The 46,552-nt window shown below is 73.8% G+C and carries 29 protein-coding genes and 2 pseudogenes; 8 read left to right on the forward strand and 23 right to left on the reverse strand.

Annotated features, from left to right (window positions below; all coding sequences use genetic code 11):
- Positions 1-410: 410 nt before the first annotated feature.
- A complete protein-coding gene (locus JWP64_RS09275) occupies positions 411-1,811 on the reverse strand; it encodes an MFS transporter (protein ID WP_297494640.1) in 1,401 nt (466 codons plus the stop codon).
- A 305-nt stretch (positions 1,812-2,116) separates the two neighbouring features.
- Here JWP64_RS09275 and JWP64_RS09280 point away from each other — a divergent pair, with 305 nt between their 5' ends.
- The 4 genes from JWP64_RS09280 to JWP64_RS09295 all read left to right on the forward strand — a co-directional run bounded on the left by JWP64_RS09280 (position 2,117) and on the right by JWP64_RS09295 (position 6,594).
- Complete coding sequence (locus JWP64_RS09280) at positions 2,117-2,938, forward strand: DeoR/GlpR family DNA-binding transcription regulator (protein WP_297494643.1); 822 nt, start codon at positions 2,117-2,119, stop codon at positions 2,936-2,938.
- A 109-nt stretch (positions 2,939-3,047) separates the two neighbouring features.
- On the forward strand, positions 3,048-4,091 hold the full coding sequence (locus JWP64_RS09285) for an alcohol dehydrogenase catalytic domain-containing protein (RefSeq protein WP_297494646.1): 1,044 nt from the start codon (positions 3,048-3,050) through the stop codon (positions 4,089-4,091).
- Positions 4,092-4,289: 198 nt separating this feature from the next.
- Entirely contained in the window at positions 4,290-5,021 is a 732-nt protein-coding gene (locus tag JWP64_RS09290; RefSeq protein ID WP_297494649.1) for a fructose-bisphosphate aldolase, read from the forward strand.
- A 43-nt stretch (positions 5,022-5,064) separates the two neighbouring features.
- The gene (locus tag JWP64_RS09295) at positions 5,065-6,594 is read left to right on the forward strand and encodes an FGGY family carbohydrate kinase (protein WP_297494652.1); all 1,530 of its coding nucleotides are present in this window, start codon (positions 5,065-5,067) and stop codon (positions 6,592-6,594) included.
- Between the two features lie 201 nt (positions 6,595-6,795).
- On the opposite strand, the gene JWP64_RS09300 is transcribed toward JWP64_RS09295, so the two are convergent.
- From JWP64_RS09300 to JWP64_RS09345, 9 genes are all read right to left on the reverse strand, one after another.
- Positions 6,796-6,975: a hypothetical protein gene (locus tag JWP64_RS09300; RefSeq protein WP_297494719.1), complete on the reverse strand. Its 180-nt coding sequence runs from the start codon at positions 6,973-6,975 to the stop codon at positions 6,796-6,798.
- 1,394 nt (positions 6,976-8,369) lie between these two features.
- A complete protein-coding gene (locus tag JWP64_RS09310; protein WP_297494655.1) occupies positions 8,370-9,071 on the reverse strand; it encodes a maleylpyruvate isomerase family mycothiol-dependent enzyme in 702 nt (233 codons plus the stop codon).
- Positions 9,068-10,756 carry an AMP-binding protein gene (locus JWP64_RS09315; RefSeq protein ID WP_297494658.1) on the reverse strand — a complete coding sequence of 563 codons (1,689 nt, stop codon included), beginning with the start codon at positions 10,754-10,756 and terminating at the stop codon, positions 9,068-9,070. The genes JWP64_RS09310 and JWP64_RS09315 overlap by 4 nt, the downstream gene beginning before the upstream one ends.
- Positions 10,737-12,851: an acetate--CoA ligase family protein gene (locus JWP64_RS09320; RefSeq protein ID WP_297494661.1), complete on the reverse strand. Its 2,115-nt coding sequence runs from the start codon at positions 12,849-12,851 to the stop codon at positions 10,737-10,739. The genes JWP64_RS09315 and JWP64_RS09320 overlap by 20 nt, the downstream gene beginning before the upstream one ends.
- Positions 12,848-14,452, reverse strand: coding sequence for an FAD-dependent monooxygenase (locus tag JWP64_RS09325; RefSeq protein ID WP_297494664.1), 1,605 nt, complete (start codon positions 14,450-14,452; stop codon positions 12,848-12,850). The genes JWP64_RS09320 and JWP64_RS09325 overlap by 4 nt, the downstream gene beginning before the upstream one ends.
- Before the next feature lie 3 nt (positions 14,453-14,455).
- Positions 14,456-15,268, reverse strand: a complete 813-nt coding sequence (locus tag JWP64_RS09330; RefSeq protein ID WP_297494667.1) for a fumarylacetoacetate hydrolase family protein — start codon at positions 15,266-15,268, stop codon at positions 14,456-14,458.
- Complete coding sequence (locus tag JWP64_RS09335) at positions 15,265-16,350, reverse strand: cupin domain-containing protein (protein WP_297494669.1); 1,086 nt, start codon at positions 16,348-16,350, stop codon at positions 15,265-15,267. Before JWP64_RS09335 ends, JWP64_RS09330 begins: the two co-directional genes overlap by 4 nt.
- Entirely contained in the window at positions 16,347-17,669 is a 1,323-nt protein-coding gene (locus JWP64_RS09340; RefSeq protein ID WP_297494672.1) for an aromatic acid/H+ symport family MFS transporter, read from the reverse strand. The genes JWP64_RS09335 and JWP64_RS09340 overlap by 4 nt, the downstream gene beginning before the upstream one ends.
- A 148-nt stretch (positions 17,670-17,817) precedes the next feature.
- Complete coding sequence (locus JWP64_RS09345) at positions 17,818-18,846, reverse strand: PaaX family transcriptional regulator C-terminal domain-containing protein (RefSeq protein WP_297494675.1); 1,029 nt, start codon at positions 18,844-18,846, stop codon at positions 17,818-17,820.
- Between JWP64_RS09345 and JWP64_RS09350 the strand changes: the two genes are divergently transcribed.
- A complete protein-coding gene (locus tag JWP64_RS09350; protein ID WP_297494678.1) occupies positions 18,821-19,537 on the forward strand; it encodes an alpha/beta hydrolase in 717 nt (238 codons plus the stop codon). The genes JWP64_RS09345 and JWP64_RS09350 overlap by 26 nt on opposite strands.
- 242 nt (positions 19,538-19,779) lie before the next feature.
- A complete protein-coding gene (locus tag JWP64_RS09355) occupies positions 19,780-20,397 on the forward strand; it encodes a dihydrofolate reductase family protein (protein ID WP_297494680.1) in 618 nt (205 codons plus the stop codon).
- A gap of 241 nt (positions 20,398-20,638) precedes the next feature.
- Here the strand turns inward: JWP64_RS09355 and JWP64_RS09360 are convergent.
- Positions 20,639-21,513 (reverse strand): annotated as a pseudogene (locus tag JWP64_RS09360) (sigma-70 family RNA polymerase sigma factor).
- 99 nt (positions 21,514-21,612) lie between these two features.
- On the opposite strand from JWP64_RS09360, the gene JWP64_RS09365 reads away from it, so the two are divergent.
- Together JWP64_RS09365 and JWP64_RS09370 are read left to right on the forward strand one after the other, a co-directional pair.
- Positions 21,613-22,062 (forward strand): carboxymuconolactone decarboxylase family protein, encoded by a 450-nt coding sequence (locus JWP64_RS09365; protein WP_297494682.1) that lies wholly within the window; start codon positions 21,613-21,615, stop codon positions 22,060-22,062.
- Complete coding sequence (locus tag JWP64_RS09370) at positions 22,059-22,382, forward strand: hypothetical protein (RefSeq protein ID WP_297494685.1); 324 nt, start codon at positions 22,059-22,061, stop codon at positions 22,380-22,382. Before JWP64_RS09365 ends, JWP64_RS09370 begins: the two co-directional genes overlap by 4 nt.
- 116 nt (positions 22,383-22,498) lie before the next feature.
- Here JWP64_RS09370 and JWP64_RS09375 read toward each other — a convergent pair whose 3' ends face one another.
- The 12 genes and pseudogenes from JWP64_RS09375 to JWP64_RS09430 form a co-directional block, all read right to left on the reverse strand.
- Positions 22,499-23,776: a MinD/ParA family protein gene (locus JWP64_RS09375; RefSeq protein ID WP_297494688.1), complete on the reverse strand. Its 1,278-nt coding sequence runs from the start codon at positions 23,774-23,776 to the stop codon at positions 22,499-22,501.
- A 46-nt stretch (positions 23,777-23,822) separates the two neighbouring features.
- Positions 23,823-33,206 carry a hypothetical protein gene (locus JWP64_RS09380; protein ID WP_297494690.1) on the reverse strand — a complete coding sequence of 3,128 codons (9,384 nt, stop codon included), beginning with the start codon at positions 33,204-33,206 and terminating at the stop codon, positions 23,823-23,825.
- The gene (locus JWP64_RS09385) at positions 33,203-33,553 is read right to left on the reverse strand and encodes a hypothetical protein (protein WP_297494692.1); all 351 of its coding nucleotides are present in this window, start codon (positions 33,551-33,553) and stop codon (positions 33,203-33,205) included. The genes JWP64_RS09380 and JWP64_RS09385 overlap by 4 nt, the downstream gene beginning before the upstream one ends.
- A gap of 26 nt (positions 33,554-33,579) precedes the next feature.
- Positions 33,580-34,017, reverse strand: coding sequence for a YbaB/EbfC family nucleoid-associated protein (locus JWP64_RS09390; RefSeq protein WP_297494695.1), 438 nt, complete (start codon positions 34,015-34,017; stop codon positions 33,580-33,582).
- A gap of 126 nt (positions 34,018-34,143) precedes the next feature.
- The gene (locus tag JWP64_RS09395; protein WP_297494698.1) at positions 34,144-37,074 is read right to left on the reverse strand and encodes a hypothetical protein; all 2,931 of its coding nucleotides are present in this window, start codon (positions 37,072-37,074) and stop codon (positions 34,144-34,146) included.
- 105 nt (positions 37,075-37,179) lie between these two features.
- Positions 37,180-37,716, reverse strand: coding sequence for a hypothetical protein (locus JWP64_RS09400; protein WP_297494700.1), 537 nt, complete (start codon positions 37,714-37,716; stop codon positions 37,180-37,182).
- Between the two features lie 25 nt (positions 37,717-37,741).
- Entirely contained in the window at positions 37,742-38,032 is a 291-nt protein-coding gene (locus JWP64_RS09405; protein WP_297494703.1) for a WXG100 family type VII secretion target, read from the reverse strand.
- A gap of 30 nt (positions 38,033-38,062) precedes the next feature.
- Positions 38,063-38,407: a WXG100 family type VII secretion target gene (locus JWP64_RS09410; RefSeq protein WP_297494707.1), complete on the reverse strand. Its 345-nt coding sequence runs from the start codon at positions 38,405-38,407 to the stop codon at positions 38,063-38,065.
- 167 nt (positions 38,408-38,574) lie between these two features.
- Entirely contained in the window at positions 38,575-41,670 is a 3,096-nt protein-coding gene (locus JWP64_RS09415) for a right-handed parallel beta-helix repeat-containing protein (RefSeq protein ID WP_297494710.1), read from the reverse strand.
- Positions 41,671-41,710: 40 nt separating this feature from the next.
- Complete coding sequence (locus JWP64_RS09420; protein WP_297494713.1) at positions 41,711-44,335, reverse strand: hypothetical protein; 2,625 nt, start codon at positions 44,333-44,335, stop codon at positions 41,711-41,713.
- 1 nt (position 44,336) lies between these two features.
- Complete coding sequence (eccB, locus tag JWP64_RS09425) at positions 44,337-45,695, reverse strand: type VII secretion protein EccB (RefSeq protein ID WP_297494716.1); 1,359 nt, start codon at positions 45,693-45,695, stop codon at positions 44,337-44,339.
- 14 nt (positions 45,696-45,709) lie between these two features.
- Positions 45,710-46,552 (reverse strand): annotated as a pseudogene (locus JWP64_RS09430) (hypothetical protein); the annotation flags it as partial.

Consider the following 46,552-nt stretch of genomic DNA (forward strand, 5'->3'; position numbering starts at 1 on the left):
GCGGACGCGGCCGTCCCGTCGCCCACCACCGGCAAGGACCGGGGCCCGGTGCCACCGCCCGCGAGGTAGCCCTCCTCCCTTCGCCCCGGCCACCTCGTAGTGGACGCGTCCGTGCTTCAGAGAGAGAACTCGCCGCCGCGCGTGAGCCGGCGAACGCAGCAGCGGGCTCACCACCGGCGCGGGCAACTGCGAAGGAGACGTGGTCGGGGTCTCCGTCGGAGGTGTGGCGGGCTGCACGGGGTTGCAGTCACCCCAGCGCCACTCTCACATCCCCGCGCGATCACCCCGGACACGAACACGCGCGCAGGCCAGACGAGGTCCTCGGATATGACACCGGGCCGTGAACTGGATCTCTAGAGGCGGACAGCGATCACACCTGGCTTAACCATGTGGACGTCGCTGCATGGCGCTCAGCTTCCGAGTGGCTCCACACGGCGGATGAGCAGACCGAAGGATGCTGCGCCGAGAAGGGCCACCCCGCCGGTGACAACCAGCGGGACAACGAACGACCCGGTTGCACCAGCGAGGAATCCGATGACGATCGGGCTGGCCGCGCTCGCGATGTTGGCGGCGAAGTTCTGGGCGCCGCCCAGGGTGGCGACCCGGCTCCGGGGGGCCACGTCCGCCGGGAGGCACCAAACCGACACGATGGCGAAGGCAATGGCGAAGTAGCTGAGGCTCAAGAGAACCAGCGCTAGCCACGCTTCCTCGGTGACCACGGCGAGGGCGATCACCGAGCTGGTGAGCATGCCGGCGACCAGGCAGGTCTTGCGGGTCTTGTTGACGGACCAGCCTCTGGCGAGCAGAGCGTCACCGGCCAATCCACCGGCCCAGGAGCCAACGACCGCGGTGAGACCGGGGATGACGCCGAAGAACCCGAGTTTCAGGAGGCTGAAACCCCGCTCCTCGACGAGGTAACTGGGAAACCACGTGAGGAAGAACGTGACGACGAAGTTCAGGCACGAGAAGCCGGCGATCATGCCCCAGACGGTTCGGTATCGCAGCAGGTCTCGGATGCGACCCTGGGGTGCACCTGCCACCGCCTCGGGATGTTCCTGCGCCGGGTCGTCCTGAGAGTGGATGTGGGCGAGCTCGGCGTCGTTGACCCCGTGGTGCTGCTCCGGTGAGCGGTAGTAGGTCCACCAGCCGATGGTCCACAGCAGGCCGAGTACACCGAGGATCAGGAAGACGGCTCGCCAGCCGAACAGGCCGATGATCGCCGCGACGGCCGGCACGGCAAGGGCTGAACCGACGCGCGCCCCGCTGTCGTAGAAGGCCGTCGCTCGACCACGTTCGCGCAGTGGGAACCACTGGGAGACCGATTTGGCGCTCGAGGGGTAGGCACCGGCCTCACCGATCCCCAGGCCGAGGCGGAAACCGAGGAGCGTGGCGAAGTTGCCAGCGAGGGCGGTGAGTGCGGTGAACACCGACCACAGCAGCACCGAGGCGCCGAACATGATCCGGGTTCCGACTTTGTCGATCAACCATCCCGCCGGCAGCTGCATGACCGCGTATGTCCAGGAGAACGCCGAGAGGATGATTCCCTGCTCGGTCGGGGTGAGGTTGAAGTCTCCCGTCATGAACGGCAGCGCCACCGATACCGCTGAGCGGTCGAGGTAGTTGATCGCGAGACCGGCGAAGCAGAAGCCGGCGATGACCCAGCGAATCCTTGAGGAGCGGTTCAGCCGACTTTGCTGCCCGTCCCGATCGCGCGGCGGGCTATCCGTCGCGGAGGCGGAAGATGCCGACGTCCGTGTGGGAGGCGTCGGCGCGGAAGCCGTCTTCGGCGCCCGCACGCTCGGTTCGACCACGAAATGCTCCTCGCTCGGCGCGCTGGTCTCCGGACGTGGCGACGCTCCGGGGCATGCGCGATCTGGTCAGTCGGTCAGTGACGAGTCAGCTGTGCGCTGAGCCACTCAACCCAGTGCACGGATGCTCCGACTGCGCATCCATCTTGTCAATAGCGGCCTTGGATGAGCGTTCTGATCGTGTCTTGCTCAACTCGCTCAGAGTCGCGCGTCTCAAGAGTTCTCGGCCGCACTAGCCGACGCTGTTGACGACGCTCACCTGAGCGGTGTAGTCATAATCTGCGCACATCGATCACAGTGAGGTAGCAGTGGACAACATCGGAGGACGGCTGCCGGCGCACGTGCGGCGTGAACGCATCGTGGAGCTGCTCGTACACCGTGGCGAGGGCTCGCTCCCGGTCGAGGAGCTCGCCGCCACGTTGGGCGTCTCCCCCGCAACGGTTCGCCGAGACCTGGGGCAGCTGCGGAGCGAGGGCCGGATCACGCGTACGTACGGTGGGGCCGTTCTGGGGACTGCTTCAGCGGAGCTGTCCGTGCGTCAGCGCGAGCTCAGCAACGCGGCCGAGAAGGACGCCATCGCCCGGGCCGCGGTCGACCTGGTCGAGCCCGGGTCGGTACTCCTGCTCGATGCCGGCAGCACCACCGAGCGCCTGGCGCGCCTGCTGCGCACCGTCCCCGATCTGACGGTTTTCACCAACGGTGTCGCAGCCGTCACGACCCTGCTCGAGTACGGGGACACCGAGATCGTCGTCCTCGGTGGGCGGCTGCGACGGATCAACCAGACGATCAGCGGCTCCCCGGCTGAGCAGATGGTCCGCGGGCTCTTCGCCGACGTCGCCTTCATCGGCGCCGACTCCGTCGACCCCGCGCGCGGGATCGCCTCTCGCACGTTCGAGCAGAGCACGCTCAAGAACCTCATGGCCGACCACGCCCGCACGGTCGTCGTAGTGGCCGACTCCACGAAGCTCTCTCGCGCCTGGACGTCGTACTGGTCACCCATGCCTCGTCCCTGGACCCTGCTCACGGACGACGGTGCGGATCCAGAGCTGGTGGAGGCCTTTCGCGCGGGTGATCCCCAGCTGCAGGTGATCACCTGCCCCGTCGGCACCGGCGGTGTGGCCGCGGTGTGACTACCCCGCGCTCCGCTGCCCCACTCGGTAGGACGCGGAGCTCTCCTTCTACGGGTCCTTGCAGGCCCAGCGTCCCGCCTTCCTCACAGCGACAGGAGTTGCACCACTCATGAAGCAGGCCGTCCTGCACGCCCCGCTGGACCTCAAGGTCGAGGACAACGACATCCCCACGCTCGAGAGCGGCGACGTACTGCTCCGCGTGGAGAGCGCCCTGGTCTGCGGCACCGACGTGCGCATCTACGAGGGCCGCAAGAAGCGCAACGTCAGCTACCCGACCGTCATGGGCCACGAGTTCTCCGCGACGGTTGCCGACTCGGCCGGCCCCCTGCCTGCCGAGCTATCTCTCGGTGACCTCGTCTGCGTCTACCCGCTGCTGCCTTGCGGTGAGTGCGTGGCGTGCACGCGAGACCACCCCAACATCTGCCGCAACCGGATCGCATTCGGCTACCAGCTGCCCGGAGGCTTCTCCCAGCTCGTCCGTGTCCCTGCTGCCGCTGTCCGCGCCGGCAACGTCGTCCCGGTCGGCGGCATCTCCCCAGGGGCGGCCGCCATCGTGGAACCACTGGCATGCGCGTACAACGGCCAGCGTCTGGCGTCCGCCCGCGATGCGCAGACCATGCTCGTCAGTGGCTGCGGCCCGCTCGGCCTCATGCACATCCGGCTCGCCAAGCAGCTCGGGGTGCAGCGCATCGTCGCCGTCGACCCGATCCCCGAGCGGCGAGTCACTGCTGAGGCCTCGGGCGCCGACCTCACCCTGGCCCCTGGCGACGACACGGCCCGGCAGGTGCTGGACTGGACGGGCGGAGCCGGCATCGACGTGTTGGTCATGGCCGTCGGGCGCACCGACGCCCTGCACCCTTACCTCAGCGCTCTTGCACCCGGCGCCCGGGTCAGTGTCTTCGCCGGCTTCAGCGGGGAGGGGACGGCGCTGGAGATCCCTGCGAACGACATCCATTACAACGAGTGGACCGTCGTCGGAGCCTCCTCCTGCCGCCTCGACGACTTCCGCGAGGTCGCCGCCATGGTCCGGTCGGGGGCCCTACAGGTCGACGACCTCGTCGGCACACAGGTTCCGATCGACGACGTCGTCGACGCCATCGAACTCGCCGCCTCCGGACGCGACATGCGTGTCGGCGTCGCCCCTTGGGCCTGAGCGCCCCGGACGGCCGTCCCTTCGACACCGACTCTGGAGACTCCTGTGACCACCGTTTCCGCCACTGCACCGACGGCGCTCTCGAACGAGACCTTGCCCCGCGGTGCCCTGCAGATCACCCCATTCGGCACCACGAGTGCCCTAGGCCGGGCGATCCGCCTGCGCCGCATCTTCGGCAGCACCGGGCGCACCGTCACCGTGGCGCTCGACCAGGCCGTGCCCCGGGGTGTCGCGCCACGGCTGGCCGACATCGCACCGACCTACGCCAGCATCGCCGCCGCAGGCCCGGATGCGGTCACGATGTTCAAGGGACTCGCGGCCGCCGTGCTCGCGCACAACACCACTCCGGTCCCCTTCATCATGAAGGCCTCCACCTTCTCTGTGGACTTCCACCTGACTCGCGAGGCCGTCGTCGGCACCGTGGACGAGGCACTGCGACTCGGGGCCGACGCGGTCGCCGTGGGCATCAGCGCAGGTTCCAGCAGCCAGGTCGAGGGCTTCTCCGAACTCGCAGCCGTCACCGCCCGCGCTGCCGAGGTAGGAATGCCTGTCGTCTGCCATGCCTATCCCAGCGGCGAGCTCTGGGCAGCGGATAAGAAGGGCAGCACCGAGGCCGTCCTGTACGCCGCTCGCGCGGCAGCGGAGATGGGCACCGACATCGTGAAGACCTGGTACACGGGGTCGACCGCCGAGTTCGCCAAGGTCGTGGAGGGGGTGCCCGCGATCGTCGTCGCGGCCGGCGGGGCGAAGGCGGACAACCCCCTGCAGGTACTCCAGCAGGCTGCCTCGGTCGTCGAGGCCGGCGGCCACGGCGTGACGACTGGGCGCAACGTCTGGGGCGCCGCCGATCCCCGGAAGATGATCGCCGCGCTGCGCGCCGTCGTTCACGAGGGCGAGCGGCCCGAGACCGCCGCCAAACTTCTCGACTGATCCCTCCGCGCACAACGGCTCGACGAGGAGACGGAGCAGCGCCATGGACGATCTGTACCTGGGCATCGACCTGGGCACCTCAGCGACGAAGGCGGTCCTCGTCGAGGGCGGCGGGCGGGTGGTGGCACGCGGCGCCGCCTCGCACAGCGACACCCGCACCGTCGGTCCCGGCCGGGTCGATCCGGCTCCCTGGGTCCGCAGCCTCGCCGAGGCGTGCGCCGCGCTGGGACCGGCCACCGCGCGGGTCACGGCCGTGAGCGCGGCCGTGCACTCCCCTGTGGCGCTCTTCCTGGATTCCGACGGCGCCGCTCTGGCACCGGGCATGAGCTGGGAGCACCCTCAGCTGGCCCGGCACTGCACCTCGGCGGGGGCGCTCCGCACACCCGCCGAGGCGGACCTCGTCGGCAACCGGACGCTCCCCGCCACCGCGATGGCCCTGGCCTGGACGGTCTTTGCCGAGGAGGACCCTGAGCTCGCTGCCCGGTGCACGAAGTTCGGGCTGGTCGGGACCTGGCTCGGCCAACTGCTGGCGGGGCGGGCTGTGCTGGACCCCACCCAGGCCGCCTTCGTCGGCCTGATGGCCAGCACCGATGGCACTCATCGGTGGTTGGGCGAGCTCGCTGAGCGCTACGGGGTCCCACCCGAGCTCTTGCCGGAGGTATTGCCGTCGCTGACCGTGCTGGGTGCACTCACCGACAAGGCGAGCACATTGCTGGGCGTCCCATCAGGTGTCCCCGTCGCAGTCGGGTCGGCCGACACCGCCTCGGCGGCGTACCTGCTGGGGCTACAGGAGGGTGGAGCGCCGCTCTACACCGTCGGCACCACCCACGTGATCACTACGTGCAGCCGGACGCCGGACCCGTCTCCGATCGCCCTGGCCCGGTCACACGTCATCCCCGGCCAGTGGCTGTCGCACGGCGCCAGCAACGGCGGTGACGCACTGGCCATGGGCGCCAACCTGCTCGGCTACGGCACGAGCAGGGACGCAGTACATCGAATGACGGTGGCCGCCGGCCAGGCACAGCCACAGGACGTCGAGGACGCCCCCGTGTTCATCCCCCACGTCGCGGCCGAACGTGGACCGCTGTGGCTGGCCAGTCCACGCACCGCTCTCGTCGGCTTGCTGCCCGGCACCAGCCCATACGCTGCCGCCTGGGGCGCCGTCGAAGGAACCGCCTTTGCCGCCCGCCTCATCCTTGAGGTCTGCACTGCCGGCCAGCTCGCCGAGGAGGCCCCAGTGCTCCTCACCGGCAATTTCGGCGCAGAGGAAGTCTTCCCGCAAATCGTCGCGGACGTCCTCGCTCGCCCCGTCGAACTGGTCACCGAATCGCACTTGCCTGCCATGGGCGCCGCCGCCATGGCTGCCGCGGCCACGCGCGGCAAGCCCCTCCCTCCACCGACCGCTCGGCGGATCGAGCCCCGACCGGGCTGGGGGCCGACGATCGCCCGCCGCTGGCATCGCTTCGCCCAGCAATGGTCGGCCACCGTCGGGCGGCCGTTCCCGGTCGCGCTGCCCGATTCAGGCGAAAGCCCGACCGACCCGAGCGACCTATTCGACGCCTGCCATGCGTGAGGAGGGTCGGCGCCGCTGTTGTCTCGAGCCTGACGTCTAGGTGTGCTTCCCGGTGAGGTCGGTGACGCGACTGGCGGGTGGTGGGGCCCCGAAGCGGTGTGGCCGCGTCTGCACACGCGATGTAGAGGCAGCCTCGCTGGCCCCGGGATCTGGTCGTGGTGCAGGGCCCCGGCGAGCACGGGCAGGAACGCACATCGGCTGTCACAGGCCGCCGAAGACGACCTCACCATCGATAACGGTGGCCTCGGTCCGGATCGGGTCCAGCTTCTCCCGGTCGATCGACAGCGGGTCGGAGTCCACGACCGCGGAGTCCGCCGGCAACGTGGGCGTCGCGGGCGTCGACCGCATCTCCCAGGGCGCGGGGGCCTCGTCGTTGGGCAACGGCTTGTCGTGCAGCCGCTGCCCGGCCGGGTCCAGGACGCAGGCGTGATGAGCGGTCTTGCCTTGCCCACATCGAGGCCGCAGAACACCGCGAATTCGTGATCGCCGATCTTGTCGGTCTCGACAATGAGGCCTCCTCGCTCGCCGTGGCAGACCGACCCGGACACCAGCGCCGGCAGCCACGTCCCGAGCGGACCACGCAAGCGGGTCAGGTTCCGATCAGGGGTCGTTGGCGCCCTCCGACCACGGTGACAACACCGCCCAGAACATCAACGACAGGGGCGACAAGTCATGCCGTGGCCGGTGGCCTGCAACCCCTCATCGAGGCTGATCAAGAAGGTAACCGCCGTCGCTCACCCTCCCGGTCGTCCGGCCGGTGACGGGTGGCCCTTGGCACCGGCGCCTATGACCGTCCTGTGGGGACCGTCGCTTCGTGCAGTGGCATCGGCCACCGAAAAATGCGGAATTAGTGATCCGGGTTGTGGTGCCCCGCATATACGTCAACGACGAAGAGGTCAATGCGTAAGTCCTGACCCCACCCTGCCCCCTTTGAACCACCGCTTACGTCCACGCGGCGGATACGCAGAAGTACAGACGTCGTGCTCGTCTCGACAACCTGGATCGCGAACTGATCCGACCAGCCTTCCTCCACATTGTCGCTCTGCCGCGGATGAGTCAGAACGACCGCCGGGACGGCGCTAGAAAAGTTCCATCCCTCAACCTTAACACGCTTATCTTTAGCACTTGGGCCAACAATTACGTGCCCTACATGCAGGCGGGCTGCATCCACGAAATCCGCCCCGCCTTCGACCTGAGGAGCGAGAGCTAGGCTCACGAGTCCTTCGACCTGAACAGTCTCATGACCCGTTAGAGCGTCTCCACCTCTTTTGAACACCCCTACCCTCCTTCCAAGCCCTTGCCTCCACACACTAGGCGACAGCCAGCCGACCGGCGCAAATACCAGGATAGCCAGAAACCCATTTGATGACTACGACAGGACGAGCGCAGCGGCATGGTGGCGCCCTTATGCACTGATCGCCTTCAACAGCAATACGTACAAGTACGTATCTCGTTTGGCTCGTCATGCATTCACCGACGGGTGCCCCACACGGTCTAGCGGTCGCAACGTCACCGAGGCACTCGCTTCCGCGGAACGAACACGGGAAGGTATTGCCGGACCACGGCACCTGTCGGGCACGATCCGGGCGTGCCCGCGGAGCCCGCCCGCCTCGGCACAGTGGATCTGGCGGTGTTTCCGGCCTGACACGCCGCTTCGTCGACGAGCGCTCCGGCTCGCCTCCGGGCAGGTCATCTACGTCGCGGCGGCCCCGGACCTGAGCCCCGAGCAGGTTCGAGCCGGCGAGGCGCTTCCGCTCGCCGGCTCCCCTGTGGCATCAGAGCCAGCGTGGCAGCGTGGGGCGGCCGGTTCCCGGGAGACGACCGGTGAGCCAGCCGACGAGATCGGCGGCCGGCGCAGCAACGCGCGTCGCCGCGTCGCCCTTCCCGAGCCGCCACGCACGGGAGCGGTCGGTGGGGGCCAGTTCGAGCGACGGGCAGTCCTCCTTGGCCGACAGCACGGCGGTGACGTCGTCGAGCAGGAGGTCCAGCACGCCGGTGGGTAGGTCATCGACGGCCGCGCCGGCGTTCAGGTCGACGGCGTGCAGCCAGACCTCCCGGATCCGCATCCACGGCACCTCGGAGGCGGGGATCGCCCGGCCGAGCGCGCTGCGTACCTCGGCCGGCCACTGGAGGTCGCTGAGCTCGGCGAGGGCCTCGTCGAGCGTCGCCGCCGTGCTGGCGAGATCGGCGCGCAGGGTGTCGGCCGGTTGTCCCGCGGACTCCTCGATCTCGGCGGCCCGCTGCTCCCGGTCTGCGTACATCGGCGTCTCGACGCCGGTGCGCGCCCACGAGGCGAGCCTGGCGAGGGCCGCGGCGTTGCGGGCGAGGTGCCCGACGACGTGCGCGCGGGTCCATCCGGGCAGGCTGCTGGGTCCGCGCAGGTCGTCATCGGTGAGTTCGTCGATGACGGCGAGCATGTGGGCGGTGCCCTCGCGCATCCACGGCAGCGTGGCGTCGAGGTCGTGTCGGGTGGTCATGCGGGTGCTCCGGTGGTGAGGCGGTCCGCGATGTCGGCACGCAGCGCCTTCTTGTCGATCTTGCCGACCTTGGTGGAGACGAGTTCGTCGACCAGGACGAGGTGCTCGGGCAGTTTGAAGCGGGCGACACCGATCTGACCCATGGACTCGCGGATCTCCTCGAGGGTGACGGTCGTTCCGGGGCGCGGCACCACGTAGAGGCAAACCCGCTCTCCGAGCTGTGGGTCGGGCATCGCGATGGCGGCCACCTGGGCCACGGCGGGGAGTCGGTAGACGAGGTTCTCGACCTCTTCGGCGGAGATCTTCTCGCCACCGCGGTTGATCATGTCCTTGTCGCGGCCCTCCACGATCAGGTTCCCCTCGGGCGTCCGCCGGCAGAGGTCGCCGGAGCGGTACCAGCCGTCCTCGGTGAAGGCGCGGGCGTTCTGCTCGGCGGCCTTGTAGTAGCCCCGGGGGGTGTAGGGGCCGCGGGTGAGCAGGGAGCCGGGTTCTCCCCCGGGGACGTCGTGGTCGAGCTCGTCGACGAGACGGACCTCGTCGTCAGGGCACATCGGCCGGCCCTGGGTGGTGCAGGTGACCTCGTCGAGGTCGTCGAGACGGGTGAAGTTGAGCAGCCCTTCGGCCATCCCGAAGACCTGCTGCAGCGTGGCGCCGAGGACCGGTTTGACTCGGCGGGCGAGTTCGTCGGCGAGGCGGGCCCCGCCGACCTGCAGCACGCGAAGGGTCTCGACGTCGTCGGCGCCGTGCTCGACGGCATGGTCGAGCCACCGCCCGGCCACGGCGGGGACGACGGCGGTGTGCGTGACCCCCTCGGCGGCGATGGTCGCGAACGCCCGTGCGGGCTCGGGCGAGGGCAGCGTGACGACCCGGCCGCCTGCAAGCAGGGCACCGAGGATGCCGGGGCAGGCCAGGGGGAAGTTGTGCCCGGCAGGCAGGCTCACCAAGTACACAGCGTCCGAGCCGACGGCGGCCACTTCGGCGCTGCCGCGGGCGTTGTAGGCGTAGTCGTCGTGCGTGCGCGCGATCAGCTTCGGCAGCCCGGTCGTACCACCGGAGAGCAGGAAGACCGCAACGTCGCGGCTGCCGATCGGGGCCACGTCGAGCCGAGCACGGTCGGCCTTCGGGTCGTCACCGAGTCCGCAGAGCGCGCGCAGGTCGATGCCGCCGGGCGCGACCTCCTCGCCGGCGACGAGGACGTGCCAGGGCCCGTCCGTCGCGGAGCGGACGTCGTCGGCCAGCTCGTGGGCCAGCTCTTGGTGGTCGAAGTCGCGCATCCGGTCCGGGACCGCGATCGCGGTGGCCTCGGAGTGCCGGGCGAGGTAGGCCAGCTCTGTGCGGCGGTGCGCGGGCAGCGCCATCACCGGGACGATCCCGGCGCGCAGGCACGCCAGGGTGAGCACGACGAACTCCCACCCGTTGCCGAGCTGGACGACGATCCGCTCGCCGGGGCTCATACCGATGTCCAGCAACCGGGCGGCGGCGGAGTCGGCGCGGTCGGCGAGCTCGCTGTGGGTCAGCCGGACGCCGGCCGACGCATCGACCAGGGCCGGCGCGTCGGGGTGGCGGTCGGCGACGTCGCGGAGCAGCGTGCCGAGCGGGATCCCGGCCCAGTAGCCCTTGGCGACATAGTCGTCGGCCTCGGCGTCGGGCCAGGGCACGGTGTTGTCAGTGACGGGGCTGGGCATCGCTGGCCTCCCGGGGGACGTGGCGGGTGAGGACGACGGCGTCGAGTGCGATCAGACCGGTCGCGGTGAGGCGCAGCGGGTTGACCTCGATCTCATCGAGGTCGGGGTTGGCGACGAGGAGGTCGCCCAGAGCTGCGGCGACGCGTCCGAGCTCGGTGCTGTCGAGGACGGGTCCGCCGCGCCACCCTTCGAGCATTGCGCGGCCGTTCAGCTCGGCGGGCATCTCGGCCGCTTCGCCCGGGGTGAGCGGGGCGAGGCGGATCGCGACGTCGGCGAGGGCCTCGGCGGTGGTGCCGCCGAGGCCGAGCAGCAGGATCGGGCCGAAGACCGGGTCGCGCCGGGCTCCGAGCACGAGGTCGACTCCGGTGGGTGCCATCTTCTCGACCAGGTAGCGGTCGGCCCCGATGGCGGCGAGCCGGTCGAGGGCGGCGTCGAGTTCTGCGGCGGTGGTGACGCCGAGATGGACGCCGCCGATCTCTGTCTTGTGCAGCACGGTGGCGTCGAGGATCTTGACCGCGACCGGGCCGCCGATCTTCGCGAGGGCGGCGTGAGCGTCGCCCCGGCCGGCGCAGGCCCGACGCTCGGCGGTGGTGATCCCGAGTCGGTCGAGCACCTGCTTGGCCTGGTCCTCGTCGTAGGAGCCGCTGACTCCGGTCGGCACACGCCGCGGGCCGGGAACGCGTGATGGCCGGGATCGGGCGCGGGCGTCGCTGAGCAGCGCGGCGATGCCGGCGGCAACGCCGCGGGGCTCGGTGGCGACGGCGATCCCGGCGTCGAGCAGGGCGCGGCGGCTCCGCACGACGTCGTCGCCGGCGCCGCCGAGGCCCAGCACGATCGGCACGTCCGGGGTACGCCCGTCCCGGGCGGCCGCGACCAGGTCGACCGCGTCGGGCTCGTGAAGGGCGTACGCGGCGATCACGTCGACCGCGGGATCGGTGGCGACGGTGCGGAAGATCTGCCCGAGCTCGGGGCCGGGGCGGCCGGTGTCGACCGGATTGCGTTGGAAGGTCAGCGGCGGCAGGAGCGTGGCGAGGGTGTCCTGGGTGGCCGGGCTCAGTTCGGGAACGCGGGCGCGGCGGCCACGGAGATCGTCGAGCAGGAGCAGGCCTGGACCTGCCTGGGCGGTGACGAGCCCGACCCCGGCGTCGCGGACGGGCCGCATCCGGGTCACGGACAGTGCGCCGACGGCGTCGACGAGTTCGCGTTCGTCGTCGACGAGGACGGCCCCGGCCTGGGCGAGCGCGGCGCGTGTGGTGCGCCAGGAGGTGGCCAGCGCGCCGGTGTGGGAGGCGGCGAAGGCGCCGATGTCGTGCTGGCCGACGACCAGGGCGACGACGGGCCGGCGGGCGGCGAGGCGGGCTACCGAGTTCACGAGGCGGGGGCCGTCGGCGACCGACTCGACGTGCAGGGCGACCGCCCCGGTCTCTGCGTCGCCGGCGAGGTGATCGAGTACGTCCGGGGCGGAGACGTCGACGGCGTTGCCGAGCCCGATCGCGAGGCTGATGCCGTGCCCGGCCTCGGTGAGCAGGAACGACAACGCGTGGTTGACCCCGCCGCTGGCCGCGACGACGGCGACCTTGCCGGGCCGGACCTGGGCGACGCCGGGCACGAAGCTGGCGGTCACCCCGGCGTGCGGGGCCAGGAACCCGCTCGTGTTGGGCCCGAGCAGCCGTATCCCCGTCGCGGCGACGACGGCCGCGAGCTCGTCCTGGTACCCGATTCCGGGGCCGCCGGCCTCGGCGAAACCGCCACCGCAGACCACCGCAGCGCGGACCCCCGCCCGCGCAGCCTCGGCGAGCACCTCGGGGCAGGCAGCGGCGGGGACGCAGATCATGGCGAGGTCGACGGGGCCGTTGTCCGTTGCCGCTTGCACCGACGAGTACATGGTCTCGTCGCGGCCGTTGACCAGGGCGAGGTTCCCACCCTGGGCAGCGAACCCGCTCAATGACCGCGCCAGGGCGGCGCCGAGCTTGCCAGGAGTGCGGGAGGCACCGACGACGGCGATGCCCCGCGGTGCGAACAGCCCGGTCAGGCTCCGGTTCGCCTCCGCGGGCGCGTCCGACGGCGGGCCGGTCCGGGAAACGGTGCCGGTCATGCGGGAACCCCTACGAGTTCGGCGCGCCCGGCAAGCACGGTGGTCAGTGCCCGGTCGCGGTCGGATTCGGGATCGACGAGCAGGGCGGGCAGCCGGTCGTGCATACGGGCCTGCTCGCAGACCAGCGTCCGGGTCAAGGAGGTGCCCCCGTAAACGGCGACCAGGACCGGAGCGGCGGTGCCCAGGCCGGCCAGGTCGGTCAGCCGTGCAAAGACCTCCGGCAGACCGGCCTCGCTGTCGGGGGCGGCGATGGTCGCGCCCCAGGGGCCTGACTGCGGCTCGTCGGCCAGCGGCAGCGTCTGTGTCTCCTCGGTGCTGCCGAGCACCGCGGTGGGGACGCCCGCAGCGGTGGCCGACACCGTGACCAGCCGTCCGGGAACCGACCAGCCCGCCCGGTCGAACGGCGTCTCGAGAGGCTCCGCGCCGTGCTCCTCGACCCAACCGCGGTGGCTGGCGGCCACGAACGCCGGATCGCGCTTGGCCAGCCGGGCGTCGGTGATCGAGCGCGAGAGGAAGTGGTAGGCGAACTGCCAGGGCTCGAACTCGTCGTGGTACCGCCCGAAGTGCTCCCACCAGGCCAGACTCGGGCGCGCCGAGTTCTGGATCTTCCGCACCGACGGCTGCGCGGCCTCCTCGTACGCGGTGAGTGCGGCACCGAGGTCGCTGGGAGATCCGGCGACCGCACGGGACAACGCGACTGCGTCCTCCATCGCCATCTTGGTGCCGGACCCCACGGAGAAGTGGGCGGTGTGGACGGCGTCGCCGAGGAACGCCACCGGCGGGGTGGATGCCTTGCCGGTGCGCAGGGTGTGCCACCGGCGGGTCCGCCGCGTACGGAAGTTGCCCCACCGGGAGTTGTTGGTCAGCAGCTGCTTGCCGTCGATCTGGTCGGCGAACAGCTTCTCCAGGTACGTCTTGGTGATCATGTCGCTGGTGCCGGGTGGCTGGGTGACGTCGAACTCGTCGAGCCCGGCGCGGCGCCAGGACGCCTCGTCGGTCTCGACGATGAACGTCGAGACCTCGTCGGAGATGGGGTAGCCGTGCACCGCGAACACCCCGTCGGGGCTGCGCTCGTGCACGAAGGTCAGGCCGTCGAACAGGTAGTCCGTGCCGAACCAGATGAACTTCGCCGTCGCAATCTCGACCTCGACGCCGAGATCCGCGTCCAGCTGCTCGCGGATCTTCGAGCCGGCGCCGTCCGCGGCCACGACCAGGTCGTAGTCGGCGAGTTCGTCGAGGGTCACCTCGGTGGAGAAGCGCAGGTCCGCGCCGACGTCCCGGGCCCGGGCCTGCATCAGCGCGAGCAAGGTCCGCCGCACGACCGCGGCCATGCCGTTGCCGCCGCAGCGGATCCGCTCGCCCTTGAGCCGCACCTCGATCTCGTCCCAGTGCCGGCCGTGCTCGGTCAGCGCCTCCCGCAGCACCGGGTCGGCCTCGTGGATTCCGGCCAGCGTGCGGTCGGAGAACACCACGCCGAAGCCGAACGTGTCGTCGGCGCGGTTGCGCTCGAACACGGTGACCTCGATCGACGGGTCGGCCCGCCGGATCAGGGTGGCGAAGAAGAGCCCACCCGGGCCGCCCCCCGCGACGGCGACACGCATGTCTCAGGCCCCCCTGACCATCGTGTTGCGCAGCTCCCCGACGCCCTCGATCCGGGTCACCAGTTCCGAGCCCTCGGCGAGGTAGCGGGCGGGCTTGCGGGCGTGCCCGACCCCGCCCGGAGTGCCGGTGGCGATGATGTCGCCCGGGGCCAGCGTGATGATCTGCGAGATGTAGGCGACCAGGGCGACCGGCCCGAACACGAGGTCGGAGGTGTCGGCCTTCTGCACCACGTCGCCGTCGACCTCGCAGGAGATCTCGCCCGGCTCGGCGGCGGTCACCAGCCACGGGCCGACGGGCGTGCTGCGCTCGAAGGTCTTGCCCTGCAGCCACTGCAGCGAGCGGTTCTGGAAGTCCCGGGCCGTGACGTCGTTGACCACGGTGTAGCCGGCGATCGCGGCGGCGGCCTGCTCGGGCGTGGCGTGGCGGACCTCGGCGCCGATCACGACGCCCAGCTCGGCCTCCCAGTCGACCTGTTCCGACCCGGCGGGCAGCTCGACGGGGTCGTACGCACCGACCAGGGCACGCGCGAACTTGGCGAACAGTGCCGGGTACTCCGGCAGTTCGCGCCCCATCTCCAGGATGTGGCTGCGGTAGTTGAGCCCGACGCAGAAGACCTTCTCGGGGCGCGGGACGAGCGCGGCGTAGTCCAGGCCGGCAAGCTCGTGGCGCGCTCCCGTCGCGGCCTTCGCGGCCGAGCGCCAGTCCGGGCGAGCCAGGAACTCGCCGAGGTCGGCGGCACCGAGCTCCACCGCCGCGTCGTCGTCGACGCGGACGGCGGCGGTTCCGGCACCGGTGCGGATGGTCGCGAGCTTCACGTACGGTCCTCTCGGGCGGTGCGGGCGAGGCCGAGGGCCTCGAAGACGGGGTCGTCGGAGAATCGGAAGGCGTCGAGGCCGTCGTCGGTGTCGAAGGCCAGGCCCGCCCAGGACGGGACCGCGAACAGGTCGCCCTTGCCGACCTCGTAGCGCTCCTCGCCGACGGTGACCACGCCGCAGCCCTCGAAGACCTGCCAGACCGAGGAGCCCGCGGTGCGGGTGAGCGCGGTGCGGGTTCCGGCGCGCAGCCGGTGCATCTCGCAGCGCATCGTCGACAGGCAGTCCCCGGCGGTGGCCGGGTTGGTGAACCGCACGACCGCGTGCCCCGGCTCGACCACGCCGGGGTGCCCCTCGGCCTCGAGCTCCAGCTGGGCGGTCAGGGCGGCGTCGGTGTGCTTCCACCGGTAGGCCATCAGCGGGGACGCCTTCGGCGCGGGTGCGCCGACCGGGGTCAGCCCGGGGTGGCCCCAGAGCCGCTCGTTGCGGGAGGTGTCCGGGGTCTCCCGGGTGGCCGGCTCGTCGGGGCCGAACTCGAAGAACCCGGCGTCGATCTGCCGGACCAGCGGGATGTCCAGGCCGTCGATCCAGGCCATCGGGTGGTCGGTCGTGTTGTGGTGCTCGTGGAAATGCATGCCCGGGGTGAGCAGCAGGTCCCCACGGCGCATCGCGACGGGGTCACCCTCCACGTTGGTCCAGACACCCTCGCCCTCGACGACGAACCGGAACGCGGTCTGGGTGTGCCGGTGGGAAGGCGCCTCCTCGCGAGGGCCGAGGTACTGGATCGCGGCCCACAGCGTGGGGGTGGCGTACGGCGTGCCGGGCATGCCCGGGTTGGCGAGCGCGATGGCGCGGCGCTCCCCGCCCCGTCCGACCGGGACCAGCTCGCCGGCCCGCTCGGCCAGCGGCAGCAGCGTCGACCAGCGCCACAGCATCGGCACGGAGTCCGGACGCGGGCTGGTGGGCATCAGGCCACCGATCTGCGTCCACAGCGGCTTCATGTGCGCGGCGTCGAACGCCGCGTACAGCTCGTCGAGCCGGGTCTGCTCCTCCGGGGTGATCTCCGGTGACCGGGTGGAAGTCATGCGGTCGTCTCCTCCTTCGTCGTTCCCGAGCCGGTGGGGTTGTCAGGGGTGGCCGGGGCGCGCTCGGCGACGGCGGTCGTCGGGGCGGTCGCGCGCAGCCGCGGGACCAGGCCGATCAGCAGCGCTCCGGCGAGCGCGGGCACGGCGAACCCGTAGAAGTTCCACTCGAACCCGATGCCGGAGGCCAGGACCCAGCCACCGAACAGCGGCCCGACGATCGCCCCGGCCCGGCCGACGCCCAGCGCCCATCCGAGGGCGGTGGCGCGGATCGCGGCCGGGTAGTGCACGGCGACGTAGCCGTTCACCAGGATCTGGGTGCCGACGCTGCCCAGTCCGGCCACGGCGACGGCCACGAGCAGCAGCCCGGTGCCGACGCGCTGGCTGAGCACCACCAGGCAGGCGGTGGCGAGCAGGAAGGCCGCCACGGTGACCGGTTTGGGCCCGAAGCGGTCGGCGAGCAGCGACGCGACGATGGCTCCGGCGATGGCGCCGAGGTTGAGCACGAGCAGGAACGTCAGGGCCGAGCCGAGGGGGTATCCGGCCTGCCGCATGATCTGCGGCAGCCAGGTGTTCAGGCCGTACACCAGCAGCAACCCGCAGAAGCTGGCCGCGCCGAACAACAGCGTCGCGGTGCGGGTGTCGCGACGGAACAAGGCCCGGGGCCCGGCCTCGCCCGCGGCCGCTGCCCGCTCCTCCCGCAACGCCGGCAGGTCGACGCCGTAGCGGTTCGCGAGGATCCGGGCCTCGTCGTCGCGTCCCTTCGCGAGCAGGTAGCCGGCCGATTCGGGCAGGAACCGCCACGCCAGCGGGAGCACGATCACCAGCGGCGCCGCCCCGATGGCCAGCAACGGCCGCCATCCGTGGTCGGCGAGCAGGAGAAGTGCCAGGACCGCGGCGATGACACCGCCGACGGAGTATCCGGCGAACATGAGCGCGTTGTAGAGCTGCCGACGCCCGCGTGGCGCGTACTCGACGGTCAGGGCGATCGCCGAGGGGATCACCCCACCGAGACCGAGCCCGGCCAGGAACCGCAGCAGCCCCAGCAGGCCGGGGGTCGGGGCCAGGGAACAGGCGACCATCAGCACCGAGAACCAGGAGATGCCGATCAGCATGATCCGGCGGCGGCCGATGGCGTCCGTGATCGCTCCGGCACCCAGCGCGCCGATCAACATGCCCGCCAGGGCGTAGCTGCCGATGGCTCCGACCTGGGCCGGGCCCATGTTCCAGCCGGGTTCGGCCAGCAGGCTCGGCACGGCCGAGCCGTAGACGATCAGGTCGTAGCCGTCGAAGACGATCGTGAGGAAGCACAGCGCGACCACGATGAGTCCGGATCGGGCAGCTGCTGGGCCTGCCGGCTGTGACACGAGCACCACGCTCCTCGTCGGTTCGCTCGCCGCCGTGGCGAAGCGCCCATAACCTACAACGAGAAGTCGACGACCGTCCACCTAACGAAACATGTAAGTGGCGTCATCCCGCCTTGGCCGTCGGGGCCGTGACTCGGTCGACAAGTGTGTCGACACAACGCTCAGCCGGCTCGCGGAGCAGGCCGTGCGCCTCGAGGAAGACGTCGTGAGCCCGCCGTCCGGACCAGCCTGCAGGAAGCAGCTCCAGCGGGAGATCGGGGTCGCGGAACGGGAAATGGCGGTAGTCGTGGACCAGGCGCATGCGCTCGACGAGCGCCTCTGCGTCGGACAGCCGGCCACGGCGGTAGCGGTCGAGCCGGGGCTCGTAGGTCTCCAGGAGCTGGGCGTAGTCGCGATCGAGTTCGCCGAGGTCCCAGGCGCGGGCGGCGATGTCGCGATCGGCCTCGGCGTTCGGGGAGCGGGACCTGAACACGTCGAGCTGGACCGCCGAGACCCCCTCGAATGCATCGCGAACCTGCTGGACACGGTCGTGCGGGCTGATCCATACGGACGCCGAGAGCGGCCCGAAGCCGAGCCAGGCGAGCTTCTTGCGCAACTGTTCGCGCAGGCTCCGTTCGGTCTCCGGAACCGAGTAGATGACCATGTGCCACCGCCCGTCCCACGGGTCGGCCATCCGCTGGAAGATCCGCGAGCGGCCCTCGTCGAGCAGGGCCCATGCCTCGTCGGTCAGCGAGTAGACCGTCTCGCGCCCGTCGCGGCGGCTGGCCAGCCACCCCTCCTTGCGCAGCCGCGTGACCACCACCCGCACGGTGGACTCAGGAACGCCGAAGCACTCCATGAGCGCCACCAGCCCGCGAAGACGGACCTCGCCGCCTCGATACCGCAGGTAGTCACCGAACAGATCGAAGACCAACGAGCGCGCCTTCACGCCACCTCCCAGGATTCCTCCGCACAGTAGACCGATTCCCCGACGCCGCCCGACGCCATCGGTCGCTCCATGGCGGGAAGCTTTGAGTGTGCCACTCTCTTGCCGTTCGTCTTCCGTTTGACGCACACTGGCGCGCCCGCTCAGGTGAACACTGTCTTGTATGCCCAAGGAGCTCCGGATGTCCGAGACCTTCGTGCTGATCACCGGTGCCTGGCACGGTGGCTGGGCCTGGCGGCCCGTCGCCGAACACCTGCGGGCAGCGGGCCACCGTGTGCTCACACCGACGCTTCCCGGTCTGCACGACGGTGACGACCCGACCGGCTACCACCTCTCCGACGTGGTCGACGCGGTGGTCGAGCTGGTGGAGCGTGAGGAGCTGCGCGACGTCACGCTCGTCGGGCACAGCTGGGGCGGCTACCCGGTGACCGGCGCGGCGCCGCGGCTGGTCGGCCGGCTGCGCAAGGTCGTGTACTGGAGCGCGTTCGTGCCGGCGGCCGGGAAGTCGCTCTTCGACGAGGTGCCGCCGCCCTCCCAGGAACTGTTCGGCGGGCTGGCTGCGGCGTCGGGGAACAACTCGGTGGCGCTGCCGCTCGAGGTCTGGCAGGCCGCGTTCATGAACGACGCGCCGGAGGAGGTCCAGCGGGCGATTCACGCGCTGATGGTCCCGCAGCCCTTCCAGTACTTCACCGAGACCGTCGAGCCGCTCGACGTCGCCGCGCTCGGCGTCCCGGTGGCCTACGTGCTCAGCAGCGAGGACGTCGCGCTGCCGCCCGGCGAGTACGGCTGGGACCGCTTCCCCGGCCGCATCGGCGTCACCCCGCTCTCGGCCCCGGGCAGCCACGAGGCCTGCTTCACCGAGCCCGCCGGTCTGGCCGAAGCCCTACTGAGGGCCTAGATCGCGAAGGCTTCTGCTGCGCGGGCTCGCTCCTGCGCAGGGGCCGTCCCTCGTGAACGAGACGTCCTCGCCCGGGGGAGCCGTGGGCGAGGACGTCTCGTGTCTGGTCCATCCGGTTCAGGCCCCGTCCAGGCCTGTGCCATTGCCGGGGCCGCCGCGAACGCTCCCCGACGGACCGATGAGTTTCCCGCTCGCGGGGGTCTATCTGGTAGCGACACAACATCACCGAAAGGACCACCGCGATGGCGAACATCGTCTCCACCCTCTTCATCTCCCTCGACGGCGTGGCCGAGATCGCCGAGGACTGGCACTTCCCGTACTTCGACGAGAACATGGGTCGCGCCGTGGACGAGGACTACACCGCGGCCGATGTCTTACTGCTCGGCCGCGTCACCTATGACAGCTTCGCCGGTGCCTGGCCCGACCGCGAATCCGCTGGCGAGGACGACGCCGCGTTCGCCAAGTCGCTCGGGGACCGTCGCAAGATCGTCGCCTCGCGCACGCCCCTGGACTTCCCGTGGCGCAACTCCGAGCTGATCGAAGGCGAGCTCGTCGAGGCCGTGACCGCGCTCAAGACCGACCCCGGCGTTCAGAGCATCCTGATCCCCGGCTCCATCTCGGTGGTTCAGCAGCTCCTGGCGGCCGGACTCGTCGACGAGCTGCGCTTGCTGGTGCACCCGGTGGCGGCGCGCAGTGGTAAGCGACTCTTCGACGAGGGGAACGCCCGATACCACCTGCGCCTGTTGAAGTCCGAGACGTTCCCGACGGGCGTGGTCCGCCTGCTGTACGCGCCCTCCCCGGGGCCCGGCGAGACGACCTACGAGGACGTCAAGGGCATGGGCCCGGGCACGCACGAATGACGTCCTGCGCCCCACACCGCCAACACCGCCCACCATCGGCGAGCCGATCGAACGCCGAACCCGTCCACCGTTGACATAGCCGGCGGCGGTCGGGTCGAGTCGCAACGCGCCGCGCACGTCCGGCAGGGCCGAGAGGAGGTGAAGGGGCGTTCGCCGCGGCCCCGTCGACCTGCGTTACCGGGTGCGGTGGCTGCCCGCCGGGGCCGCTGTCGCCACCGCGGCGTGATCGCAGCATCGAGCGTCAGCCTGCCCAGAGCGTCGGGTCGAGGCGGGCGAGACGCTCCTGGTCGGCGAGGATGTCGATCTCCACGATCCGCCCGTCCACCACCGTGAAGGCCAGCAGTGCCACCGGCCGTCCGCCGATCACGCCGAGTACCGCCGGCGCGCCGTTGACCAACACCGGGAAGCGTTCCTGGTCGACGCTGCGGTAGGACGCCGCCTGCGCCGCGACCGCATGCGCCCCCTGCACCCGCCGGATGCCGGTACCGACGTCGGCGCGCAACACCACCTCCGGGTCCAGCACCGCGACCGGCCCTCGATGTCACCCTCGCGGGCCGCCGCGAGGAAGGCGTCGACGACCTCGCGCCGTGCCGCCCGGTCACCGCGGCCGGGTTCGACACCAGGTCCGACGCCACGGACCCGCCGTCGCGCCCGGCTCGCGAGCTGCCGAGCCGCGGCCGGAGTGCGGTCGACGAGCGGGGCGATCTCGTCGAACGGCAGCGCGAACATGTCGTGCAGCACGAACGCCAGCCGCTCGTCGGGGGCCAGGGTCTCCAGCACGACGAGCAGGGCCAGGCCCACCGAATCGGCGAGCTCGGCCGCGTACTCGGGGTCGCCCCCGTCCTCACGGCTCACGACGGGATCGGGCAGCTGCTCGGGGAACGGCTCCTCGCGCCGGGTCCGCCGCGACCGCAGCTGGTTGAGCGCCACACGGGCGACGACGGTCGTGAGCCAGGCCCGCAGGTTCTCCACCTCGGCGGTGTCCGCCCGCTGCAGCCGCAGCCACGCCTCCTGCACCGCATCGTCGGCCTCGCTCAGAGACCCCAGCACCCGGTAGGCGACCTGGCGCAGGTGCGCCCGGTGCTCCTCGAACGACCCACCGAGGTCCCCATCGATCCCACTGTTCGGATCCACCTGTCACATCCTTCCGTTCCCGCGTGTCCGAGGTGGTGACCCACAAGAACCCGCCGACGTGACGGCGGAACAGGAGCGATGATGAACGCACGGATGAAGAACCCCGCCCAGGTCGTCCCCGGCGCGATGGCGGCCCTGATGGCCCTCGGCGCGGCCGAGCGCGCCACCGGCATCCCGGAGACCACGCTGCAGCTCGTCCACCTACGGGCGAGCCAGATCAACGGCTGCGGAGTCTGCGTGCACATGCACGCCCGCGACCTGCGCAAGGCCGGCGAGCCGGACGAGATCGACACCGTGGCCGGCTTTCGGGACGCACCGTTCTTCAGCGACGAGGAACGCGCCGCGCTGGCCCTCGCCGAGGCCGTCACCCGGCTCGCGGACCGCTCGGACCCGGTGCCCGACGAGGTGTTCGAGGAGGCCGCCGCCCATTTCGACGAGCAGCAGCTCGGCGCGTTGATCCTCTCGATCGCGCACGTCAACCTGTGGAACCGGCTCAACGCCACGACCCACCAGGTCGCCGGCGCCTGGTGAGCAACCCCGGAAGGATTCTCGACGAGGCCGACAAGGCATATCTCGGCTTCCTGTCGGCAGCCCGCGAGTCCGTCACCGAGGCGGTCGACGAAGAACCCGCCGAGGAACAGCTCGTAGCGCCGACGCATCTTCCTGCCGCCGTCGACGAGGTCGCCTCGCTCGATCTCACCAGGGAGAACATCACCACGATCATCTGGGCGACAGGCTACGTCCATGACTATGGCTGGGTGAAGGCTCCGGTCTTCGACGTGCGCGGCCGACCACGCTCCGGCGAAACTTCGGCGCGCATTCAATACGGCAACGGCAGTTGCGTGACGTGATGGTGGATCACATCAGGTGTCGCCGGCGGGGCAGGTGCAGGTCCGGCTTGCGAACCGGGCGGTGACGAACGGGAGCTCGACCATGGCCGTCCGGGGCCACCGGCCTCCCGCTCCGCTCAGTCCGCCGTCCTTAGCGGGTCCCGGCCGAACCCGTCCGCGACGTGCGCGGCGAGGTGCAGGAAGGCGTCGACGGTGGCCGGCCGCAGCTCCGGGAGCTGGATGCGGCCGCCAGTGGCCAGGTGCGGGTCGAAGGGCACCTCGACGACCGCGCGGCAGCGGGTGGCGAAGTACTCCCGGATGCGGGTGCGGTCGACCTCCTTGCTCCAGCGGTCGCAGCTCAGCACGACCATCGCCCGCTCGACCTGCGTGGACCGCCCGCGCGCGACGAGCCAGTCCAGGGTCTGGGCGGCGCGGCTCGCCCCGTCGACGGTGGGCGCGCCGACGACGACGAGGCTGTCGGCCAGCCCCAGCGTGCCGTCCATCGCGGAGTGCACCAGGCCGGTCCCGGAGTCGGTGATCGCAATGTTGTAGAAGCGGGTCAGGACCGCGCAGACGCGCTCGTACTCGTCGCGGTCGAACGCCTCGCTCGCCGCGGGGTCCTGCTCCGACGCCAGCACCTGCAGCCTGCCGGCGAGGCTCGTGTAGCGCGCGACGTCGGTCAGTGACTGCGTGGCCTCGATGTTGTCCAGCAGGTCCCGCACGGTCACGGCCGTCTCGGCGGTCAGCCGATCGGCGAGCGTGCCGGCATCGGGGTTGGCGTCGAGCGCGATCACCCGGTCGCCACGGTTCTCGGACAGCACCAGGCCGAGGCAGGCCGCGACGGTCGTCTTGCCCACCCCGCCCTTGCTGGACGCCACGGCGATCCGGTGGGCGCCTCGGAGCGGGCGGCGGATCCGGTTCAGCAGCTCCTGGCGCTCCTTGTCCGCCGCGCTGGGGCCGGGGTTGACCAGGCCCCCACTGAGCCGGAACACCCCGGCCCGCCAGCCGTGCCCCGGCCGGTCGGCCCGCTCGCGGACGATCGACCGTTCGTCGAGCCGGCCGCCGAGAACCCCGCTCGTGCTCGGATCCGGCGCTCCCGCCGCCTCCGGAGAAGGGGGCGTCGTGAGGACGCGGGAGGGCTCCCGAGCCGGGGGCACCTGGCCGGCCGGAGCCGGTGTCGGCCGGGCAGGCGGCGGAGTGGGCCGGGTCGGTGGGGCGGTCCGGGCGGGCGGCTGCGGGGCGGGGACCGGGCCGGTCTGGGCCGGCCCCTCGTGAGGCGACCAGGACGCGGAGATCCACCCGTCCTGGTTCTGGTTCGGGTCGTCCGGGTTCGGGGAGCGCTCGTCGAGCGTCGTCCCGGCGGGGGAGCCGCTGTGGGCGGCGTCCGGGACGTCGTGCTGCTGCGGGTTCGTCACCGCTGGTTCCTCTCGTTCCTGTGTTGGTCTGTGGGCCGTGCGCCGGTCAGGTCACGGTCGGGGCCGGCGGGCCCGGGTTGACGATCCGGTCGAAGTCCTCGGCCGACAGGGCTGCGGTCGACGGGGCTGTGGCCGGGGAAGCGGTGGTCGACGGGGCCGGGCTGTCCCCTGTGTGCGCCGCGGCCGGGGCCAGGGTCCGGTCGAGTGCGGCCTTCGCGGCCGCCCACGCCGCGCGAGCCCGGTCCCGAGCCGCCCGGGTCGCGTCGATCTCGTCGAGCACGTCCGCCAGCGCCCGGTCCCGGGCGACGGCGCGGCGGACCGCAGCCGCCTCCGCCAGGGCCTGGTCGAGCCCAGGGCGGACGTGCGCCGCGCCCAGGGGATCGGCGGCGAGCATCGAGGTGAGGGCGTCGATGCGGAACTGCAGGTCGGCGAGCAGCTCCTCGCTCCGATCGGCGCGGTGCCGGGCGACCCCGGCGTCGGCGGTGGCCGCCACCTCGGCCCGCGCGCCCGGGTCGGCGCGCCACCAGAGCTCGTCGCGGGCAGCGGTGGCGTCCTCCAGCTGCTTCTCCGCGGCCCGCCAGGCGGCCGCGGCGTCCCGGACCTGCTCGCCGGCCCGGTTCACGGCCTCCGGCAGCGCCCCGAGCAGCGACGACGCCTCGTCCTCGGGCATCCGGAGTTGCAGCCCGGAGTCCTGGCGGACGTCCCCGACCAGCATCTGTGCGCTCCCCCACGGACCGCTGTGGGTCACTTCGACGACGACCCGGTACTCCGTGGGCCCGCCGACCAGTCGGGTCGCGCCCTTCTTCGTGTCCTCGACGGGGTCGTGCACCGTGGGCCGGTCGGTGCGGACCGTGTCGTCGCGGCCGGTCGCGGTCAGCTCCGTGCTGCCCTGGCCGACGACAGGGTCCCGCCCGCCCGGCACGAGCGCGCCACCCACCCCGCGCTGGCTCGAGCTGCTCAGCTCGGTCTCCCGGGTTCGGTCGTGCTGCTCGGCACCGGCGACGTCCACGGTGTGGCTGACCCCGTCCGTCCTCAGGTCCGACATCCGGGCGTAGACGGTGACCCGCACGTCGGGGCCACCGACGTAGGGGCTGTGCAGAGCCGGGAGGCTCGCCCCGCCGTGCAGCATCCGCGGGACCAGGGACCGCCACATCTCCGGGGAGAGCAACGCGTCGAGCTGGGTGCGCACCGGGCCGCCGGGCCGGTGCAGGCGCGGGTCCGTGCCGGCCTCGGCGAGCATCGACACCACGGCCCGGCCGAGCCCGCCCGGGTCAGGCCCGATCGAGGCGGCGCGGACCTCCTCGGGCAGGGGGTCGCCGGCGCGCTGCCAGCGGAGCGCGGCGTCCCGGGAACCGTCGGACGCGGGCCGGTGCTCCGGGCCGCCTGCGGTGTCCGGGACGCCTGCCGCTTCGGTGGCCGGGACGCTCGACAGGTCGTCTGCGGGGACCCGCACGATCAGGTCCCGGGTCTCCCCCGTGTGTGTGAACCGCAGCTCACCGTCCTGGTGCAGGTCCAGCCGGAGCCGGACCGGAACCGCGACCCGGGCGGAGGGGCCCTTCGACACGGTCGTCCGCACCGTGCGGACGACGTCGGCATCGGTGACCTTGTGCGCATCCGACCCGCCCACCGTGGCGGTGGGCCCGATCCCCACGGCGGTCGTGCTGCCCTGCTGCGCCCCGGCCACCTCCCGGCCGCCCGCGGTGGCCGATGCCGAGCCGCGCAACCCGATCATCGTCGTCCGGTAGCGGTCGGCCGACCGGCTGGCGGTGACCTTGTCCTTGAGTTCCGCGCCGTCGTGCACGATCTCGACGAGCCGCGGCGGGCCCGCGGGCTCGGCCACCACCCGCAGCCCGGAGTCCGTGTGCCCGAACAACCCCGGCCGGGACCCCAGGAGCGACGAGCCGGGCCCGAGCACGCTGCCGAGCAGCCCGTGCGCGGCGGAGCCGGTCAGCTGTGCGCGGGTCTGTTGCAGCGCGGCCATCGAGTCGCCCAGCGTCGATCGTGGGACTGCGTCGGGGCCATCGGTACGGAGCCGGTCGGCCAACGCGCCGAGCTCTTCACCCAGCACCCGCGGGTTCTCCAGGGTGCCCGAGCCCAGACCGTGCCGGCCGACGTCCGGCAGCGCCACGGCGGGGTCCGTTGCGGGCCCTGTGTCCCCGACCGGTTCCGGCAGCAGCCCCCAGTCCCGGGCCTGCTGCTCGTCGACCCGCAGGTGCACCGCGTCGGGCAGCCGCACCTCTCGTCCCGCGCGACCCGTCTCCGCCGGCGACAGGGCGTCCCTGAGCACGTTGCGCTGCCGGGACTCCGCGACCACGTGGGCCACCCCGTCGGCCCGCACGAGGTAGGTGCGCCGACCCCCGGCGACCGACCGCTCCGCACCGCCCGCCGCCGAGTCCGCGGTGCCGTTCGTCCGGCTCCAGGTGTAGTCGGTCTGTACCTGCGCCAGGCCGGTGGGCCCCCGGCCGCCTGCACCGCTCATCACCGTCGACCGGTCACCCACCGACGCGCCGCCGCGCAGCCCCACCTCTACCGTGGACTCCTGTCCGGACTTCACCGTCCAGCCGCCCTGTGAAACGGCCTGCTGGGTGCGCTCGGTGGACACGGGGAGACGGTCGCCGTCGGCGACCAGCCTCGGATTCTCCAGCGTCAGGTCGACGCGGACGGCACCGGTCCGGTCGGCGAGGCGCCGCTCGTGGACGAGGTCCTGCACGACGATCCCACCGTCGAGCAGCGCCCGATCGTCGCGCAGGCGCTCGGGGCTCAGCCCGTCAGAGAGCGCCTTGCCGCCGGGACCGCCGGGCAGCGAGAGAACGCCGTCGCCCCCGGCCGCCTCGACGAGCGCGGCGTGCGCGGCGTCGCGGATCGCGTCGGCCCCGCCGACGGCCAGCACCGCGCTGTGCGGCGTCAGCGGCGTCCCGGTCCGGGTCGGGCCGTCCAGCGGGTGAGGGTCCGTGACCGTGGCGACCACCGGGGCCGCGGGCGGCTCCCCCGCCGGCGTGCCGCGCATGTCGTCGGCGGGGACGTGCAGGGTGATCCGCGAGCGGACCGGGTCCAGGCTGCGGGGGTCGTAAGGGCCGCCCGTCCGGGCCACCGTGGTCACCTCGGGGGTGTGCAGCCCGGGCCGGCCGACGGGCAGCGAGCGCATCCAGGAGGCGCTGCGGTGGTACTCGGTGATCGTGACGTCGTAGGTGATGTCGCCGCGTACGGCGTGCACGTCCGTGCCGGTCTTGGTGACGTGCTGGGCGCTGCTCTCCGGGCCGGCACCGGTGGTCTGCCGCCACTGGTAGCGCCCGGCGACCGACGCCACCGCGGAGAGCACCGCGAGCGGCGCGCCGAACAGCGTCCATGCGTTGAACCCGATCCCCACGGAACGCTTCGTGCCGACGCCGTGGTTCAGCTTCAGCTTGTGCCCGGAGGTGACCTTCACGCCCGAGCCGGGTACCGGGCCGGCGTCGGCCAGGTCGGACAGCCGCGCGCGCACGTTGACGTTGACCGTGGTCGTCCCGGACGCACCGTCGCGGACGAACGGCTGGTCGATGCCGCCCGCGAGCAGGCTGTCCATCCGGGACGCGAGGTGGGCACCGGAGAGGAACGCCTCCAGCGTCCGGTGGACGTCCGTGGCCGGGGCGACCCGGCCCGTGCGCCCGTGCGGCAGCGGCCCGGCGTCCGGGTCCGGCACCAGGGAGCCGTAGCCGCGGACCTCGCCGAGCGCCGACCTGACCTGCGTCAGGAGCTCCCGGGGGCCGGAACCCAGCGTGCTCACCCTGGCGTCGCCGAGGCCCTGGTTGTGGGTCAGATGGGTCGGTGGGTACGCCCGGAAGGGTCGTGGGGTGGGGCCCGGTCCCGACGGCCCGAGCCCGAGGTCGGCGGCCTGGCGCGGGGTCATCCAGAGCTGGGCGTCGGTGTCCGCGCTGATCCGGTGCGGCATGCCGTCGACCGACCGGGGGCCGCTGACGACCCGGACCTCGAGCCGGGCGCCGACGTCGTACAGATCGATCGGCCCGGAGATCAGGTGGGCCTTGCGCTGGATGTCGACGTGCGTCGTACGGACCTCCCGCTGCGCCGACGCCGCCGCCGTCACCGAGACCGACGCGCCGGCACCGATCGGCCGCGGGCTCGTCCGGACTCCCCCGGTCAGCTCGAGCTCGCCGCCCGCCTCGGATTTCGCGGTGTGCTCGGCGACGAGCTCGCGCCGGTTCGTGGTCATCAGGTCGCCGGTCAGCGTGCCGATCCGCGACGCGACCGTCGGGACGATCCGGGCCTGGATCTGGGCGGTGTGCCTGCCGTCTGAACTGATCAGCGGCGGGGAGCTGACCCAGTCCTGCGTCATCGCCGTGAAGCTGCTGCGCAGGCCGTGGTCGGACAGGAACGCGGCGAGCTCCTGACGACCCGGCGCCCCGACCCGGCTGACGTCCGGCCGCAGCATCTCCGCGACCTGCGCCGGGAGCTCCGCGCCCTCGCGGGTGGTCACCGTGCGCGGTACGACGTCGCTCATCCGCGGGCCCGAACCCGGCTCCAACGGCTGCCGGCGCGCGTCCGGCACCGACTCCACCGGGTACGACCAGCCCTGCCCGCGGCCCGCGACCGCCCGCTCGCCGCCGATCGGTCCGTTCCGGTCCGCGACCGACAGGGTGACCCGGACCGGCAGCTCCTCGTCCGGCCCGTGCGTGACCTTCGCCGTCCGCTCGTCGAAGACGGTCGTCCGGGCGGTGTCGGTGGTCGCCTCGGTGGGCAGGGCCGGTTTGAACCGGACACCGCCGTACCCGCCGGTGACGCCGACCTGCGCACCGAGCGCGGGCTGCCAGCCGGGACCGCGGGCGGTGGTCCGGTCGGTGCCGAGCTCGGAGCGGGACGCGGGCTCGGAGGCGATCTGCCGGCCCGGCCCGGTCGCGGCGGACCGATCGCCGGTCGCGGCAGGTCCGGGGTCGAGCCGGACCCGGGTCTCGACGACCCGACCGTCGACCTTCATCGGGAACGTCTCCCCCGAGCCGACCAGCCGCTGGGGCTCGTGCCGGAGCACGGTGCGGAGCGTGTCGAGGCCCTCCACGGTGCGGGGGCGTGCGCCGAGGATCTCGCCGAGGGCGGTGCTGACGGTGTCGATCGTGGACGGGTGCAGCCGGGTGAGCTCACGGGGTGGCGCGGGGTGGGGTGCAGCGGCGGGTCCGGGAGTCGTGGGGTCCTGGGTGATGGGGTCCCGGGCTGGGGGGTCCTGCGGTACTCCGTGGCCGGTCCCGGTAGCGGGGTCCTGGGTCGTCTCTGTGGTGGCACGATCGGGTGGCGATGCCGCATCGGAGTGTGGGGCGGCGTCGGACTGCGGTGCGGCACGGTTCCCGGCTGGAGGCGATCCGGCGTCCGCCGTCTGCGGCGGGGCAGGTGGGGGAACCGCGCGGGACGCCTCCCCGGTGCTCGATTCCGGGGTGTTCGGTTCCCGGGTGTCGGGACCCCGGGTACCCGGATCGTCGGCCGCCCGGTCGCCACCCGTTCGGTCGGCGCTGGTTCGACCGCCGCCGGTTCGGTCGGCGCCCGTGGGCTGGGTGCCACCCGGCCGCCCGGTTCCGCTCGGAGGCGCGGCGCCGGTCGCCGGGACGGCGGCTCCTGCCGAGGGAGGTGGGGGTGGAGGAGCCGCGGGCGATCCCGTGGGGGCCACCGCCGAGGACGCGGTCTGCGCGGCCCGTGCTCGGGCGAACGCCGCGTTCCACGCATAGCCCGGGACCCGCACGCCGTCGGGGTTCCGGACTCCCTGGTCCGCGAGGTCGTCGCGGAAGATCCGGTCCCGCCCTGCGGTGTCGCCGCGGCCGTGCGCGTCGAGCAGCTGGTCGTGGTGCGTGGCGACCACGTCGTCCAGGACCCGGTCGCGGTGCGCGTTGCCGCCGAAGAACCCGTGCTGGCGGAGCGACTCGTCCTCCAGCAGCCGCCGCCAGCCGTCGCGGATCGCGTTCTCGTGACCGTGCACGAGCCCGTCCAGCCCCGACGGGCCGCCGAAGTAGGCGCGGGTGACGTCCTCCGGCCGGATCCCGGCCCGGTCCAGGACCTCGACCATCCGACCGGTCCATACCGTGGGTCGGATCCGGCCCCCGTGGTCGAGGCCGGCCCAGTACCCGGTGCTGGGCGTCGAGTCCGGGAACAGGGTGCGGAAGACCTGCGCCGCGAGGTGGTCGGTGACGCCCTCGTCCAGCGCCTCCCGCGGGTTCTCGGCGGGGTCGGCGCCGTCGCGGAGGAACACTCCGTTGTGGTCGTGGGTCTGGAAACCGGTGTGGTCGTGCGACGTGAAGTGCAGCGCCTCGTGGACCAGCGTGAACCGGATTCGGTCGAGGTTCGGGCGGATCCCGCCGGCGTCGTCGGTGGTGTAGAAGTCCTCGTGCCGGTCGTTGATCATGACCGTGCCGCGGCCTTCGTCGACCGTCGTGCGGGCCGGGCTCTGCCGGTACTGCGCCTCCCCGCTCGTCCCGGGCATGTCGTCCTTGGAGACGAGCCGGAAGTCGACGTGCACGTCTCCCGCCAGGCCGTGCTGCTGCCGCAGCTGCCCCAACGCTGCGTCGAGCCGGACCCGGTCGTCGGGGCTGAGGGCGTCGTCGAGGGTCCAACGCGGGACGTGGGCCGGGACGTCCGGGGTGTCGTTCGGGTCCGCGAGGCTGTGGTGCGGGCCGGGTGGAGTGTCGAACGGGCCGTCGGGACGTGCGGGGCCGACCGGCCGCGGAGCGGTCTGCGGTGGGACGGCCGCGGCAGGCCCGGGCAGCGGTGGCGGAGGCGGGGGTGCCGGGTGATCCGGCCCTGAAGCCGCCGACCGGATCGCCTCGGCCGGGGGCCCCGGAGGAGGAACGGATGCGGGCGCGACGGCGGGGGCCGCGGTCACGAGACCGGCGCGGAGCGGGGCCGGCGGCGCAGGTGGGGCGGGCGGCGCGGGCGGCGCCGGGCTCCGGGTCGCCGGACCCTGGGTTGCCGGGCCCCGGGTCGCCGGGCCCCGGGTCGCCGGCTGTGGCGACGTGTGGGGAGTGGGCCCCACCGGGGATCCCGATCCCACCGGGACGGGCGCCGGAGGGACCGCGGCTGGGGGTGCTCCCGGCGGGACCGAGGTCTGGGGCTGCGGTCCGGCGGGGTGCTCGACCCCGGGGGAGATCGGCCTCGACGCGCCCGGCCCATGGGTGCCGACGGCGCCGTTCCCGGTGACGGGAGCCGCACCGGCATGCGGCTGACCACCGCCTGCGGGGAGCGGGCCCGCGGCGGGCGCGACCGAGGCGGCCTGTCCGGACGGGATCGGCGCGGGAGCCAGGACGCCGCCGCCGCTCCCGCTCAGCGCCGAGCCCGAGGCCGGCCCCGGCTGGACGGTCGGCCCGGCGGAGCCGATCGGGCTCAGCGGGACGACCGGGCCCGCCGTCTCCGCGGGAGCTGCCGGTGGAACGGCCGGGCCGGGCTGGGCACCGGGAGTCGGCTGGACGACCGGGCCGGGCTGGGTACCCGAGCCGGGCTGGGCACCGGCCCCGGAGATGTCCGCGACCGGGGTCGGCCGGGCAGCGGGGTCACCGGGCGGGGTCGCGGCAGGCTGCGGATCCGACTGCACCGGGACCGTGTGAGCAGGCGTGGGACCGCCGTGCCCGACCGGTGGGGGCACCGCGCCGTCGGCCGGCGCCGGAGCGCCACCGGGAAGCGGACCGACGGGAGCCGCCGACCCGGCGCCGGTCGAGGCCCCGTGGCTGGACGACCCGACGTCCGCCGAGGGACCGCCGACCGGCACGGCGGCACCGGTCGGGCCACCGAGGCCCCCCGGGGCCGAGTCTGACGGGGCAGCGGCGTTCCCCGGGGCCGGGCCGCTCGGAACGGGGCCCGAAGCTCCGGGGTCGGCCAGGGCGGCGCCGGTCGGAGGTCCGTGTCCGGGTGTCGGGGAAGGACCCGCGGGACCGGTGGCGGTACCCGGGTCCGGCGCCACAATCGACCCGTCGCCCGGGCCCGCGGGAGCCGCCGCGGCAGGAACCGGGCTGGCGGAGACCGGTGTGCTCGGTGTGGAAGAACCCGGCGGCGGGACGCCCTGTGCCGAGGTCCCGTCCGGCCCGGAACCCGATGTCGACGGCCCGGCCCCCTGCCGGCCGTCCGGACCAGGGAGTCCGGACGGCCCGGGAGTGGCCGACGTGGACGGGGCCGGGGCCGGGGCGAGGCCGGCAGGTGGACGGGCCACCGAGGTCGAGGACCCCGGGCCGCGGCGTTGCCCATCCGTGGCACCCGCGCCCACCGCACTCGGCCACCCGCCCACGGGTCCGGCGACCCCACCACCTCCGGCGCCGACGCCCGAACCGCCGGAACCGGACATGCCGCCGCCGGAACCGGGAAGGTCGGCACCGGCCCTGGACCCGCCACCGTCGGCCCCGCCGGCCGGACCGCCGACATCGGATGTGCCACCGCCGGAACCGGGGGGAGCGGCACCGGGTCCGGACACGCCGCCGGCGACCCCACCCGCCGGACCGCCCGAGTCCACACCCGGATCCGGCGCCCTGACACCGGCGAACGAGCCCCCGCCTCCCGGCCCCCCGCCCGCACCCGGAGCCCCACCCTCACCCAGCGTCGGGGTCGACGGGACGTCGACGTCCAGGCCGCCGCCCGCACCACCGTGCGCCCCACCGCCACGCCGCCCACCGGCGACTCCGGAGAGCGCGCTCGAGCCGGCAGCGAGACCCGCGCTCTGGTCGTCGCCGTAGATGGCGTTGCTGGCCACGGTCGTGAGGCCGCCGGCCACTCCGGCGTTGACCACCCGGCCCCCGAGCCCGTCCGCCAGGTCCCGGCCGATCCTGCTGCCGATGGCCGAGAGGCCCAGGCTGCCGAACCCGGCGAACCCGCCACCGAGCGCGCCGGTGACCGCGGCGCCCGCGGTGTTCCCGGTGTTCCAGGACGTCCGGTCGCCCTTGAGCAGCTGCAGGGTCTGGATGACCACGTCGAGGCCGAGCTGCGTGCCCATCTCGATCCCGATGTGCATCGCGAGCCGGCGCAGGATCATCATCACCGTCGTCCGCGCCGCCGCGATCAGCGGCCCGATCATGAGCGTGGACGCGCCGAAGGTCCATGGGGCGTTGGCCAGGCACCAGGCGATCTCCGCGGCCAGCACGATCATCTGCGCGATGATCATGTACTTGGCGTACTCGACCTCGGCGGCCGTGTCGAACGCCGACCGTCCGACCGAGTCGGCCGCGCGGATCAGCGCCGGGACCTGGGCCCGCAGCGCCGTCGCGAACTCCGCGAACTGGTCGGCGCTGGCCCCGTGGACGTTGCCGAGCACGGAACGGACCAGCGGGTCGACGCCGTCGACGAGGCCGTTCAGCTCCGACGCCGTGTCCCGCCACACCTGCGCCAGCTCGCGCAGCCTGTCCTCGTCACCCTTCGGCCAGTTCTGTCCCGCGGTGATCAGCACCAGCCAGTTGAGCTCCGGCGGGATCCGGAGGCTCATGACGGGGGCGCCGAGCCGCCGCCCTGTTCGTCCCCGCGGTCGGACGCGACGATCGTGCGTGCCGACGCCACGGCCTCCCCCTCGGTGCGCTCGTAGTCGTGCGCCATCTGCTCGAGCCGGTCCGCGACGGTGCCCAGCACGTCACCGAGGAACGTCGTGCCCGTCAGAAGCTGGTTGCGCGCCGGCAGGTATTTCTGTTCGAATCGGCGACCGTTGGAGTCGTCGCCCCAGCAGGGGCCGATCGCGTCGAGCCGCCCCTGCAGGCTGTGCCCGATGGAGTTCAGCCGGTCGCCCAGATCACGCAGCCCGTTGGCCGGGGACTCCACGCCCTCGGTGTCGACACTCACCCGGTCGTCCATCGCGGTCCCCCGGTTCATCCACCGGCCCTGGCGTCGCCGCCACGGCCGCGACGGAGATAGTCCTGGACGGCCGGGGCCGGCTGCGGGTCTTGTGGCAGGACGCCGGAGAGGTCGGCGGACCCGGCGAGCACCGCGGCCGCGTCGAACCCGGACGGCATCGACGGGGCGATCAGCTCGGTCACCCCGCTGGCCACCTCGCGCCGCGCCTCGGCCACCGTCGCGACGATGATCGACGCGAGCTCCGCAGGCGGTAGCTGCCGGTACGCGCCGGTCGGGAACTCCAGGCCGAGCAGCTCGCCCTGCGCACCGACCGTCGCCGTGACCGTGCGGCGCGGTGCGGTGGCGCTCGCGGTCAGCTCCCGCATCCGCCGCGCGGTCTGCGCCAGCTGCGAGACCTGGTCGCGGTACTCGCCCAGCGACCGCTCGATGTCCTCGTCGTACGGCGACGTCACCTGTTCACCCCTGTCGATCCGGTTGTCACGAGTCAAACCCCCGTCCCGGCGCGGGAACAGCGATCGGCGACGGCCATGGCCGAGCGGCCCCCGCACCCTGCCCGTCCGGCCTCACCCGACCGGGCCTCACTCGACGACGCCGGGGACCGTGCGGGCCGCGCCGCCCCAGGGTTCCGACGCCCGCCGGAGCAGGTCCGACGCCGAGCGCTCGCGTGGTTGCTCCTCCTCGGCGGTGGCCTCGGCCGTGGCGGGTTCTTCGGCGGGGGCCGGGTCCGGTTCCTCGAACGAGCTGCGGAACACCTGCTGCTCCACGGGCGGACCCACCCGGCCCTCGACCGGCCGCAGCGGACGCCACGTGGTGAATCCGGTGTCCGCGGGCTCCACCGGTGGCGCAGGGTCGACGGGGGTCTCGCCCGGTACGGCCGAACGGGCCGCGGCCGGGCCGCCCAGGAACGCCGACAGCAGACCGGCCCCGGCAGGGTCGTCCCAGGCCGATGCCCCGGTGTCACCGCACGTCGTGGCGGCCGTCGCCGGTTCCGGTCCGGCGTCGACCCAGGCGTCCTGTTCGGTCGCGTGCGGCCCCGTGTGCGGCAGGTCCCGCGCCTCCCGGTCCCGGCGCGCCTGTGACGCCGCCGCGAGTGCACCGGCGGCGAGCGCGGCGGTCGCGAGGTCCCGGCCCGAGAGACCGGTCCCGGCTGCGGCCCCGGCGACCGGTTCCCCCGCGACCGGTTCCCCGGTGCCCGGGTCTGCCGCCCACGGCGCGCTGCTCCCGGCCAGCAGCCCTGAGGCGTCGGAGCGCCCGCCGGCACCGTCCCGGCCGCCGGCACCCGCACCGGCACCCATCGGCGGCATCATCGGCATACCGCCTCCGCCGGCTGTCCCGGCCGCTGTCGCGCCGCTCGCCGTCGTGCCGGGCGTCCCGTCTCCGCCGAGGGTCCCGCCGGACGGGCCGAGTCCCTCGCCGCCGACGTCGCCGCCGAGGCCCGCACCGGCGCTGACCTCCGTACCACCCCCATAGGCGTCGAGCGCGGGCATCCCGCCTCCCGTGCCGTCCCCTGCACCGGCCGGGCCGCCGGCCACCGAGGTGTCGCCGAAGCCCTCCACCGCCGGGAGGTCCACGGCCGCGGGATCGCCCTCGAGCCCGGGGAGGCCGGTCGGCCCGCCGAGCCTGTCGAGCCCGTCCAACGACGCCGCGCCGCGGCTCGCACCCGAGCCGCCGACGATGCCGGTCCCGCCGAGGTCGTCCGTGGCTCCGGGGAACGGCGTCAGGCTCAGCAGGCCGCTCGCGTCGGAGCGCTGGCCCGCGCCGTTCTGCCCGCCGGCCCCACCACCCATGCCGCCCATCGGCGGCATCATGGGCATCCCGCCAGGTGCCGACGACCCGTTCGTGCCGCCGACGCCGGTGCCGCCGTAGGACCCAACGGCCGACGGCCCGCCGCCGGTCCCGCCCGTCTCCAGACCGCCCGCGCCACCGAGACCACCGCCGACGCCGGTCCCGCCCGCGAACGGACTCAGATCCGGCACGCCGCCGCCCCCGGCACCCCCGAGATCCCCGCCGCCGACCTCCGCGCCGCCACCGAACGACGACACCCCGGGCACCGCGCCACCCCGGTCCTGTCCGAGGGCTGCGGGCGCGTCCACGCCCTGGCCCGCTACGCCCGTGCCCGTGCCGTCGCCGACCCCGGTTCCGCCCGCGAACGGCGACACCCCCGGCAGGCCGCCGCCCTGACCGAGACCGGCCGGAGCGTCGACACCGAGTCCGCTGCCGCCCATGCCCGGGAGTCCGGTGGGAGCGCCGTCACCGACTCCGGTCCCCGCGCCGAACGGGGACACGTCGGGCACCATCCCCCCTCGGTCCTGGTTGCCGTTCGCGCCCAGCCCGGCGGCGCCCAGAGCGGCCGGGTCCGCGAGGCCGCCGTCACCGACTCCGGTGTCGCCGAACGACTGCACCGCCGGCATCGCGGGCCCGGACGAGCGGTTCGCCCCCGCGCCGGGCCCGGCAGCACCGGCTCCCAGACCGATCCCCATCGGGAGCCCCATGCCGCCGGTTCCGCCCGAGCCGCCGACATCGGTGCCACCCCCGTAACCGGACAGGTCAGGTGCACCACCGGTACCGGCCCCACCGCCCGAACCCGCACCACCACCGCCGACATCGGTGCCACCCCCGTAACCGGACAGGTCAGGTGCACCACCGGTACCGGCCCCACCGCCCGCGCCCGGGCCACCACCGACATCGGTACCACCGCGGTCACCGGCGGGACCGGGTACATCACCGCTCTGGGTCAGGATGGGACCGCCACCGCCACCACCGCCGGTGTCACCGCCACCGGTCAGGTCCAGGGGACCGCCCATGCCGGGGCCAGCGGGCAGGTTCAGAGGACCGCCCGTGCCGGCGCCGCCGACACCCGACGGGTCCATCGACGGCTGCACGATCGCGTTCACCGTCGTCGTGTACCTGCCGGCGAGGCTGGCGAGGACGGCACGCATGTCGCGGGTCATCGCCGCGACGACCTCCGGGTCCTCGTGGACCATCACGAGGCCGTCGTGCGTCGACGCGCCACGAGCGATCGCCTGCGCCGCGTAGTGCTGGTCGATCGCGTGGATCTTGTCGATCGCGGTCTGCAGCTGGTTGCCGTTCGCGTAGACCTGCGGCGGCACGGCGCCCTGGCCGGAGTCGCCGCCGCCGAGCACGTCGGCCTGGGCCTGGACCACCCTGGACACGTTCGTCATCGTGCCGAGGAACGCCGTCGCCGCGGCGCCGGTCCACGGCGACCCGTCGCCGCCCGCCAGGGCCTTGGCCTGGTCGGCGACGCTCGTCGCCACCATCTGCAACGTCTGCTGGACGAACAGGAGCCGGTCGGCCGCGTCCCAGAGCGTCGACGGATCGGACACCGAGGTGTCGTTCCCGCCGCTGCCGCCGACCCCGGTGATCGCGGCCATGATCTGTTTCCAGGTCCAGCCGCTCCAGGCGCCGTCCTGGGTGGGCGTGCCCGTGTCGACACCGACGCCGCCGCCCTCGTGCCGGTTGAAGCCGGGATCGTCGGCGTCGTCGGCCATGTCGGTTCGTCCCCCGTCTCGGAACCCGTAGGAAGTCGTCTCGGAGCGTGTGCCGGACGGTCCGGGACCGGGGAGTGGCGCAGGCCGCTCCCCGGCCCCGGCCGGTCAGGCGCTCGCCGCCCCGGAGGTACCCAGGGAGGTGAGGTCCCCCGGGAGGTCGGGCATCGCCTTCGCCACCGCGTCGGCCTTCATCGTGTTGGCCTCCTCGGTGGTCTCGTAGTCCGCGGCCATCTTGTCGACGCCGTTGCGCACGTCGGTGAGCGTCTCGATGACCTTCCCCAGGACCGAGCGGTAGCTGCCCTGCAACCCGCCCTCGCCCACCAGCTGCCTGCGCAGGTTGAAGGCCTGGGCGAACCCGCCCGGCACCGCCGTCATGCCGTCGAGCCGGGTCTGCGCGTCCTGGAGGGGCTTGATCAGCTCCCCGATGTTCTTCGAGAACAGCGACAGCGACGGGGTGTCGACCGACGTCGTCCCCCCGCCCCCCGCCCCGCCCCCGCCGGGGACGGCCGGAGCCGCCGGTCCGGTGGACGTGGGATCACCGTGATCGACGGTGGGTGTCTGGTCCTGCCACGCGACGATGGCGGGCTTGCTGGTCCCGCTGGTCGACGGGGCGATGGTGCCGTCGAGCGTGCCGTACGTCATGTCGGCTCCTCCTCACCGGACTCCGCTAGTGCGCCCAGCGCGCGGCGCCGCGGCTCTCGTTGTCCGCGTAGTTGGTGTGGATGTCGCCGAGCGACCGGCCGGATCCCTGCGTCGTCTGCTGGATGGCGGCGTGGGCCTGCTCGTACTGCTGCTGGACGACCATGAACTGGTCCTTCGTCGCACCCTGGAACTCCGTGGTGCCGGACAGGACCTGGCCGTGCAGCTGCTCACCGAGCGCCAGCAGCCGCCCCGCGATCGCGTTGAGCTGGGTGGTCGCGTCCTCCATCGACCCGAACTGGACCGAGAAGCTCACCATGTCGATCTCTCCTGTTCTGCGGTGACGCGGTCAGAGACCGGCGAGGCCGGTGGGAGCGGAGGCGCCGACGTTCCCGGCGAAGTTCTGCGCGCCCTGGTGGGTGGTGTCGTTGGTGTTGGAGAAGTCGGTGTGGGTGCGCTGCATGAGCTCCTGCATCCGCTGCAGGGCGTCGAACAGGCGCGTGCCGTTGACGTTGAGATCGGACAGGCCCTGGCTGAACGACGTCGCCGCCGGGCCCTGCCAGGTGGCGGCCAGGGCCTCGGCCTGGGACATCATCTGGCGGAACTCGGTGCGGCCGTCCTGAACCGCCGCACCCTGGCTCGCCGCCGTGGTCTGCAGGCCGCCCAGGTCGACGCGGGACTGGTTGTTGGCCACCGCTGATCCTCGCTCTCGTGGAGGTCGTGGTATTCGACGCACCCGGCGGGCACGCCCGCGGTCCGTTGCGGACCGACGTCATCGTGACCGGGCGGGAGGTGTCCCGGGGCCCGGTCGGCGCGGGCCTGCCCGAGCTGCCCGCCATCCCTGCCCGTGCGGCTCGCTACTCATACGGGCACCAGGCCGCTGTCGCGGTGCGGGCGTGGGTCCGCGAGGACCCGGCGGACGTCGTCGGCCCCGATCTCCGGTGCCGTCGCCGCCGCGGCGATCCGGTCGGCGAGCCGGTGCGCGGCCCGGGCGGACCCGCCGGTCAGCTCGTCGGCCAGCGCGGCGGCCGCGGCGGCGTCGGAGTCGAGGCCGTGCCGGGCCAGGCGGCGCACTGCGAGCTCGGCGCTCTCCGCCGGGGTGTACCCGGTGAACCGCAGGTGCTCGGCGAACGCCCCGGCGAGGCCGTCCCGGCCGCCGAGCAACCCGGCGACGGCGGGGGTCGGCCCGCACACGACGACCACCGTGCCGGGCCGGGCGCGCAGCACCGCGCGGACGGCGGCGGCGACGCGGGCCCGCTCGGTCTCCGGGCGTTCCCCGTACCCGCCGTCGAGGTCCAGCAGCAGCACCCCGCCTTCGGCGTCGGCCGCGGCGGCACCGACCGCCGCGGCCGCCTGCTCGGGCCAGCGCGCCGGCACTCCGTCGAGCACCAGGCGCGTCAGCACACCGCTGGGCACCAGGCCCAGCTCGGCGAGCGAGCGGGCGAACAGCCCGGCGACGGTGCGGCGCCCGCTGCCTGACGGGCCGTCGAACACCACGTTGGCGAGCCCAGCGACGGGCTGCCCGCGCCGCTGCAGCGCCGCCATCCCGGACAGGCGGGCGAGCAGGGCCGCCCGCACGGCGTCCTGTCCGACGAGCCCCGCCAGCCTGCGCGCGGAGGGACCGGCCGGGACCGACGCGTCGGCCGTGCCCTCGACGCTGCCGTCGTCACCCTCGGCGCGCGGGACGTCGGCCGCGATGAACCGGCTCAGCTCGGCGTCGCCCCCCGACGACGACGCCGCGAGCCGCGACGCCTGCGAGGAGATCATCAGCTCGAACACCTGGCGGGCGACCCGGCCGTTGCCGAAGGTGGCGCCCTTCGGGGTGCGCTCGAAGTACCGGCTGATCGCCACGAGCACGTCGTCGTCGAGCTCGTAGTAGTGCTTGGCCGCCATCCCGCAGACGATCGTGACCAGCTCGGACACGGTGTAGTTGGGGAACTCGACGGTCTTGGTGAACCGCGAGGCGACTCCCGGGTTCGACGCCAGGAACTGGTCCATCTGCGCCGAGTAGCCGGCGACGATCACCACGATGTCCTCGCGGTGGTCCTCCATCAGCTTCATCAGCGTGTCGACCGCCTCCTGGCCGAAGTCCGGGCCGGTGCCGCCGGACTGGCTGGTCAGCGTGTATGCCTCGTCGATGAACAGGACCCCGCCGAGCGCGCGGGCGAACACCTCGGAGGTCTTGATCGCGGTGCCGCCGATGATCTGCGCGACCAGGTCCGCGCGGGAGACCTCCACCATGTGCCCCTGCCGCAGGATCCCCAGCTCCGCCAGCACGGCGCCGTAGAGGCGGGCGACAGTGGTCTTGCCGGTGCCGGGCGGGCCCGCGAACACGAGGTGCCGGCTCAGCGACGGCATGGGCAGCCCCATCTCCTCGCGCCGCCGGGCCATCCGGTTGAGGTCGACGAGCCCCTTGACGTCCTGTTTCACGCTCTCCAGGCCGACGAGGTCGTCGAGCTCCCCGAGCCGCCCCGCGGGCCGCGGCGCCGGGCTCTCCGGTGCGGGCCCCGGTGCGGGTTGGGGGGCGCCGGGCTCGTCGCCCTCGTTGTCGAAGAGCTCGCAGCCGTCGAGCCGGACGTCGGCGCCCTCCTGCACGGCGACGGCCGGCCCGCCGCTGCGGTGCACGCGGGTTCCGGTCGCGCGCAGCACCCCGCCGCGGTGCACCCTGAGGGCGGGCCCCGGCGCGTCGACGATCTCGCTGCCGGTCAGGGCCAGCTCCGCGCCGGCCCGCACCTCCGCCCCACAGCGGGTGAGCACCACCGCGGTGGCCTCGATCCGGCCGCCGTCGTCCAGCAGCATCCCGGCCCCGTCGCGGAACACCACGTCGTCGAGCTCCGCGGTGGCCGCGGCGACGGTGAGCGCCGGACCGTCCGGGACCACGCAGACGGCGTGCGCGAGCAGCAGCCGCGCTCCCCCGCCGACGGTGACCCCCGCGGACTCCGCCACGTCGACGCCGTCGGCGCGCACCTCGGCCTCCCCGGTCACCCGGAGCGCCGCCTCGCCCGCCCCGCGGACCCGCAGGCGGTGCAGCTCCGGCCGGGCGGCGCCGTCGACCAGCAGCCCGACGGGGCTCCCCTGCACCCGGCAGTCGACGAGCGTGGGCCGGGCGGACCCGGTGACCTGCACGGCCTGCCGTCCGGCGGAGAACGTGCAGGCCCGCAGCTCCGGGCCGCCCTCGCCGGTGACATGCACGGCCTGCGCGCCGGCCCCGGTGAACGTGCAGCCCTCGAACTCCACGGCGCCGGTACCGGTCAGGTAGACGTCCAGGGTGGCGCTGCCGGTGATCTCGACATCCCGGAACCGGACCTCCGCCTGCTGCTCGACGACGATCGCGGGCTTCTGCGCGCCCCGCACCACGGTGTCCTCCACGATGCCGCCGCTGTGCCCGTTGAAGCACACACCGTTTCCTCGCGGGGCGTCGATCGTGCAGCCGCGGACCGTCAGCCGGCCGCGCTCCCCGACGACCACCGCCGTCGAGACGACCCCCGGGAACACGCAGTTCTCCAGCGAGCTCCCGGCCTCGGAGGTGACGACGACCCCGGCGCCGGCCGTGCTGCGGATCCGGCAGTCGCGGGCGGCCAGCGCCCCCGCGCCGCGGGCGAGGACGGTCGTCCAGGCGGCGCCGTCGACCCGGCACCCGTCGAGCGCGGCCTCGCCGCGGGGCACGTCGAGGGCCGGCAGATCGGGGTCCCCGCAGGTGATGTCCAGGCCGGACAGCGTCACGGCGTCGGAGTCGACGGTGACGGTGGGGCCGCTGTCGCTGTGCACGACCACGCTGCCGGGCCCGTCCGCCGCGACCACCGTCACGAGCCGGGTGAGCACGAGCTGCTCCGGGTAGTGCCCCGCGGCGACGGACACCACCGCCCCGTCCGGTGCGGCGGCGAGTGCCCCCGCGATGGTGCGGTGGGCGCCGGCCTCGGCCCCGTCGGCCCGTACCCGCAGAACGTCGCGGTTCATCGCACTCCCCCGTTTTCACAGGTCGGTCCCACTCGGCCGGTCACGCCCGCACCCACGGCCACAGCACGCCGGGCGCCGACGCGTCGTCCCTCGGATCCCCGGCACCGGGATCTCCGGCACCACCGCTGCCGGGTGCCGGCCACTGTTCGGCGGCCCGGTCGAGGCCCGCGCGGGCGACGTCGTCGAACGGCGAGGGTTCGCCACCGTCCGCGCCGCCCGGGAGCTCGCGCAGCAGGACGACCGGGGCCGGGGCGTCGTCGGTGACGGCGAGGACCCGGAAGCCGGTCCCGGGCCCGAACACCACCCGCTCCGCGACGCCGTCGAGCAGGGCGGTGCGGCGGGCGGAGCTCGACCAGATCCGCACCTCGAGGTCCCCGGGACGCGACGGCGCACCGGCAGGCTGCGCGTCGACGAAGGCCCACTCGGTGAGCACGGGATGCTGCCTATAGAGGGCGGCCAGCGCGGCTCCGCCGGGTACGACGAGCCGGGCCGGCCCCCGGAACGACGGCAGCCGGCGCAGCCCGGCGGCCACGCAACGGGCCAGTGGGACGTGCGCGCCGGGCTGCGCGGCCCGCACCGCGTCGGCCAGGGTCCGGCGGTCCCCGCGCAGGTAGAGGCGGACGCCGAGGAGGTCGAGGACGACGTCCACGGGGTCCGCTCCCGCCCGCAGGCCCGGGACCTGCGACAGCAGCGCCGCGACGACCCCGGACTCCGCGTCGTGCTCCGCGCTGAACGTGCGCCGCAGCCACCGTCGCTCCTCCGCAATCCCGGTGGCAGGAACCAGCGCGGAGGCGTCGGCCGCCGGAACCGGCTGCACGCGGGGCGCGGGCCGCGCGGCGTGCGGCGCCGGGCGCAGCTCGTGGGCCGCAGGCGTGGGACGGGCCGGACCGGGCGCCGGAGGAGACGGCGCCGGAGATGACGGGGCCGGAGATGACGGGGCCGGAGATGACGGGGCCGGAGATGACGGGGCCCGCGCGGGGGTCACCGCCGGCGAGGGTGCGGCGTACCGCGGACCGGTCGCGGGTCCGGCGAGGGCCCGGGCGGCGACCGGCGGGCCCGGGATCAGCGGGGCCGGACTCGGCGCGACAGGGTGCGACGGGGCTGGGCGCGACAGGGCTGCGCTCGACCGGGCTGCGCTGGACGCAGCAGGAACTGACGGGACCGGCGGCGCCGACGCGGCCGGTGCCGGCCCGAGATCGGGTTCGGCCGTCTCCAGCCGCAGACCCACAGGCCGGAGGCCCGGCGCGGGCCGCGCCGGAGCCTCGGCGCAAGGCCCCCTGACGACCGGGTCCAGAACGGCGACCGGGTCCAGAACGGCGACCGGATCCGGGGCGGCCGGCGGATCCTCCGGGGCCGCAGACGCTCCGGCCGGGAGTCCCACCGCCCGCACCTCGCTGAACCGGCGCACCGAGGGCTCCAGCCTCTCCACGGTGTCGACCGCGACCCGGTGCAGCCGGCGGGCGACCTCCGGGGTCCCCGCCTCGTACACGACGGCGAACCGGTCCGGGCGCAACGGCGTGCGCCGGACGGCGTCAGCCGCGGCCCCGTCGGCGGGATCGGTGAGGTTCTCCGGCGGGCGGACCCACAGCCCGGCCGCGATCACCTCGAGCACCGCGTCGGGGGCGACCGCGTAGCGGCCCGGCGCGATCTCCGGTGCGTCCGGGACCGGGCGGCGGTGCGCGACGATCCGGGGCGGGGCACCGGCCGTGCCCGGGGCGAAACGCAGCTGCCCGGCATAGGGATGCCAGCCGGGGCGGCCGTCGGCGCGGACCGTGCGCGGCACCGGCCCGGGTGTGCCCGGGGTCCCGCCGGCAGGGGCTACCGCGGGCAGTCCGGTGTAGAACGTGACCGGCTCCCCGAGCAGCTCGGCGAGCGCCGCACCGGGGCTCGTGTCCGCGGGGCAGGCCACCGGCCCGAACTCGACGAACCGGGTCGCCGCGCGGGTGGCCGGCGGCAGCTCCCGCCACACCATGGCGACGTCGTCGAGGGACAGCGGCGGCGCCCCGGGCGAGCCGAGCACCACGGTCAGCACCTCGTGCTGCACCACCAGCGCCGTGACCAGCGTGTCGCGGTGCGGCGCCGGGCCCGGATCCGGGTGCACCCGGCGGATCCACAGCCCGCCGGGCAGCGGCTCGACCATCGACGACCCGGCCCGCGCCGCCGTGGTGACCGGCAGCGGGTCCCAGGCGGGGCGCGGGAAGCGGTGCGACTCGTGCTGCGGGCGCGCACCCGGCCGGAAGCGCACCCAGCCCGAACCGGCCGCGGACGGCACGAAGAGGCCGGCCTCGCCCACCGGCACGACCGCGCCGTCGTGGGTGATCACCGTGCGGCGCAGGCGATCCGCGAGCCACTGGGCGGCGGCGGTCGCCGCGCCGGCGGGCCCGGCCCCGGTGAACACGAGGCGGAAACCGCCGGGCCGGGGCCCGAGCAGCAGGGCGGCGGCGTCCCGGACCGGGGGTGCGACGTCGGGCGGCAGGTCCAGCACGACCACGGTGTGCTCGGGGTCCGCCGCGACCCCGACGGCGAGTCGCCGCGCGGACGCGTCGACGGGCCCGGGCCGGTGCAGTAGCAGGGCCCGTCCCACCTCGGTGCAGACGAGCCGGGAGTCCGGCTCGTACGGCAGCGCCCTGGTGGTCTCGGCGCTGGTCGTGTCGGCGCTGGTCATGTCAGGGCCCTCCCTGGGCGGAGCCGGCCCGCGCTGCCGCGCCGGTGGTGAGCGCCGGCCCGGCCGGCAGGGCGCCGAGCACGGCCGGCGGCAGCCAGGCCGTCGTGGCGGTCGGCACGAGCAGTCGGGCCGCCTCGTCGGACACCGCGTAGCGCACGCCCTGGTCGGTGATCAGGTACTGCTGCGGCCGGGTGCCGGGCCCCGGCCGGGGCAGCGCGGCGACGAGCATGCCGGAGCCGGGGGCGAGCAGCGCGCGGTCGCGGGCCGGGTCGACGGGGACCGGTGCGGTGCCGACGGTGCCCGGGGCGAGGTCGCCGTCGCGGGAGACCTGGTGCACGCACACGGAGTCGGTGGCCGGGCGGTAGGTGCCCGCACCCGCGAGGTCCGGCAGGCCGCGCAGCCCGGAGTCGTCGGCGGACGTGGGCGCCCCCGCGACGTCGGCCGGGGTGCTCTCTCTGGCCGGTGCCGCCCCGGCCCGCGCCGCGAGCAGCGCGGCGGCGGTCGGGCTCAGCGGGGCCAGCCCGTCGGAGCGCAGCAGGTAGTTCTGGGTCGACGCGTTCTGGCTGGACCTCACCTGGAACACCTGCCCGACGGCCGACGACGCCCCGCCCACCGCCGGGCCGGGTGAGCCCGACCCGGGCACGTCCGGCGCGACGAGGGCGGACCCGTGGGCCAGCGCGGCCAGCCACGCGTCCGGGACCACGACGGGCGCGACGTCGCCAAGCCCCAGCGCTGCGAGGACGGCGGCGGAGGCCACCGGGTACTCGGTGTCCCGCCACACCACGTGCGCGCCGCCGTCGGCCCCGGCCACCACCAGCCGCTGGTCGGCGGGCAGCGGTGTGCCCGCCGCCGGGCCGAGCACGACCGTCCCCCGCGGGCCGGTCCCCCCGGGCCCCGAGCACAGCGACCACTCGGGCGGGAGCATGCCGTTCGCCTGCGGGACCGAGTCCGGCGCACCCGGGATCCCGATCGCGGCCCCGTGCGGGACGCCGGCGAGAGAGTTGCGCGACACCTGGCGGAAGGTCGGAGCCCCGCCGTCGGCGCCGAGGACGAGCATGGCCGACGCGGTGTTGAGCGTCGGGTGCAGCACGCCGTCGAGGTAGACGTAGCGGTTGCCGGTCTCCTTCTCCACGACGATCGTCCGCGGCTGCTGCCAGCTCGTCGCCCCGCCCGGGCTGATCAGGCCGAACACGAACGCGCCCGCGCAGACCAGCGCGGCGAGGACCGTCCCGAACACCGCGCCGGAACCGGAGCGCTTCAGCGGCGCCTCCCCGGCGAACGCGTCCCCGGTGACCAGCGCGGACGACAGCCGCGCCGTCGAGAACTGGTAGGCCTGGACGTGGTCCTTGCGGCTCTGCACCCGACGACCGCCGCTCAGCCGTTCAGCGCGCGGAAGTAGGCGTACACGCCGAGCAGTTGCAGTAGCACCGGCACCAGCACGAGGGCGGTCCACAGCTCCGCGATGTCCGCGGCCTGCCCCCACACCGGCAGCAGCCGGCGCCCGGGCATCCGCCACGCGGCGACGATCGCCGCGGCCGCGGCCAGCAGCGTGAGGACGAGCAGCACGATCGACCAGTCGAGCCCGGCGACCCGGGCCATCCCGGTCGCGGTGACAGCCACGGCGAGCACCGCCGCCCACACCAGCGCGCCGCGCTGGACCACGGTCCGCAGGATCCGTCCGCGTAGCGCGGCCGCGGCGGCCAGCAGCAGCGGCAGCAGCCGCTCGACCCAGCCGTCGTGGTCCACCAGCGCGTACGCGGTGGCGACGACGAGGACCGCCGTGGACACGGAGACGACGGACAGCAGCGCGTCCGCGCGGGCCGTGCGGGCGGCCAGGACGGAACCGGGCTCGGGGTCGATGTCCTCCTGCAGCTCGGCGGCGGTGCGGGGCAGCAGGGGCACCCGCAGCCGGGCCACCCGCACGGCCCCCCGCGGCCCGACCGCGCCGAACAGGAACGCCACCACCGTGACCACGGTCAGCGCGCGCACCGCGTCCAGCCCGGACCAGGCGGCGAGCCCCACCGCCAGCAGCGCTCCCAGAGCGACGCCGACCACCGCCCCGAACGCGACGGCCGCGGTGCGGCCCAGCACCAGCAGCACCCCCGCGGCCACCCCGGCGCCCAGCGCGGCGAGCGCGACGCCCGGCGCCCCCGGTCCGGCGACGGCCGCGGGCCCGGCCGGGAACACCAGCCCGACGAGCGCGGCGAGCGTCGTCCC

Origin of the sequence: Pseudonocardia sp. (genome assembly GCF_025465255.1) — a bacterium.
Classification (GTDB): domain Bacteria; phylum Actinomycetota; class Actinomycetes; order Mycobacteriales; family Pseudonocardiaceae; genus Pseudonocardia.

Excerpts from the sequence above, each read along its gene's own strand:
- JWP64_RS09285 (WP_297494646.1), top strand. The coding sequence starts at position 3,048 with ATGAAGCAGGCCGTCCTGCACGCCCCGCTGGACCTCAAGGTCGAGGAC.
- JWP64_RS09295 (WP_297494652.1), top strand. The coding sequence starts at position 5,065 with ATGGACGATCTGTACCTGGGCATCGACCTGGGCACCTCAGCGACGAAG.
- JWP64_RS09310 (WP_297494655.1), bottom strand. The coding sequence starts at position 9,071 with ATGACCACCCGACACGACCTCGACGCCACGCTGCCGTGGATGCGCGAG.
- JWP64_RS09315 (WP_297494658.1), bottom strand. The coding sequence starts at position 10,756 with ATGCCCAGCCCCGTCACTGACAACACCGTGCCCTGGCCCGACGCCGAG.
- JWP64_RS09320 (WP_297494661.1), bottom strand. The coding sequence starts at position 12,851 with ATGACCGGCACCGTTTCCCGGACCGGCCCGCCGTCGGACGCGCCCGCG.
- JWP64_RS09325 (WP_297494664.1), bottom strand. The coding sequence starts at position 14,452 with ATGCGTGTCGCCGTCGCGGGGGGCGGCCCGGGTGGGCTCTTCTTCGCC.
- JWP64_RS09335 (WP_297494669.1), bottom strand. The coding sequence starts at position 16,350 with ATGACTTCCACCCGGTCACCGGAGATCACCCCGGAGGAGCAGACCCGG.
- JWP64_RS09350 (WP_297494678.1), top strand. The coding sequence starts at position 18,821 with ATGTCCGAGACCTTCGTGCTGATCACCGGTGCCTGGCACGGTGGCTGG.
- JWP64_RS09355 (WP_297494680.1), top strand. The coding sequence starts at position 19,780 with ATGGCGAACATCGTCTCCACCCTCTTCATCTCCCTCGACGGCGTGGCC.
- JWP64_RS09365 (WP_297494682.1), top strand. The coding sequence starts at position 21,613 with ATGAACGCACGGATGAAGAACCCCGCCCAGGTCGTCCCCGGCGCGATG.
- JWP64_RS09380 (WP_297494690.1), bottom strand. The coding sequence starts at position 33,206 with ATGAGCCTCCGGATCCCGCCGGAGCTCAACTGGCTGGTGCTGATCACC.
- JWP64_RS09395 (WP_297494698.1), bottom strand. The coding sequence starts at position 37,074 with ATGGCCGACGACGCCGACGATCCCGGCTTCAACCGGCACGAGGGCGGC.
- JWP64_RS09400 (WP_297494700.1), bottom strand. The coding sequence starts at position 37,716 with ATGACGTACGGCACGCTCGACGGCACCATCGCCCCGTCGACCAGCGGG.
- JWP64_RS09405 (WP_297494703.1), bottom strand. The coding sequence starts at position 38,032 with ATGGTGAGCTTCTCGGTCCAGTTCGGGTCGATGGAGGACGCGACCACC.
- JWP64_RS09415 (WP_297494710.1), bottom strand. The coding sequence starts at position 41,670 with ATGAACCGCGACGTTCTGCGGGTACGGGCCGACGGGGCCGAGGCCGGC.
- JWP64_RS09420 (WP_297494713.1), bottom strand. The coding sequence starts at position 44,335 with ATGACCAGCGCCGACACGACCAGCGCCGAGACCACCAGGGCGCTGCCG.